This window comes from Halorubrum distributum JCM 13561 (genome assembly GCF_000337395.1).
GTDB lineage: Archaea > Halobacteriota > Halobacteria > Halobacteriales > Haloferacaceae > Halorubrum > Halorubrum distributum.
Genome location: NZ_AOJF01000030.1, coordinates 223,747 through 265,423 on the forward strand (window position 1 = coordinate 223,747; position 41,677 = coordinate 265,423).

Consider the following 41,677-nt stretch of genomic DNA (forward strand, 5'->3'; position numbering starts at 1 on the left):
GGCAGGCGCCCGTGCCCCGTCGTCCCGCCCCGTCGACCGCGACGGCGGCTCCGCGAACTCCTGTCTGACGATCACGTCGTAGAAGGGGAGTTCGGGGTCGTACCGACGGAGCGTGTCGCGGTACTGCTCGGTCGCCCGGGCCGCCGCGCGGGCTGTCTCGCGGCCCTCGAAGCGCAGCCCCGCGGCCGGGACCGGCCGGTCGCCGTACCGGGCGCAGACGAGCGAGAACTCGCCGTCCTCGCCCGCGAGCGATTCGATGTGGTCCGCGATGTCGAGTAGCGTGGTTCCGATCACGGTTGGGTGGGTGGTTGCGTGCGGTCAGTCCTCCAGGCTCGGGTGCGTCTCCTGCGGATCGGGGTGCGGCTCGGCGAACCGGTCGCGCGTCGCGTCGAGCGCGGCGGCCTCGCGTGCCCGGCGTTCCTCGTCGTCGATCTCCTCGCAGCCCGGCGGCACGTCGCGGCCGCGGTCGGTGAAGTACCCCTCGGGCGCGACCCAGTCGTGGTAGAACGGGGTCTCCGCTTCCTCGAGGAGCGTCACCGCGACCTCGGCGCCGTGACCCGCGCACACCGCCGCCTGATGGGGCTTGCGGGCGAGCCGCCCCGCCGCGTACAGCCCGTCGACCCCGGTCCGGCCGCGCTCGTCTGCGTCGACGTACGCCTTTCCGCGGTCGACGATCGCGACGCCGTCGAGCCCCTCCAGGTAGCCCACCTCGTTCTTCGTCGCGGCGACGACGTGCCGCGCCCGGATCCGGTCGCCCTCGTCGGTGGTCACGGCGAAGCGCGCGGTTGCTTCCGCGTCGCCGGCGTCCGCGTCGGAGCCCTCGCGAGCGAGCGAGATCCGCGTGACGCGGGCGTCGAGGCGGTCCGCGCCGGCGGTCTCCGCCTGCTCGCCCAGCAGGTCGAGCAGTCGACGCGCGTCGACGCCGAGCGGGAAGCCGGGGAAGTTCTCCAGGCGCGCGTTGCGCCGGAGGACCGAGCCGCCGGGGTCGACGACGAGCGTGTCGAGGCCCTGCCGGGCGGTGTAGACGGCCGCCGAGAGGCCGGCGACCCCGCCGCCGACGACCACCACGTCGCGCGCGGCCGGCCGGTCGTCGGTCGAGGCGTTCGGGCCCTCGGCTGGGTCGGTCGCGTCCGCCGTCATCCGTCGATCACCCGTCTCCGTCCGGAGGCGTCGCCGGTCCGATCGTGGTTCGAATCCATACCCCTCGACGCGGCCGCGACGAGATACGGCCTTCGGTCGCGGGGCGCGTCAGGGGAGCGATCCGAGCGGTCGGCGGCGTCGGTCGGCCGCGCCGGAGCGCTCGACGCTCCCCCGGTCACCGGCGCACCCGAACCGGCCGGTCCGCGGCGATGAAGGGCTCGTCGCGGTCGGTCGCTGCGAACGCGACCTCGCCGCCATCCCCGCGCTCGACGCGCCAGGTCGGCAGCGCCGGGACGTCGTAGTCCGTCGGGTCGCCGTAGGTCGCCGCGACGGCCCACTCGCGGGCGCGCATCTACAGGTCCCCGTTGATGACGTCGGCGACGCGCTGCCGGTCGAACAGCCGCTCGTCCGCCGGGATCTCCGGGTACGGGCCCTCCTCGTAGCGCGGCCACTCGCCGAACGCGTCGGGGTAGAGCTGCTTCGCGGTCATCTCCAGCTGGAACAGGTTGAGGATCGGTCCCTGATACCGGGCGCCCTGCGGGTGGATCCGGTCGTTCTTCACCGCGGTGACCTCCGAGCCGACGGGGTCCTCCTCGAAGGCGGTCCGCCGGCCGGCCATGTCGGTTCCCGGCTCGAAGCCGCCCAGGTAGAGGATGACGTCGGGGTCCGCCTCCAGTATCGTCTCGAAGTCGACGACCGTGCCGGACTCGATGCTCCCCTCGAAGGCGTCGCGCGGCCCGAGCGGGCGCGTGTGCGACGTGAGGAACCCGGGGTTGCTCAGCGTGTACGCGTAGATCTCCTCGATGTCGGCGGCCGCGACCATGATCGCGGTCGGGCGCTCCTCCTCCGGCGGAAGCCGCTCGTCGATCGTCCCGAGGAGGTCCTCGCGGACAGCCGCGAGCGCCTCGTAGCGCTCGCGCTCCCGGAACGCGTCGGCGACGATCTCGAACTGCTCCCAGAGGCCGTAGTACTGGTAGCCGTCGGCCCACTCGCCCGTCGGCTCCTGATGCCGGTCGGAGAGCGAGTTGCCGAACCACGGCGAGACGCGCTCGGCGATCTCGTCGATGTCCTCGCGGCTCCACGCCTCCTGCCGGGTGATCCACGCCGGGTCGGCGAGGTGGACGTCGCTGTTTAGTTCGTACAGCTTCTCCTTGTCCGGCTGCCACGAGGAGTAGAGCCCGGACCAGTCGAGGGAGACGCCGGGGAGGCGCGCGACGAACTGGTTCCAGAGGCCGTCGTAGTAGTCCGGTGCGTGCATCGCGGTGAGCCCGTCGCTCCGCCCCAGCGCGAACGCCATGTCTGCGTGGTGGGTGAGACGGGTGAACACCGTCTCCGGCGGCGACTCGAACGTCACCTCGCCGGTCGGCGAGATGGACGCGGTGTAGCTCCCGTCGCCGGCGTCGGTCGAGGAGCCGTCCGAACCGCCGGACTCGCCGCCCGCCGATCCGTTGTCGCCGCCGTCGCCGCCGGCCGGATCGGACTCCGCGTCGCCGCCGGTACATCCGGCGAGCAGACCGCCGAGGGCGACGGTGCCGCCGTACTTCGCGAACGCTCTGCGGGTCGATACCCCGGGTGCCGCGTCCTCTCTGGGCATATTTTTAGGTCCGCCTAAAATAAGTTAACCGTTCCGATCTTTAGGCAGCCCTAAAATCGAGTGGCGCGCCGGTCCCCGCAGGCCCGTCGACTACTCCTCGTGACGCGCGCGGATCGGCGTCACTCGCGGGCCGCGGTCGGTGTCCACGACCTCGGCGTCGACGCGGAACACGTCGGAGAGCAGCTCCTCGGTGACGACCGCCTCGGGCGGGCCGCTGGCCCGTATCTCGCCGTCCGCGAGCGCGACCACGCGGTCGGCGAGCCGCGCGGCCTGCTCGATGTCGTGGAGGACGACGACGACGGTGACGTCGCTCTCGTCGCGCAGCGTTTCGATGATCTCCATCACCTCCATCTGATGGTGCAAATCGAGGAACGTCGTCGGCTCGTCGAGCAGGAGCACGTCGGTGTCCTGCGCGAGTACCATCGCGATCCACGCCAGCTGCTTCTGTCCGCCGCTGAGGCTCCCGACCTCGCGGTCGCGCAGGTGGCCGCAGCCCGCCAAGTCGATCGCGCGCTCGACCGCCCGGGCGTCCTCGGCGGTCGTCCGCTCGAAGAACCCGCGGTGCGGGTAGCGGCCGTGGTACACGAGGTCCTCGACGGTGATGCTGTCCGGCGAGGTGCTCTCCTGCGAGAGCAGGCCGAGCTGCTTCGCGAGCGCCTTCGTGTCCAGCGAGCGGACGTCGCGCCCGTCGAGCAGGACCGAGCCGTCGTCGGGTTCGATCTGGTCGGCGAGCCCCTTCAGGAGGGTGCTCTTCCCGGACCCGTTCGGCCCGACGAGCGCGGTCACCGCGCCCGGCTCGGCCGCGATCGACTCGCCGTCGATCACCGGCTCGGGGGCCGTCGGGTAGCCCAACACGAGGTCCTCGGCGTCGAGGTCGCTCGCGTCGGTCGCCCCGCCCGCGCCGCTCGGTTCGGCCGCGCCGCGCGGCCCGTTCCCCCCGGTCGGTTCCGCCGCGCCGTTCGGTTCGGTCGCGCCGCTCTGTTCCTCCGACTCGGTCGCGTTCGCGCCGAAAATGGTCATTCAGAGGTCACCCATGTTCTGCCGTCGCCGCATCAGGTACAGGAAGTACGGCCCGCCGACCAGCCCGGTGACGATCCCCACCGGGATCTGCGCGTCGGCGCCCGTGAGCACGCTCATCCCGAGGCGCGCCCCGACGTCGGCGCCGACCATCAGCGCCGGACCGACGAACAGGCAGCCGACGATCACCCGCTTGTAGTCGCTGCCGACGAGGTTCCGGACGACGTGCGGGACGATGAGCCCCACGAAGCTCACGATCCCCGCCACCGCGATGCTGGCGGCCGCCGCCAGCACGGCGACGCCGGAGAGCCCGAACCGCACCCGCTCTATCGACATCCCCAGCGACTTCGCCGTCTGCTCGCCGAGGAGGAGGAGGTTCAGCTGCCGCGACCCCGCGAGCGACAGCACCACCGCCACGAGGGTCCACGGGAGCGCCGTCCGGACCTGCTCCCAGTCGGTCCCGGTCAGCGACCCGGTCGTCCACTGGATCGCCGACTGGACGACGCCGATGTCGTCCGCGAAGAAGAACAGCCCCGTCTGGAGGCTGTTGAAGACGGTGCCGACGATCACGCCCGCGAGCACGAGTCGGACCGGGCTCGTCCCGTTCTTCCACGCGATAGCGTAGACGATCAGGAACGCGACCGATCCGCCCAGCGCCGCGATCAGCGGGAGGAACGCCGAGAGCCCGCCGAACACGACGAGCGTGAGCAGGATGGTCAGCCCCGCGCCGGAGGAGACCCCGAGGATGAACGGACTGGCGAGTTCGTTCCGCGTCACCGCCTGGAAGATGGCCCCCGAAACAGCGAGGTTCATCCCGACGACGACGGCGACGAGCACCCGCGGCAGGCGGATGTTCCAGACGATGAGCGTCTCGTGTGCGAGCTCGGGCAGCTCTCCCTGAAACCCAGTGACGGTCCGCATCAGCCCCTCACCGAGGAGGAAGTTGAGCAGCCACCGCGGATCGAGTATGACGGCGGGGTCGAGGACGGCCCGCCACGCCTGGCCGGCCGACATCGAGTACGCCCCGAAGCTCACCTGAACGAGCCCCGCGACGACGACCAGCAGGAGGCTCGCGGCGGCGACGGCCAACAGCCGCGGCTCGAACAGCCACCCGAGTCGCCCCCCTTCGGCCGGTCGACGCGCGGCGGACCCGCCGCCGATCCGCCGGCCCTCGTCGCCGGTCACCGATCCCCCGTCGCTCGCCGGTCGCTCGCCGCTCATCGGGGCCCCCCGTCGCTCGCCGGTCGCTCGCCGCTCATCGGGATCCCCCGTCGGCCTGCGGTGCGTCCGGCCCTCCGTCGCCCGCGTACGCCGCGATCGCCTCGTCGTCCATCGCGCCGAGCAGTGCGTCGGCCCCGTGCGCCTCCACGACCGCGTCGGGGTCGAGGTGTTCGGCGAGCGCCCGGTGACCGGCGGCGGCGCGGGTCCGTTCCTCGTCGGCGTCGACGTACGCCGCTAGCAGGTCGTCGACCGCGGCCTCGCGGACGCGCGCGAACCGCTCCGAGTCGGGGGCGACCGGACCGTCGGCGTGCTCCGCGTCGAACCACTCGACCCAGCGGTCGCGGTCGGCCCACTCGTCGTCGAGTTCGGCCTCGCGGCGGACCCAGTCGACACCCTCGGCCGCCTCGCGCCACCAGCCGTCGTCGATCCGGGCGTCGGCGACGGCCCGCTTGCCGACCCGTGCGCCCCGGCCCGCGGCCGTGATCGCCTGGCGGTCGGCGTCCGAGGGGGACGCGACGTACAGCCCGTCGACGGGCGTCGCCCCGTCGCGGTCGGCGTACTCCCGGTCGAAGTGTTCGTGCCTCTCGCCGCCGTGGTCATGGACCTCGAACATCGCGTCGTCGTCGTCGAGCCCGCGGAGGTACTCGCCGTCGTAGCGCGTCGCCGCGATCACCCGGCGAGCGGTGACCGGCTCGCCCGCCTGCGGGGTGACGACGAACTGCGGTCCGTCGGGATCGTCGCCGGGACTGTCGGAGTCGTCCGCGTCGCCCGCCGCGCGCTCGACGGACTCGACGAGGTCGTCAACGACCGCACAGCCCGCCCGCTCGGTCTGCTCGCGCATGAGTTCGGAGAGCGTCCCGGCGTCGATACCGGCCGGGAACCCGGGGTAGTTCTCCAGGTGCGCGCACTGCGCGAGCGACGACCGGCCGCGGTCGAAGACGGCGACGTCGAGGCCGTCGCGCGCGGCGAACACCGCGGCGGCGCAGCCGGCGGGCCCGCACCCGACCACGACCACGTCGCGATCGACCGCGGCGCTCATTCCGTTCCTCCGGCGACGATCGAGGCGACCTCGTCGCGATCGAACAGGCGCTCGTCGGCGGGGATCTCGGGATAGTCGTCGCCGTGCTCGTAGCCCGGCCACTCGCCGAACCGGTCGGGGAACAGCTGTTTCGCGGTCATCTCCAGCTGGAACAGGTTCATGATCGGCCCCTGGACCGGGTCGCCGGAGGGGTAGAAGCGGTCGTTCGCTATCGCCGCGAACTCGCCGGCGACCGGGTGGTCGGACAGCTCCTCGCGGATCGCCCCCACGTCGTAGTAGGAGGCGATCCCGTACTGGTGGAGGATTACGTCGGGGTCGACCTCCAGCAGCTGCTCGTGGTCGTAGGCGGTCTCGTAGGTGACCTCTTCGGCGGCGAAGGCGTCCGGGACCTCGAACGGGCGCACGTGCGCGTTCGCGAACCCCGGCTCGTCGGTCCGGGAGGGGTAGTAGGTACCGTCCATGTAGATGAGCGCGGCGACCGTCGGGCGCTCCGACTCCGGCGGGAGGTCGCTCCGGATCGTCTCGACCAGGTCCTCGCGGACCGCGTCGAGCGCGGCGAACCGCTCCTCCTCGCGGAACGCGGCGGCGACCCGCTCGCCGATCTCGGGGAGGGCGTAGTACTCGTACCGGTCGCGGTACGGCTCGGGCGGCTCGGCGTGTCGACGGCTGTAGACGTTCCCGAACCACGGTCCGACCCTGTCCCGGATCTCGGTCACGTCGTCCTCGTCCCAGCCGTCGAAGGAGGCGAACAGGGCCGGGTCCGCGAGGTGGAGGTCGGAGTCGAGCTCGTAGAGGAGCTCGCGGTCGACGGAGATGCCGCCGCCCGAGCCGGCGTTGAGCTGCGTCAGCCCCTCGCGGTCGAAGGAGACGCCGTCGAGGGCCGCGTAGTAGGCGTCGAGCGTGTTCCCGCCCGCGTCGGCGTCGAAGCCGAGGGAGTTGACCGCGTCGCCGTGACCGAGCGCCACCGCCAAGTCGGCGTACAACAGGCTGTACACCATGACGTCCTCCGGGACCGCGTCGAAGGAGACCTCGCCGGCCGGCGCCATCGCGGCCGTGTACGAGTCCGCGTTCGCGTCCCCGTCCGACGAGTCGCCGCCGGAACCGCCGCCCGCCGATCCGTGCCCGTCCCCGGACCCGCTCGGCGCCGCCTCCCGCCCGCTACACCCTGCGAGCAGTCCCGCACCGGCGACGGCGCCGGCGTACCTGATCGCGTCGCGTCGCGTGCCGACGGGTCGGTCCGCGTCTTGGTCCATACGGTTTAGGCCACCCTAAAGATTTAAAGCAGTTTCGAAGCTTAGGCGGCCCTAAACTCTCGGCGCCCGCTGGCGGTGGCCGAGCGCGCGGCCCGCGACGGAGACCTGTCGGGCGGCCGGCGAGGCGATAAGGTGCCGCAACGCGGGACGGAAACGCGCCCGGAGGGCGACAGGCGACGAGCCCGCGAATTTCTGAATCGCCGGGAGACAGATTTCGTATCGCGTTATACGATTTACTCGGCGCCGAACCCCCGAACGCTCTCGAACGAGCCGTCGGCGATAGCGGCGGCGATTCCGTCGGTTTCGGCGTCTCGGGGCACCTCGTGGGGATATTTCCGAGCGAAGTATCGCATGAGGTTCTCGACGTCGCGTTCGAGGAACTCCCGGGCGTTCTCGTGGTCGACGGACACCGCCTGCGGCCAGTCGAAGATCGTGATCCCGCTCTCGGCGACCGCGACGTTGTGTTCGGAGGCGTCGGCGTGGACCCAGCCGAGGTCGTAGGCCGTCGCGAGCTCGCGCAGGATCAGGTCGAGGACGCCGACCGCCTGCTCGGGGTCGAGTGTCGCGCGCGAGAGCTCGACGCCCGCGAACTTCTCCATCACGATGGCGTGCCGGTTGTGATCGACCGGTCGCGGGACGCTCACGTCGGGGTACAGCTCCTCCATCGCCTCGTACTCGCGTTCGGCCGCCTTGCGCGCGGTGTAGAGCCACGAGACGTGGTCGCGGTCGGCGGTGTACTCGCGCTCGCGGTTCACCTCGCGGAAGTTGGTGTACCCCTCGCGGTGGTACTTCAGGGCGAGCGGTCGGAACGACTGCGCCTCGTACACGTCGCCCTCCTTCCCGAGCCCCAGGGGGGATCCCACGCCGTCGATGGTCTCGCGCTCGGCGAACGTCCGGAGCGCCAGGGCGTCGTACCCCTCGAAGGTGAGCTGGTACCCCTCGTACTGGATCGTCTTCCGCTCGATCAGCTCGCGGTCGAGACACCGGTCGATCCGGTAGTCGACCTCCTCGCGCGTGAGGTCGGCGTAGTCCGGGAGCTTGTCGCGGCGGACCCACTCCGAGAAGCGCATCCCCTGCTCGACGCCCGAGAGGAGGTAGAAGTCCTCGGGGTCGAGCTCCGCCATGTCGCCGGCGACGTTTCGCACCATACGCGCCCCTACTCCGGCGATTCGTAAAAGGGACGCGCGTTCGGCGGGAGCGGCCGATATAGCGTATGCCGCGATAGGAAATCCGATTCAGGCCGGGCGCGGGGCCGAGCGCAACCGCTTTCGGAGCGGCGCCCGAGGAGAACGGTATGACCGCGCCCGCCGTCGACTGGCGGCTGATCCGCGAGGAGGCCCGCCCCGGCCCGATGCAAATGGCGCTCGACGAGGTCGCCGCCGAGACCGCCGCGGCGGGCGGCCCGGCCACCCTGCGCACCTACCGCTGGGAGCCGAGCTGTCTCACCCTCGGCCGCCACCAGGACCCGGAGACGGTGGACTGGGCGTTCTGCGAGCGCGAAGGGATCGACGTGACCCGCCGACAGACGGGGGGCGGCGGAATTTACCACGACATGCGCGGAGACGTCGCGTACTCGATCGCGGTCCCCGCCGAGACGGTGCCGGGCGAACTCCTCGACTGCTACCACCTCCTCTGTGAACCCGTCCTCGACGCGTTCGGCCGGCTCGGGGTCGACACCGACTACGTCGACGAGCCGATGCCGGAGCTGTACCACCCCGCCTGCTACCTCCGGGAACTCCACCCGGCGCACGACGTGGTGGCGCAGGGTCCCGAAGGCGATCGACGCCGAAAGATCGCCGGCAACGCGCAGTACCGCAAGCGGGAGGCGGTGATCCAACACGGGTCGCTGACGTTCTCGGTCGACGCGGACCGCCATCTCGGCGTGTTCGCCGATCCGCCGGTGGCGACCGAGGCGTTCCGCGACCGCGTCGTCGGGATGGACGAGCTGGTCGACGTCGACCGCCCCGACGCGGTCGCGGCCGTCGAGGCGGCGCTTTCCGACTGGGCGAGCGCGGCGCCGGACGCGACCGTCGAGGCGGACGGGTCGTGGACCGACGCGGAGCTGGAGCGGGCCGAGGAGCTCGTCGCGGAGAAGTACCGGGACGAGGAGTGGATCCGGACGCGACCCGGAAGCGGCGGCGCGTAGGCGGCTTCGGCGGGTGTCACGGGGCGTCCGCCCGGTTCCGAAGGGGCTTTTTCGGCCGCCCCCCTGTATCCGCTATGAGTCTCAAGGTCGGCGCGCACGTCTCCATCGCCGGCGGCGTGGACAACGCCGTGGCGAATCAGGTCGAGGTCGGCGGCAACTGCGGGCAGATATTCACCCACTCGCCGCAGGTGTGGCAGGACCCGAACATCGACGACGGGGAGGCCGAGCGCTTCCGCGAGGGCACCGAACGCGACATGGAGGGGCCGTGGGTGATCCACACCTCCTACCTCGTGAACCTCTGTACGCCGAAGGAGGGGCTCCGCGAGAAGTCGCTCGACTCGATGCAAAAGGAGGTCGACGCGGCCGAGAAGCTGGGGATTCCGTACGTCAACGTCCACCTCGGCGCGCACACGGGCGCCGGCGTCGAGGGCGGCCTCGACAACGCCGCGTCGGTGATCGACGACCTCGACGTGCCCGACGGCGTCACGATCCTGATCGAGAGCGACGCCGGCGCGGGGACGAAGCTCGGCGGCGAGTTCGAGCACCTCGCGGGGATCATCGACCGCACGGAGACGGACATCGACGTCTGCGTCGACACCGCCCACGCGTTCGCGGCGGGCTACGACCTCTCGACGCCCGAAGCCGTCGATCAGACGATAGGGGAGTTCGACGACGTGGTCGGGCTGGAGCACTTGGAGTACGTCCACCTCAACGACTCGAAACACGAGTGCGGCACCAACAAGGACGAGCACGCCCACATCGGTGAGGGGCACATCGGCGAGGCAGGGATGGAGCGGTTCCTCAACCACCCGGACCTGACGGACGTGCCGCTCGCCTTGGAGACGCCGACGGAGGACGGGAAGAGCTTCGCGTGGAACATCGACCGGGTGCGCGAGCTGCGTCGCGACTGAGGCCTGCTTGTTCCCGGCGGCCCCGTCTCTGTTCCCGCCGAGGACGCCGTCCGTCCGACGCGGATTTAAGTGATCCCGCGAGCGATCCACGGACATGCCCACCACGAAGGCGTTGCTGTTCGGACGCCGCCGCGACCGCGCGGTCGGGCTGGTGGTCGGGTTCGCCGGCGTCGTGGCGCTCGCGCTCGTCGCCGCGTTCGTCGCCGAGTCCGCGGGCGCCACGACGGCGACGGCGCTGACCGACCGGCTCCTGCCGCTGCTGGTGTTCTACGCGCCCGGGCCCCTCGCGGCCGCCGGGGCGTACGCGCGCTGCGGCGGGCCGGCGTGTCTGGCCGTCGGCGTCGTGCCGGCGCTCGTCCTCGGGGGGTTCGTCCTCCTCGGGACGCTCGTCGGCGTCCCAGGCGTCAACGGCGGGAACCCGGCGATCGGCGACGTGACGGTGAGCTTCGCCGCGATCGGGGTCACCAGCGCGTTCGTCGGCTACTGCGCCGGCGTGACCGCCGTCCTCGCCGCCGACGTGCTGGGGTTCGGGAGCGCCGACAGCGACGAGTGAGGGACGCGCGGCGAGACCGAGCCCGACCGATCTCCGGACGTTTATTTTCGCCCGCCGCGAAGCGGGCCCGTGCGACGCTTCTCCGCCGAGTACCTCGAACACACCCGCCGCGGGATGTGGGAGGACGGCCGCGACGCGCTCGCTGACCTGGAGCTGGCGAGCCGCGAGCGCGTCCTCGACGTCGGCTGCGGCACCGGGGAACTGACCCGCGTGCTGGCCGCGGAGGCGGACGGGGCCGTGGGAGACGGAGGGGCGACGGAAGCGGGCGCGACCGTGATCGGCGTCGACGCCGACCCCGAGCTCCTCTCGGTCGCCCGCGACGCGGAGCCGGGGACGGACGCCGGCGCGCGGATCGACTACCTCGCGGGCGACGCGACCCGGCTGCCGGTCGGCGACGACGCGGTCGACCTCGCGGTCTGTCAGGCCCTGCTGATCAACCTCCCGGACCCGACCGCGGCGGTCCGGGAGCTCGCCCGCGTCTCCTCGGACCTCGTCGCCGCGGTCGAGCCGGACAACGCCGACGTGCGGGTGGCGTCGTCGGTCGACGCCGAGGAGCGGCTGGAGCGGGAGGCGCGCGAGGCGTACGTCGACGGGGTGGAGACGGACGTCGCGCTCGGCGACCGCGTGCGCGAGGCGTTCGACGCGGCCGGGCTGGTCGACGTGCGGACGCGGCGCTACGTCCACGAGAAGCGGACCGAGCCGCCGTACGCCGAGGCCGCGCTGCGGTCGGCGGCGCGGAAGGCCTCCGGCGCTGGGCTGGCCGACCACCGCGACGAGCTGGTGGCCGCGACCTCCGAAGCGGCCTACGACGACCTCCGCGGGCGCTGGCGGGAGATGGGCCGGGAAGTCGTCGACGCCATCGGCGCCGAGGAGTACGAGCGCGTCGAGTACGTCCCCTTCGACGTGACCGTCGGACGAGTGGAGTGAGAGAGCACGTGAATCGAATCGGGTAGGTGATTATTTATAAGTCGGAGGGACAGGTTCCGAGTGTAGTTTATAACTGGTTGACCGTGGATCGGCGGCAAACACTGCCAAAGCCCCAGCCGCGAGGGGACCGTACGCTCGCTGCGCTCCTCGCTCAGTCACTCCGCTCCTTCGCTGCGGTGCTTGGCGTCGCCTACGGTCCCCTCGCGGCTGCCCCTTTGAGTCCCGCCCCCTTCCGCGCAACACCGCACCTCACGCCTCCCCAGCCTCGTCGCTGGCNTCCCTCGCGCGTGCTCCTCGCGGCCGCCCCCGGCGGCCGCTCGCAGGCACGCGCCACCCCACCGCATTTCGTTTATAAATAGCGTCGCGGCGCGTCCGTATCAGACCATGTCGCCGCGCACCGAGGCCCCCTCCTGCTCGGCTCGCTGCTGTTTGAGCACGTCGGCGGCCGCGTTCGCGGCGTCCTCGTCGGCGCCGAGCATCCCGAGCGCGGCGGGCAGCGTCGGCATCGCGAGCGAGGCCTCGCGCAGGCGGTCGAACGCCTCGTCGTCGCGCTCGCCGTCGACCCAGAGGCAGACGCCGCGGGGGTCGAGCACCTCCTCGTAGGCGTCGCGGGCGAGCGCCCCCTTCAGGCGCTGGCGGACGTTGTCCTCGAAGCCCGCGTTACACACTTCGAGGTGGATCGGCATGTCGTCCTGAACGAGTTCGGCCGCGAGGCACTTCTCGGGCGCCGCGTACCCGTTGTCGCTCGTGCGCACGCGGTCCGGGTGCGCCTCGGCCCACGCGGCGTCGACCGTGGTGCCAACCCCTTTGACGCCGTACTCGGCCTCGAAGTCGGCGGCCGCGTCGCTGTCGCCGCCCATGATCACGTCCTTCGTGAGGTAGACGTCGAGGCGCTCGACCGGGTCGAGCCCGAGCGCGACGTCGCCGAACGCCCACACCTCGCGGACGGGCACCGGCATCGGCTCGCTCGCGACGCGGTCGACGAGCGTCTCCAGGCGGTCGACTGCCCGTTCGCGTTCCATTGCCGGCGAGTACGCGACGGGCGGGCAAACCGGTTACGCTCACAGGTCGTCCAGCCGCGCCGCGACGTCGTCCCAGTGTCCGCCCTTCCAGAACCACTGCCCGCACTCGGTACAGCGCCACCCGGGCCGGTCCGAACCCACGTCGTCCGGGACGTAGTCGGGCGGGTCGGTCGGAGCGGCGTTCGCCTCAGGGGCGCCGACGCGTTCGACGGGGCCGTTACACGAGCCGCACCGCGTCGGCTCGTCGGCGAGTTCGACCGGGAGGCCGGCCGCGTCGAGCTCGCGGAGCTGGTCGATCACGTCGCGCTCGGTGAGCAGGACGGCCGCAGGCCGTGGGTCGGCGTCGGCCGTCGTGCTCGCGCGCTCCGCCAGGTCGCGGTCCCGAGTGAGGAGGACGCGACGCTCGGCCGCGGCGAGCGACAGGACCCGGTCGTCGGCCTCGACCCCGCGGTCGAGCGCGTAGGCGGCGTCGTACCCGCACAGCCGCAGGTACGTGGCGAGCTTGCCGCACATCACGTCGAGGAGGACCCGCGGCCGGTCACTCGTCGACGAGCCGGCGTCGCCCGCCGGACCGTCGCCCGCCCGGTCCGTCATCTACAGCAGGAACGACCGCAGCCCGTTGAGCGAGCGCGCGTTGAGCACGTTCGACGTCTCGGCCCAGCCCCGCCGCGCGGTGTGGATCCCGTACCGGGCGTTGTCGAGCTCGCGCGGAGAATGAGCGTCGGTGTCGACGGCGATCGTCGCCCCCGCCTCGATGGCGGCCCGAACGAACTCGCCGTCGGCGTCGAGCCGAGCGGGGTTCGCGTTCACCTCGATCGCGGTCCCGTTCGCCGACGCCGCCGCGGCGACCGCCTCGACGTCCGGGTCGAGCCCCGGCCGCTCGTTGATGAGACGGCCGGTCGGGTGGCCGAGGACGTCGACGTGCGGGTGTTCGACCGCGCGGATTAGCCGCTCGGTGGCCGCCTCCGAGTCCTGTCCGAGCGCGGCGTGGGGCGACGCGACGACCAGATCGAGCGCGGCGAGGATCTCGTCGTCGGTCGCGAGGCCGCCGTCGGCGTCGATGTTGGCCTCGATCCCGTGGAGGATCGGGATGTCGACCTCGTCGGCCGCCTCGGCGACCGCCGCGGCCTGCTCCTCGATGTCCGACTCGTCGAGGCCGACCCCGCCGACCATCCCCGGCCCGGTCGCGTGGTCGGTGACGACGTGGTAGTCGTAGCCGCGCTCCTCGGCCGCCCGCGCCATCTCGGCGATCGAGAAGCCGCCGTCGGACCAGTCGGTGTGGGTGTGGAGGTCGGCGCGGAGGTCGCCGGGCTCGACGAGGAAGGGGAGCCGCCCCTCGGCGGCCGCGTCGACCTCGCCGCGGTCCTCTCGCAGCTCGGGCGGGATGGGATCTAAGTCGAGCGCGCGGTACACCTCGTCCTCGCTCTCGCCCGCGACGCGCTCGCCGGCGCGCGTCGAGTCGGGTTCTTCGGCGGCGTTTCCGTCGCCGCCGGCGTCTCCGTTCGCTTCCTCGGCCCCCTCGCCGTCGACGTCGCTCACGTCGAAGAGGCCGTACTCGTTGAGCTTCAGCCCGCGGTCGATCGCCCGGTTGCGGACGGCGACGTTGTGCGCGCGAGACCCGGTGAAGTACTGGAGCGCGGCGCCGAACTCGTCGGGGTCGACGATCCGGAGGTCGACGCGGGTGCCGTCCGCGCGCACGCTCGCCTTCCCGGTGCCCGCCTCGATCGTCGCGTCCGCGGCCTCCCAGTCGGTGAACGCCTCGACGATCGGGTCGCGAGCCTCGCTCGCGACGAGCAGATCGACGTCGCCGATGGTCGGCTTCCACCGCCGGATCGACCCGCACACCTCGGCGGACTCGACGGGGTCGAGATCGGCGAGGTACGCGAGCGCGTCGTCCGCGACGGGGCGGGCGTCTCCGAGCCGGGTGCGCTCGCGAGATTCGCGGGCGAATGGAACGTTGTCGAGGATGTTCTGTTCGGTCTTCGCGCCGAAGCCGGACACCTCCTGGATCTCGCCCGCCTCGGCGGCGGCCTCCAGCTCGTCGAGGTCAGAGATTCCGAGCGCGTCGTACAGCGAGCCGACCGTCTTCGGGCCGACGCCCTCGACCGCGGTCAGCCCGGCCATGTCGACGGGCAGCTCCTCGCGGAGCTCGTCCAGCTCCTCGATCGCGCCGGTCTCGACGTACTCGACGATCTTCGCGGCGATCGCGTCGCCGACGCGGTCGATCTCGGCGACCGCGTCCTCGCCGTCGGCCGCGAGCCCCTCGATCGGCGCGGGGTGGTCGCGGACGTTCTCGGCCGCCCGTCGGTAGGCGGTCGGCTTGTACTCGACGCCCGTCGCCTCGAGGAGGTCGGCGAACTCCTCTAGCCGCGTCGCGACCTCGTCGTTCCGGCTCATGACGCGACCGTTCGACGGCGCGGTACTTATACCGACGGCCGAACGCCCGACGGCCGGCCCGCGGCGGCTCGCCGGCCGCTTATGCCGTCGGCGACCGTACCCGGTTCCATGTCGACCGACGACTCCGACGGCGAGCCCGGGGACCGAAACGTGTTCGGCGGCGAGCTGGCCCCGTGCGGCGACGATCCCGTCACGGGATACCTCCGCGACGGCCGCTGCCGCGACGTCGACGGCGACGCCGGCGAGCACACGCTCTGTGCGGTCGTCACGGCCGAGTTTCTCGAGTACAGCCGCGAGCGCGGTAACGACCTGATAACGCCGCGCTCCGAGTTCGACTTCCCCGGGCTGGAGCCGGGCGACCGCTGGTGCCTCTGCGTCGGGCGGTGGGTCGAGGCGGCGGAGGCCGGCGTCGCCCCGCCGGTCGTCCTCGAAGCGACGAACGAGTCCGTGCTGCGGGCGGTCGACGCCGACCGCCTCCGAGAGCACGATTTCGACCCGGAGGCGTTCCAGCCCGAGAGCCTCGACTGAGCGCTGCGAGTGCCGTCAGGGGCCCGGAGGCCGGCGAACCGTCACTCGGTCACCCAGAGCCCGGCGGCGACGACCGCCGCCAGTCCCATCGAGCCCGCGAGCAGCGCGAACGCCGGCCGGAAGCCGACCGCGTCGGCGACGATGCCGACCGCGCTCGGCGCGAGCGCGCCGGCCCCCATGAGCAGCGTCCGGACGACGCCGAGCCCCCCGCCGGCGAGGCGCTCCGGGAGCAGCTCCATCAGGTAGGCGCTGCGCACGGGCTGGAAGCCGTGCGAGCCGAGGCCGAAGAGGGCGACGACGACGGCGGCCGCGACGGCGCCGAGCCCGAGGCTCGGGAGCGAGACGAGCGCGACGAGCGCCGCCGCCGCCAGGCCGAGCGTGCCGACCATCACGGGGAACCGCCCGACGCGGTCGGAGAGGTCGCCGGTGACCAGCTGGACGAACGTCACCGCGAACACGAGCGAGTAGAGGAGGTTCGCGGTCGACGTCGCGAGGTCGGCGGCCTCGGAGAGGTACAGCGGGAGGAACGCCACGAGCCCGTTGTGCGCGAACGAGAAGCCGACGGTCACCAGCACGAACGCCGAGAACCGGGGATTTCGGAACAGTCTGAGGTACTCGCGCGTGCCGGGGTCGTCGCCGTCGTCGCTCCCGGTCGCGCCGGTCGCCGCGGGCGAGCCGGAGAGCCGGACCGCGGTCGCGGCCGCGAGCCCGACCGCGAGGACGCCGGTGAGGAGGAACGGCGCGCGCCAGTCGGCGCCGGGGAGGCGCGAGAGGACGGCCGCGAGCGCGGGCGGCGCCGAGAGGACGGCGACGACGACCGCGGGCGCGGCGACCCCGCCCATCGCGCCGAGCGTGTCGTGCGCGCCGAGCATCCGCCCGGTGCGGGCGGGGTAGACGCGGGCGATCAGCCGCACCGAGACCGTCTTGTGGACGCCCGTCCCCGCGCCGATGACGAGCATCGCGGCGACCAGCGCGGCGAAGGGCGCGTCGAAGACGACGGCGAGCGACCCCGCGCCGGCGACGAGCGCGCCGGCGACGATCACTCGCACCGGGCCGAGTCGGTCCGCGACCGCGCCGCTCGGGAACTGGAGGAGGGCGTACACGACCATGAACCCGGTGAACGCGGTCCCGACGACGGCGTTGCTCACGCCGTAGGCGCCCTGGATCGACTCGAACAGCGGCGGGAAGAGGTAGCGGACGAACTTCCCGAGGAACCAGACGAGCGAGACGAGGATCAGGGCGTCGTACTCGCCGATCCGGTCCCGGGCCATCGACAAGCCGTAGCCCGGTCACCCCTATAAAGGGCCTGAAGCGCTCGGGGGCTGCCGGTACGGATCGATATGTCATCTCGATTTCCCGGGTGGCGCGTGCCTGCGAGCGGCCGCCGGTGGCGGCCGCGAGGAGCACGCGCGAGGGAGTCGCTGGTCCTCCGCTACGCTCCGGACCAGCGACGAGGCTGGGGAGGCGTGAGGNNGTGGTTCGAGAGAGCAAAGCTCTCTCGTCATCACGAAAGGCGCGAAGCGCCTTTCGAACGACAGCGAGCGTACTGCGGCCTCGCGGCTGGGGCTTTGGAGGTGGTCTCCGCCAATTCCCAATCGGTTATTTATAAACGAACGGCTGGGACTTTGGAGGTGGTCTCCGCCGCGTCACAGTTATCGAGTTATAAACGAGCGATCGAGGAGTCAAAAGGATTCACCGCCCCCGCGACGGCGACGGCTTATAAATAAACAGCTGGATATTCGTGATTCAGCACCACCGGCACCGCGCAGTCATTTATAAATACACAAGCAGTTCGGGGATGGTGTCCTGCTTAGCTCCGCTGAAATTCTCATATCTCGTGCGGTTTTCATCGGATTCGCTCGGTACGGGTGATCCACACATCGACGTGCGGTACGGATCCGCCCCTACCGTGTTGAGAACGGCCGTCCGTCACTCAATGATATACTCCGGGGCGAGGAACAATGTGGCGAGAAAACAGACGAACACGAGGATGGCTGTGAGACGCAGTAGACCGGCCGCCCGTCGTCGGGTTTTCGGAAGGGATTCGGCGAGTCCGGACAGCGCGGTTCCGACGATAAAGAACAGTACCCACGGCACTACCGCTCCAGCTTCGCCGACGCTCCACGCATACACGAACACACACGAGAAAGAGACCGACGCGCCGAACTGGACGAGTGAGCTGGGCCGACCCTGCGGCTCGTTGAACAGAACGTCGCTGACGTAGGGGACCATAGCCGATGTGTTCCTGCTAAAAATACTAAATGATGGCTTAATGTAGTTTGAGGGCCAGGATTTCGACGGATACGACTACTTAGAACGGCCCTTTCCCGCCGCCCATCATGTCGCCGAGGCCGCCGCCCTCGCCGCCCATCTTCTTCATCATGCGCTGCATGTCGCCCTCGCCCATCCCCTGGAACTGGCCGATCGTCTCCTCCATCATCGAGTGCTGTTCGAGGAGCTGCTGGACCGTCTCCTCGTCGGTGCCGGAGCCGCGGGCGATGCGCTCGACGCGGGACTGACCGACGACGCGGGGGTTCTCCAGCTCCTCCTCCGTCATCGAGTCCATGATGCGCTCGAAGCGGCGCATCCGGTCTTGGGTGACGTCCATCGCGTCGTCGGGCAGCTCGTCCATCATCCCGCCGCCGAGCCCGGGGATCATGTCCATCACCTGGTCGAGCGGCCCCATCTTGTTCATCGCGTCCATCTGCCGTTTCATGTCCTTCAGGGTGAACTCGCCCTGAAGCATGTCCTCCGGGTCCCAGTCCCCGTCCTCCTCCTGGGTCTCCTGCATCGCGCGCTCGACGCGCTCGGAGAGCTGTTTTAAGTCCCCCATCCCGAGCAGCCGGGAGATGAACCCGGACGGCTCGAACCGCTCGATGTCCTGGACCGTCTCTCCGGTGCCGAGGAAGGCGATGGAGGAGTCGGTCTCGTTGACCGCGGTGAGCGCGCCCCCGCCTTTCGCGGTCCCGTCGAGCTTGGTGATCACGACGCCCTCGATGCCGATCGACTTCTCGAACTGGCGGGCCTGGTCCTTCGCGCCCTGACCGATCGCGGCGTCCAAGACGAGCAGCGAGCGGTCGGGGTCGACGACGCCCTCGATTTCTTCGATCTCCGCGATCAGGTCGTCCTCGAGCGCGTGGCGCCCGGCCGTGTCGACGATGTGGACGTCGGCGTCGGCGGTCTCTTCGAGGCCGGTGCGCGCGATGTCGACCGGGTCGTCGTTGTCGGGGTTGCCGTAGAAGTCGACCTCGGCGCGCTCGCACATCTGCTTCGCCTGGTCGTACGCGCCGGGGCGGAAGGTGTCCGTCTGGATCACCGCGGGGCGGAGCCCCTTCTTCGAGAACCACCAGGCCATCTTCGCCGCGGACGTGGTCTTCCCCGACCCCTGGAGGCCGGCCAGCAGGATCGTCTGGTTCTCGAGGGGGAGCTCGGTGGAGTCGCCCACGAGCTCGACCATCTCCTCGTAGACGATCTTGAGGACGTGGTCCTTCGCGGTGGTGCCGCCCGGCGGCTCCTCTTCGAGCGCGCGGGACTTGATCGAGTCCGACAGCTCCATCACGAGGGAAACGTCGACGTCGGCGGAGAGGAGGGAGCGCTGGATCTCCTTGACGATCTCCTCGACGTCGCTCTCGGAGAGTCGGGACTTCCCCTGGAGCTTGTCGAGGCTGCTCCGCAGGGACGTGCCGAGGTCGTCGAGTACCATTTGCCGGAGATAGGCGGGCGACGCGGTAAAGCTTTGTTCGTCGGCGGTGGCGGGATACGTCACTGATCGCGGACCCCCGCCGAACGCCTCCAGAGCCCCGGCCGCTCGCTTATAAATGATTGAGTGCGGATCGGCGGTGAACACCTCCAAAGCCCCAGCCGTGAGGACGGCGCAGGCGACGTAAGCACCGCAGGGAGCGACGGAGTGAGCGACTGAGGAGCGCAGCGAGCGTGCGCCGTCCTCACGGCTGCCCCTTTGAGTCCCACCCCGCACCGCACAGCGCCTCACACCTCCCCAGCCTCGTCAGCCGGCCTCCGCTTCGCTCCGGCCGGCTGACTCCCTCGCGCGGTGCTGTTCGCGCCCTCCGGGCGCTCACAGGCACGCGCCACCGCAAAAACTCCAACTTCAGTAAGTCGACAGGCTCGCCGCCCCGATGCGACGGTTCTCCCCTAACCGCCCGCCTCAGACCTCTTCCGCGATGTACCGCTCGATCCGCGTCACGAGCTCCGGGCGGAACGTCCAGAACCCGTCCCAGACGTTCGGCTCGTCTTCGAGCGCGAGCAGCGCGACGTGGTCGCCGTCCCCGCCCTCCAGCGGCGTGAACACGACGAACCACGACCGCTGATACGGGTAGGAGGTCCCGGTGTGGACGGTGATCGGGAGCCCCGAGAGCGAGTCCGCTTCCCCGACGCCGTACACGTGGACGTCGACGCCGCTCCCGGCGACCTGCTCGTACACCGACCGGGTGCCGCGCTCGTCGTCGATCCGCGAGAGCCGCTGGAAGGAGGCGCGCAGCGTGCCGGCGCCGTGTTCGACCGCGATCCGCTCTATCACCCGCGAGATGATGATGAGGAGGAGCTTCTCCTTGTTCGATTCGGGGTAGCCGCGGACCTGAAACGGGACCTCGTCGAGCCCCTCGAACACGGCCGGGAGCGCGACCTCGCCGAGTTCGATCCCGCCGGTCTTGTAGAGGTCGGAGTTGATGAGCAGCACCGATTCGAGTAGCTCGTCGAGGGTCGACCGCGCCACGACCGATCCGTCCTCGACGAGGGCGACCACGTCGTCGTCGTCGGCCGCGGTGTCGGCCTCGGCCTCCCTGACCGAGACGGGCTGGCCGTCGAGAAGCGAGTCCAGCAGGTTTCGGACCGGGTCCGGCGACGACCGGTTCAGGAGGACGAGGTGCCGGTCCGGCGCCTCGAGCTCGTCGAAGAACGAACGGAGCGATCCGGCCATACCGCTATTCCGGCCGAGCGACTCAAAATCCTTACTCCCGGCCGCGCTCGTCGACGAGCCGCGCGCCCGCGGCGTCGATCCGACAGACGTTCGGGTCGTAGCCCGCGTCCGAGAGCCCGGTCCCGAGCGCGAAGACGGTACGGCCGAGCATCGCCATGGCGGCGCCGAGGTCGTCGGGCGAGCCGGACGATTCGGGCGAGCCGCCGTCAGCGTCGACCGCCGCGATCGCCTCGGCCGCCTCGGGGACGAGCAGGTCCGCCTCTCGGGCGAACCTCCGGGCCGCGTCCATCAGCGTCGGGAGCCGAGGGTCCGCGCGGAGGCGGTCCAAGGCGTCCTCGCCCGCCGCCGTGAGTGCGTCGGTGTCGCCGCCCAACACCGCCTCCGTCGATAGTTCGCCGAACGTGACGTACTCGACGCGCGCGGTCGCCGGGACGCCGTCGAGCTCGCCGACGCCGGGCGCGCCCGGTTCGAGCCGGACCGGGACCCCGCCGCGCGCCTGCGCGACCACGTCGCCGAGGCCGGTCCCGCGGCCGACCTCCGCGGCGTGGGCGATCCGGACGAGGTCGTTCTCGGAGCGGCCGCGGTCGAACGCGTCGTTCGCGGCGAGCGCGGCCCCCAGCGCCGCGGCGCCCGAGACGCCGAAGCCGGCGCCGATCGGGAGGTCGGTCTCGACGGCCACGTCGGCGCCGCGCGCGTCAAGTTCGGCGAGGACGTCGTCGACCGCGCCGATCGATCCGGGCTCGCCGTCGATAGTGCGAGATCCGGGTCCGTTGCTCGCGGCGTCGCCGTTCGCGCCGCCGTCGCCGCCCGTCGCCGCATCGGTCTCGCCGGCCGGCGCCGACACCCGGACGGTCACGCCGTCGGTGAGCGTCACGCCCGCGCCGCGCGAGCCGGCGACCGCCGGGTCGTCCGCGGGGTGCGCGCTGAAGAAGGCGGTGACGTGGCCCGGGACGAACGCGGTCGCCCGCTGGCTGCTCATGTGGCGGCCGACGAGCGGGCCGCGATTAACGGTTGTTATCCGGACCGAGTCGGTCGGGGAGGCGACCGCCGCGCGACGGCGACGACACCGCAGGCCTAAGTACCGGCCGGCCGAACCGCGGCCGTATGCGAAGCCAGTTGCGTCCCGTCCTCGCCGCCCTGCTCGCGCTGGTGTTCCCGGGGCTCGGCCACCTATCGTTGCGCCGATGGGGGCGGGCGCTGCTGTGGCACCTGACGATCGTCGGCGGCGGGGTCGCGCTGTTCGCGCTGTACGACGTCGAACCGGTCGACCCCCTCGCCGACCCCGCGGCGGTATCGGCCGCGGTCCCCACCGACGTGGCGCTCCCCATCGTCCTCCTGTCCGCGCTGTCGGCGCTCGACGCGTACCTCGTCGGGCGGGCGGACGCCGCCGAGCGCGACCGCGTCGACGCCGCCACCGAGGCGATGCGGCGGCGGGCCGCGAACGCGGACGGCGACGACGGACCGGGAGGGAGTCGGTCCCCGCCGGCCGCGGCCGACGACGGCGCGGACGGCGAGACGCTGGAGGTGACCTGTCCCAGCTGCGGCAAGGAGGTCGACGCCGACCTCGACTTCTGTCACTGGTGTACCGAGCCCCTCCCGTGGGCCGAGTCGGACGACCGGTGACGCGGACGGCCCCGCCGGTACCGGGACAGCGTCACCCGCGGTAGTTTCTCACCGCTGATAACTGAGAGCCAACTATCATATAACCCCGCCGAGACGGTTCGGGTACGGACGCGAACGACGGACGGAACATGAGTCTGAATCCACGACAATACGACGTACGGGAGCTGCGCCGGATCGCGGACGCCCCGCGAGACGGTGCGGACGGAGCGCCTCGGGAGCGGGCGCTCCGGCGGCCGAACCGGAACCGAGCCGAGCAGGCGGCGCGCTCGGCCGCGTTCACGGAGCTGCTCCAGCGTCAGCGTGGTGCGCGGTTGAACGGCGACAGCGCGGATCGACCGTACCTGACGGCGATCCCGGCGTCGCCCGCGGCGGAACGCGAGATCGGCGAGTGGCTCGGCTACCTCGTCGACGTCGGCGGCCACGTGCGGAGCCGGGACGCGCTGTCCTACTACGGCGAGCTCGACTGGGTCGGCGACGACGCGGTCGCGGCGCTTTCGCGCCGGTTGGAGGGGTTCGACGCCCCGCCGCGCGACCGCGTGTTCACCCCCGCGGACCACCGGATCAGCCTCGTCTCCATCGTCCGGATCGCTTCGTGTGCGAGTGACCAATGAGCGACGACGAATCCACGGACATCAACGAATCGGACGAATCGGCAGCGGTCGGCGTGAAACTCGGCAGCACCCGAACGGTGCTCGACATCCCCGACGGCCGGGGCGGCCGCGAGCGCCACTCGATACTGACCTGCCTCGCGACCTACGAGGACGCCATCACCGGCGAGGAGAAGGTGCTGTTCGGCGAGGAGGCCGCGGTGGAGTACCCCGACCGCGTGCGCTTCATGCTGCGCTCGGGGCTCCCCGAGGACGACGACAGCGTCGCGGACGCCGAGCGCTTCTTCGAGGCGGTCGTGGACGCCCACGACGTGCCCGAAGACAGCGCGGTCGTCTACGCGGTGCCGACCATCGACAACGAGGCGGGCGTCGAGAACCTCAAGTCGGTGATCGAGGGCTCCTCCATCGGTGAGGTCGAGACGCGGAGCTACCCCGAGTCGCTGTGCGGGGCGATCCCCGCTTACGGCGACGACCTCGACGCGATCGACGAGGTGTTCGTCTCGGTGAACCTCGGCTCGACGACGATGGAGGCGTGCGCCTACCGGCGCGGCGAGCAGCTCTCGCCGTTCTCGACCGGCTCGGTGACGGGCAACGAGGTCGACCGCCGGATCGTCGCCGCCGTCGAGGAGGAGACCCAGGGTCGGGTCCACATCGACCGGACGACCGCGCGGGAGTACAAGGAACAGCACGGCGACGTGTACGACTTCGAGCCGTTCACCGACGTGGTCCAACAGCCGGGCGGCGGGAGCCACGAGTTCACCGTCGACCGCGGCGTTCAGGAGCCGATCGACCGCTACATCGACGAGGCGGTCGACGTGGTCGCCAACGAGTTCCTCCCCGAGCTCGCCAACGACCACATGAAGCCCTACCAGCTGGCGCTCGGGCGCCCGCTCGCCGTCACCGGCGGCATGGCGTGTATCCCCGGGCTCACCGAGGAGTTCGAGAAGCGCCTCAGCGAGGAGCTCGACCGCGAGGTCGAGGTCGTCTCGCCCGAGGAGCCCGCGCTCGCGGCCGCTGACGGCGCGGCGCGCATCGCGGCGCGACTCGTCTGAGCGGCGCGCGAGCGGTTCGGCGTTTTACTATTTTTAAATCCCACAGCGGTCGATCCGCGCTACGCGTATCGGGACCGATGCGGTGGCGTGCGCCTGCGAGCGGCCGGAGCGAAGCGGAGGCCGCGAGGAGCACGCGCGAGGGAGTCAGTCGCCGGAGCGAAGCGGAGGCGACTGACGAGGCTGGGGAGGTGTGAGGTGCTGTGCGGTCGCGGTCGGGTGGGGCTTTGGAGGTGGTCACCGCCGATCCACAATCAGCTATTTATAACCGATCGGCCGCCACGTTGGCGACGCTCACGCCCGATCCACTGCCCGCTATTTATACCTCGAAGAGGCGCTCGGCGTCGTCGGCCTGCCGGCGGTAGATGCCGCGCCCCTTCAGCCGCGGCACCTCGTGGCGGTGGAGCCGCTCCGCCTCGGTGTCGTACACGAGCGGGAAGACGTTCGTGCGGCGCTTCGCGACCGTGAACCCGTTCATCGCGTCGAGCAGCGACGCGTCGGTTTCGGGGGTCGCGAACGTCACGTAGCCGACGGGCGTCGGCGCCTCCCCGCCGTCCGCGCGTCCGGGTTGGGGGTCGATCCGGTCGGCGAGCACATCGCGGAACGCCGCCGCGGTGTCCGCGAGCGTCTCAGCGTCGATCCCGTCTCCCTCAGTTTCGTCCGCCTCGACGAGCGTCGCCAACACCGCCACGTCGCCGAGCGTGTCGTCCGTCTCGCGGGTCATCCACATGCGCTCGAACTCCTCCGTCCCCGCCTCAACCGCCTCGAAGCCGTGGTCGCGCCGGTTCGCCGCGACCGCGTCCCGGTAATCGCTAATCTCCATAGGACCCCCACGACCTACATGCTAAAAAATAACACACATGATCCGCGGGGGGAGCGCCCCGGCAGTAAGGCTATACGCACGCCGGTGCTGCCGGACCCATGACACCGACGCGACGGCGCTACCTCCGCGGGGTCGGCGGCGCGAGCGCGGCCGGGCTGCTCGCGCTCGCCGGCTGTGCGTCGGCTCCCGACGCCGGCGACGGTAGCGACGGCAGCGGCGTCGACGGTGGCAACGGCACCGACGCCGGCGGCACGCGCCCCGAGGGAACCGGCGGGCCGGGCGTCTCGATCGTCTCCGTCGACGACGAGGTCGAGCTCCCGATTCGGCCGGCCGTAGAGGTCGCTCGCGAGGCCGCGACGACGGACCATCCGCCGCGGCTCCGCACGAGGCTGACGAACGCGGGCGACGAGCGGGTTCGCGTCGGCGAGCGACGCGCCGCGCACTTCGAGTACGTCTCCGACGGCGACGACGCGCTCGTGCTCCTTCCGGCGGACGCCGAGTACCCCGCCGAACCCGGCTGCTGGCGGCTCGCCGACGCGATCGCGATCACCGAGGAGTACCGGACGTTCGCGCTCGACCCCGGCGAGTCCAGCGAGCGCTTCATCGACCTGTACGCGACGCCCGGCGGGGACGCCTGCCTCCCGGTGGGCGAGTACCGGTTCGAGACGACGGTCTCGGTCGTGTCCGGAGACGCCGAACCGGAGTCGTCGGCGACGTGGGGGTTCTCCGTCGTGCTGGAGTGAGCGCCGATCGCCGATACCTGTCCGCCGAGGTCGCCGCGCGAGATATATACCGCCCAATAGCCCTCTTAGGAACCGTTAATCCGGCGCGCCGAGACGCACGGGTATGAACGACGACGTCGTGACGTTCGGGTTCGTCTGCGTCCAGAACGCCGGGCGCAGCCAGATGTCCGCGGCGTTCGCGGAGCGCGAGCGCCGCGAGCGCGGCCTCGACGACCGCGTCGAGATCGTGACCGGCGGCACGCGCCCGGCCGACGAGGTCCACCCCGAGGTCGTGGCGGCGATGCGGGAACTCGACATCGACCTCGCCGACCGCGTCCCCCGCGAGGTCTCGACCGCGGAGCTCGACGCGTGCGACGTGGTCGCCACCATGGGCTGTTCGACGCTGACGCTGGCCGACGGCGTCGAGGGGCGCGACTGGGCCCTCGACGACCCGCACGGACAGGACGTCGAGCGCGTCCGGGAGATCCGCGACGAGATCGAGGGGCGCGTCCGGGCCCTCTTCGACGAGTTCTTCGACGAGAGGTAGGCGGCGACGGACAGCGAGCGCCGCGGCTCGCGAGAGAGTTCGGAATAGTCCCGGGCGGATTCGAACCGCGGTCACTCCGCTTCGCTCCGTTCCCTGCTTCGAATCCGCGGTCGGGACTACTCGTCCGCACTTCGTTCGGAGAATAGTCCCGGGCGGATTCGAACCGCCGTCAATGGCTCCAAAGGCCATTATGATTGGCCACTACACCACGGGACTGCGACTCCGGCTAACCGGCGGGCACTCAAGTAGGTTACTCTCCGCGGCGCGTCGAGACCGTCTCCCGACTACGCCCCCTCCTCGATCCGGTCGAACCGCTGCTCGAAGTTCTCCCGGCAGGAGCCGCAACAGAAGTGGTACAGCGTCCCGTCGATCCGGGCCGACTCCCCCTCCGCGGTGACGGTGTTGCCGCACTCGACGCACTCGACCGCGAGGTCCGCGTCGCCGACCGCGGGCGACCACTCGTGGGCGTCGAGCGGGCGCACCGACAGCTCGTCCACGGCCTCCAGCCCGACCGCGTCGTCCACGAGGTCGCGGGCGGTCTCCTCCTCGACGCGGGCGACGACCGTCACCTCGCCGTCGGCGGTGAGGAACGCGTGTTCGACGCGCTCGTGGCCCGCGACCGCCTGGTGGACGCGCTCGGCGTCCGCGGGCGCGACCGAAAGCGTCGCGAAGACGGACAGCCCGTCGGAGAGCGCGTCGCCGTCGATCCGGAGCGTGAACCCCTCGATCACCCCGATCTCGCGGAGGCGGTCGACGCGGTCCGACACCGCGGGCGCCGACAGGTCGACGCGCTCGGCGATGTCGCTGTACGGCCGCCGCGCGTCGGCCAGCAGCAGCCGGATGATCTCTCGGTCCGTCTCGTCGAGCGTGCGCATGGTCGGGCGTTCGGCCGGCGCGGGCAAAAGGCGTCCGGGCGGCGAGCGGCCGAACAGGGGGCAGCCGAACAGGGGGCGGCCGGACGCGAGGCGTCCGGGAAACCGGCCGTGTCGTGGGCGACGGAAAGGCAGTTGTGTCCGCGGCGCAAACTGGCGCGCATGACGACGATAGACGTCGACGGCATGTCGTGTACGGGCTGTGAGGACAACGTGACCGACGCGCTCGGCGAACTGCCGGGCGTCGAGTCCGCGAGCGCCGACCACGAGGCGGGCACCGCGACCGTCGAGGGCGACGTGGACGTGGACGCCGTCGTGGCCGCCATCGAGGACGCCGGCTACGAGGCCTCGGCGTAAGCGAATCGCCGCGCCTTTTTCCCCGAACGCGCTCGCGGGGACATGGACACCGTACTGATCACCGGGAGCGCCGGCGGCGTCGGCGCGTGGACGGTCGACGCGCTCGCCGACGCGGACCGGGAGGTGGTCGCCGTCGACCGCCGAACGCCCCCGAACGACGAGCGCCGCGACGACGTCGACTACGTGGCGGCGGACCTCACCGACTACGGCGAGACGCGCCAGGTGGTCGAGGCCGCCGCGCCCGACGCTGTCGTCCACCTCGCCGCGATCCCGCACCCCGAGGACCACGCCGGCTCGCGGGTGTTCGCGAACAACGTCGAGAGCGCGTACAACGTCTTCGACGCGGCCGGCGCCGCCGACGCCCGGATCGTTTGGGCGTCGAGCGAGAGCCTCTACGGCACCGTCTTCGCCGAGGACGACTGGCTCCCCGACCGCCTCCCGATCGACGAGGAGACGCCGACGGAACCCGAGGACCCGTACGGCCTCTCGAAGGTCGTCGGCGAGGAGGTCGCGGCCGCCGCCGCCCGCCGGCACGGCGTCCCCGCAATCTCGCTGCGCCTCTCGTGGGTGACCTACCCGGACGACGAGCGGCGCCGCGAGGCCCGGGAGACGTTCGACCCCGCGACCGCGGAGCCGAGCGGCAACTGCTGGTCGTCCGTCGACGTGCGCGACGTCGTCTCCGCGATCGAGGCCGGGATCGACCCCGAGACCGAGATCGACGGCCACGAAGCGGTGCTGATCGTCGCCGCGGAGAACTTCCTCGGCCGCGACACCGCCGCGACGATCGAAGCGGTTCACGGCGACCGCCCCGCCGACTGCGACCTCGACGGCGACGAGTCCGCCTTCGACTGCTCGAAGGCGGAGCGCCTGCTCGGCTGGGAGCCGGAACACTCCTGGCGCGACGAGGTCGAATCGGGGCGCGACGGCGACTGAACGGGAGTCGCGCGGAGACGGGTCGCGTCCGGGGAACCGATCACCGCCGGGGGGAATCAGTCACTTTCGTCGTCCCGTTCGGCCGAGTCCGTCGCGTCGCCGTCGGTCGGTCGGGAGTCCGTCCCCCAGACGTCTCCCTCGTCCGGCACGTCGACATCGGGAGCGTCGAGGTTGGCGGCGTCGACCCCGCGGTCCGGCGAGTCGCCGTCCCCGGGGGGACCCGAAGGGGTCGCGGCCGAGTCCGGACTCCCCGCCGTCGCTGCCGGATCCGACTCGGTGACCGCCTCGCCGTCGGCGGGGCCCTCCCCGGGGGCGGTCGCCGGCGCGGGCGGGCGGTAGGTGTAGACGAACTCCCCGGAGACGGCGTGGAACGCGCCGGTCTCCGGGTCTTCGACGACGCCGGTGTCGTTGTCGATCGCGAAGTCGACGAGGTCTCGCAGTGACCCGGCCTCGGCGGTCGGGCGCTCGTGGACCGACGCGGGGAGCCGGAACGTCGTGATCCACTCCGCGAACTCCGAGCGGTCGTCGCGGTACGAGAGGTACTCGCGCTCCGCGTCGGTGAGCGCGAGGTCGTACTCCCGCGTCGCGTAGCCGATCCCGCCGGCGCCGACGAGGCCGACGAGCAGGAGGAGCGGGCCGCCGAACGACCGGAGCACGCCGTACTCCCGCTCGACGGTCACGGGCTCGGTCCGCTCCGTGGTGTCGGACTGGACCCCGGGCTCGGAGACTGAGTACGTGTCGCCGCCGTGGGTGATCGTCATGTCGAGCGTCTGCGTCGACGCCGTCGGGACGCCGCCGATCGACCCGTCGACGGCCACCTCGGTCGTGACGAACGTCTCCGTCTCGCCGGGCGAGGCGCCGAGCTCCTCCTCGATCGACGCCACCCGCCCGTCTATCGCGGTGCTGTTGAGCGCGAACGAGGCGTTCACCGTCTGGCCGGGGGAGACGCCGGAGACCGTCTCCGACGCGAGCGGCTCCGTCTCGCGCCAGTAGACGGTCCCCTCCTCGCCGACGTTGCGGATCACGAGCGTCGAGCCGACCTCGACGGTCACGTTCTCGGCGGTCGACGCCGCGTAGCTCGTCGCCACGTCCACGTCGAGCTCCGGCGCGACCCGCGTGAAGTACGTGTCGCGCCCGTCGAGCACCGTGCCGGTCTCGAAGACGGCGTTCGGCTCCGTCACCGTCGCGCTGTGGCGGTATTCGCTCTCGACGGTGAGCGACGAGACCGTCCGGCTCTCCGTCTCCGTGCCGGGGTCGACGTGCGTCGTGTACGCGAGCCCCGCCCCGACCGCGACGAGGAGGAGACAGACGACGAGGATCGCGGTGGACTGTGCGTTCAGGACGGCGCGGAGTCGAAGTCGGCGTTCGTTGGGAGCGTCTGCGGACATGTGTTACCTGTAGAACTCGCGGAGGAGGCGCTTGTAGAGCGGGGGGCGCTCGCGGGAGCCGCGCGATCGGATCCGGGCGGGCTCGCCGCGCAACAGCAGCAGCCCGATCGAGACGATGCCGCCGCCGAGCAGGCCGTTTATCGCGACGAGCGGCGCCCACGGGTGGACCCCGTACAGCTCGTCGACGATGCCGGGCGGCAGCACGGCGAGGTAGCGGTGTTCGACGACGAACAGGCGGTAGTACCCCGTCTCGTCGGGCGCCGACAGCGTCACCGTCGTCGACGCCTCGCCGCGGCTTGCCACCGAGAGCCGCTCCGGGTCGACGTCGACGCCCGGGCTCGCCGGCGTGACGTACGCGTACACCGGGACGAGTCCGGCGTTGGGGACGACGTACTCGAGCTCCTGGCTCGTGCCGCTCTCGATGACGGTCGGGTTCTCCGACTCGAACTCGGCGCTCACGACGCCGTACTCCTGGGTCCCGCCCGGCACGACCATCGCCGCCGTCGCGGTGGCCATCAACACGAGCGCCAGCACGCCGAGGATCGCGAACACGGAGGTGCCGTCGTCGCGCGAGCGGTCGCGCGACTCGCGGTCGCGCGTGCCGGCGTTGAGGTACCAGTCGACCGCGTACGCGACGATCGACAGCCCGAACACGATGTACGCGAGCCCCTGCGTCCCCTGGAACGAGCGGACGCCGAACGTCACCGCGAGCCACGTCTGTGCGGACTGTAAGGCGGACTGGAACCCCATCGCGACGGTGCCCAAGTGCGGTATCACGACGACGCCGCCGCCGACCTGGAGCGCCTTCGCGACGACGTCGGCGTCTTGGACGATCGGTTCACCCCCGTCCTGGTCGGTGAAGGGGTTGTTGTCGCCGCGGGTGACGTACCCGCGCTCGGTCTCCTCGACGACGCGGTGGGTCGTCAGGCCGCCGCCCTGGATCTCCTGGGCGTCGAACGTCACGACGTCTCCCGGGCCGATCCCGCCCGCGATCTGCGCGGGGATCGCCACGAACCCGTCGCCCGGGGAGAGCGTCGGCTGCATGCTCCCCGTCTCGACGTAGCTGAGGAGTATCGGCTGTCCGAGGAACTGGCCGACGACGAGCGAGACGACGACCAGCACCGCGGCCGCCTGAAGGGCCACGGACAGCGTTCGTTTGATGGACATAATGTCGATCTCGGTCGAAGCCGGTCTCGTCGGAGCCGCAGTCTCGGGTCGGCGACGGTCTCGGGGCGGCTATCGCCGCGAAGCGGTTCCTGTCGCCCGAGCGTCAGGTGGCCGTCGATCGCTGAACGGCGGCGTGTCCTAATAAGTTCGTGGGTGGAGGCGAGTCCGGAGGGTTGCGGGCGGTGTTACTCGTCGAAGATACCCCCCGCGAGCAGCGCGAACGGGCCGATGAAGCCCAGACAGAACCCGAGGAGGTGGACGTAGAGGTTCACGACGCTGCCGGCGCTCGCGGGGTCGGACGGGAACCCGACGACGGGGTAGCCGACGGCGACCACCGCACCGACGGCGAGCAGGTCGCCGTAGCCGGGGCGCGCCGCGACCGACTTCGCGTGTTCCCCGAGCGGCCGCGGGAGCCGCACCCCGCTGCTGGCCGCGTACAGCAGCGCGAGGAGCGCGCCCGCGACCCCGATCGACAGGCCGGCAAGCCCGATGCCCGCGGTCGAGACGGGCAGCGCGAGGAGCGCGATCCACCCGACGAGCGCGAAGAAGACCGCCGGCAGCGCGGCGACGGAGGCCCCGGGCGCGAACTGCTCGCGGGCGTAGTAGTACCACACGATGGGAAGCAGTCCGGCGAGCGCCATGTTGACGCCCGAGAAGCCGAACCCGATCGCGTTCCGCGGGACGGCGAGGTTCAGCGCGGACAGCGCGAACGGGAAGGCGCCGAGGTAGGTGACGAACGCCGTGAAGAAGAGGCGCCGGCGCCCGCTCAGGACCGCGAGCGCGTATCCGGTCCCGGCGAGCAGCCCGTACCCGGCGAGGTTCCCGAGCAGGTGGTCGGCGCCGAGGTGGACGTAGTGCGCCGTGAACGCCGACAACAAGGAGGGATCCATGTACGCGAACGCGAGCGACCGGCGGGTCGCTCGGGGGAGCGCGAACACGGCGACGAGGACGGTCGGCGGGAGGCAGAGCGCGACGAGGTCGATGAGGCGAGTGCGGGCGGACAGCTCGTCGAGGAACGCCGCGTACCCCGACCGACCGCGCGCGTCGCGGTCGCGGACGGGGCCGTCGCTCCCGTCCCTGCCCGGGGCCGAACGGTCAGTCTCCGACGAGAGGTCGCTCACGGGTGTCACTTCCGCGACGCTCGGTTAATCTCTGTGGTCCCGGGATCCAACGGCGATACCGGTCGACCGGCGTCCGTGCCACCGACGCGAGCGGGCGTCACGACCGCGGCATCCGCCGGACGAGCGCGACGCTCGCCAGGACGATGGCGAGGAACACGGCGAGTCCGACGAGGTTCGACGGGCCGATCCCGCTCGGCTCCTCGGTGGGCGGATCGGACGCGTCGCCGTCGGGCGCCGCCGTGCCGCCGTCGTCCGTCCCTCCCTCGACGGACGCGGTGTCGTCCTCGTCGCCGTCGCCGGCCGGGTCGCCGACCGCGAGCGTCCCCGCCGAGACGCCGCCGACCGCGATGTCGTACTCGCCGGGGTCGTCGAAGGTCGCTTCGAACGCGAGGGAAGCGGTTTCGTCCGGGCCGAGCTCGACCCGCTGCGTCGCGACGGGCTCGCCGTCCGCGGTGAGCGTCACGTCGCTCGCGCCGTCGCTGCCGCCCTCGTTCGCGACCGTCGCGCGGACGACGGTAGACGCGCCCGGATCGACCGCCTCGCGGTCGAGCGAGGCGTCGGTCGCGCGGATCCGTGGCCGTTCCGTCGCCACGGCGAACACCGAGAACTCGTCGGTCGACGCCGTGACGTGGACCCGGTCCTCAGGGAGGTCCAGTAGCCGGCGGACGGCCGGGTCGACGCGCTCCGTCTCCAGCCGCTCCCAGCCGTCGGGCTCCGACGCCGCCCGGCGGTACAGCGAGAGGTCGTCGGGGTCGCCGCCGGTCTCGTTCAGGTAGTCGCGGTCGACGCTGACCGAAAAGCGCACGCGAGACACCTCATTGTCGGCGAACGAGTGATCGAACTCGAAGTAGCCGACCGGCGCCGCGCCCCGGGAGTCGTTCAGCGGTCCGGCAGACGCGAACGGCTCCGGGCGGCCGACCGTCTCGAAGTCGACGTCGCCGCCGTCCGCGGCGTCGATCCGCACCCGGTCGAGGGTGACGACGCCGGAGACGATGTCCATCGCGGCGGCGTCGAAGGTGACCACCCCGCCGGGGGAGAGGCCCCGTCCCTCGAACGCCCGGCTGGCGGGCGCGGGCCGTCGGACGGTGGTGACGGGGCCGTCGCCGCCGTCGCCGTCGCCCTCGTCCGTCGTAGAGGCCGAATCGACTGACTCGGGGTCGGCGACCTGTGCGCGGATATCGAAGTCGTCGCCGCCCAGCTGCGTGCCGGCGACGGCGCCGCGCGCGTCGACCTCGAGCCCGATCGCGACCGTCTCGTCGGGGCCGAGCGTGACGTTGTTCGCCTCGCCCTCGATCGACTCGCCGTCGGCGACGAAGGTGACGTTCTCCTCGGGGTGTTCGATCCACACGCGGGCGTACTCGTCGGCGGTGTAGGTGATCGTGAACACGCCGTCGGCCGAGGCGAGCGTTCCAGGGTTGACCCCCTCGAAGTCGCTCGGGAGCTTCGGGTTCGACCCCGAGACGTCGACGACGATCTCGTCGTCGTCGAGGTAGGCGTAGGCGCCGTTGGGCCCGTCGACGGGCTGGACCGCGAGGCGCTCCTCCGCGAACGTGTCCGCCGGCCCGTCGACCACCGCCGCCCCCGTCGCGAAGGCGAGGCCTCCCGCGGCCGCGACGAGGATAGCGAGGAGGAGGGTCCGGCGGACGGTGGACATGTATATCGGGTCGACACTTGCGGCCGGAAGCCCTTGGTTATGCGGTGCTTGAACTTCCGAAGGGGTTCGTCACGTGACCCAAAAGCGACGCGAGACCGCGGAGTCACCGCCCCGAGAAGTGATTTGGAATTTGATAATTTCACCTTCAGAGTTGCGATCAAATAAACTGTTCGTCACTTGAGATGCCGAAGGGGCCGCTCAAACCCCTCAAAACGGGCGTATCAGACCTATTCGCGGAGACGATCGTGAACGCGGATAAACGTTGTCGAGTTATCACAACCTGTGGTTTTATGTTGGTGTGTTCATATTTGTCTGACGTAAATGGCGTCGGCACAGCAGATCGAGACGGGAGGGGCAGAGCCGGCGGCGGAGATCTCCGAGGACGATCTGTTCGACGTTCTGGCCAACCAGCGGCGGCGGTTCGCGGTCCACCTGCTGAAACGCGAGCCGGACGACGCCGTCGAGATCGGCGAGATGGCGGAGCAGATCGCGGCCTGGGAGAACGGGATCGACACCGCCGAGATATCGAGCAGCGAGCGGAAACGAGTGTACACGGCGCTCCAGCAGTCGCACCTGCCGAAGATGGACGACGCGGGCGTCGTGGAGTTCAACAAGGCGCGCGGGGTCGTGGAGCCGACGCCGGCGCTGACCGACGTGGACGTGTACCTCGACGTCGTCGAGGGCCGAGAGATCCCGTGGAGCGAGTACTACCTCGGGCTCTCCGGCGTCGCCGCCGCGCTCGTCGCGGCGGTGTGGGTGGGGGTGTGGCCGTTCACGCTCCTCCCCGAGATGGCGTGGACGCTGGCGATCGTCGTCGCGTTCGCGTTCTCGGCGCTGGCGCACAAGTACTACACCGCGGAGATGGAGGTCGGCCGCGGCGAGGAGCCGCCCGAAGTGGGCGACGAGTGAGCGACCGGGGACCGGAGCGGAGCGCGGGCGGACAGGGAGCCGCGGTCGGCGGCGAGAACGGGGTTCAGGCCGATGTCACTGAGGTTCAGGCCGATGTCACGGGCGTTCAAGCGGAGCGATACCCGCTTCCGATGGCTCATAACCTTAAGTGCGCGACACGTGTTGTCACCCAGTAAGCGAGTGTCGGACCCACGCACACCATGAAACGACGCAACCTCATCCTCCTGCTCGGCGGCGGCGGATCGGCGGCGCTGAGCACCGGGACCGGCGCCTTCTCCAGCGCGAGCGCGGACCGCTCCGTGGAGGTGTCTGTCGTGGAGGACGAGAACGCGTACGTGGGGTACATGGCGCTCCCGGAAGTCGAGGAGATAAGTGACGATGACGGCGAAGAGAAGAAGTCGATCACCGTCGAGGATGGTGACCGAGTCACGCTCCTCAGAGTCGCGAATCGGTTCCCGGAAAACTCCGGTATCGGTATCGTGGGGATCGACTTCGCGGGCAACAAGGACCTGTTCAGCGACCTAGCGGTCGAGCTGTCGACCGACGACGAGTACGAACAGATGGGCGACAGCGAGGTCCGTCGCGGGCCCTACGAGGACGGCGGGCCAGTTCACGACGAGTACGCGTTCGGTCCCGGAGAATACGCCTACGTGACGGCGGACGTACACGGTCCGCCTGACGAGTACGAGATCGAGATCACGGTACGCGTCCGCGGGAGCAAGAACACGGGGGTCTCGGCGAGTATCTTCGGGGACACGCGGGCGTTCAAACTCAGGATCGAAGCGGACGACGACAGCGGGACTGCTACCGTCTCCGGCGTGGAATTCAAGTCCGGGAACTCGGGCGTCGTTCTCAACACGCAACAGGGCGACAGCAGTCCGGGAACCGAGTCGAACGATTCCAACAGCGGAGGTACCGAAATCACGGCATCCGCTTATTACGAGGACGGAGATGATGTGAAGAAAACTGGTGAGGTGTCTGTCCCGACCGACAAGAAACTCAAACTGAAAGATTTCGACGACAGCCTCGACAACGGAAAACGGATCGTCGGGATCAAAATCAAGGGTATGAACGGCGTGTTCGACCGCGGGCAGACTTCAGCGTCCGGAAACAGCGACAACTACAGCGGGACGACGGACGGGACAGTCGATCTACAGGACGCTTCCTTTTACGAAGATTTCGTCGACAGCTGAAGCCCTATTATATTCGCCGTGTCTTTGAGTACGACGCTGAACAGCGTCGCGTTCATCCGGTCTCGTTCTCCTCGATGTCGGCTTGACACTGTTTCAGAGACCTGTTGATGCCGAAGGGGGCGCTAACACGACGGTTCTGGCTGGGCAAGAGCAGTCGAAGGTGGTTCCTGAACGGTGTCAGAGTGGCTGTGAACGTGCTTCAGGGTTCGGCGGTGGTTCTTCCGGTTGCTCATAACGATATGGGATACGCCCCATGGGTGAAGTAGAGCGACCCGGGGTGACACGGGATGTCTCGTGCTCCTGGCGGGTCGTGTGCGGTAACAGAGGTAGACAATCCATGGAACGACGCAAATTCGTAGTTGGTCTGGGTGCATTGGCAAGTGGAAGCGCGGCGGCGGTCGGAACGGGTGCGTTTGAAACCGCATCGGCTGAACGTACCGTCGACGTCAACGTCGCTGCTGACTCAAATGGTCTCGTTGAGATATCTGCCCTGAATAGTAACTACGCCACTGGTACTGGCAGTGGTCAGCTTGAACTGGACTTCAGTGACCTCTCCAATATAACTCCCTTCGACAACGCGCCTGATGGGCTTAACGCTGATTCTGAATTTAATTTCTCCGAAGTATTCCGCATCGCCAACGTGGCCTCGCAGGGCGATGAGCGCGTTGTCATTGAGGCTAGCGGATTTAATCTTGAGAACCTCGAACTCACCGCAGAGGGAACTGAGGCAACAGCCATTTCGGCAGGTACATCCTTGCTTGCGGAGGATTACAGCGACGTGGATAACCTGCCAAAACTGGTCCAGCCCGATGCGGTTGACGTTGATGTGACTATCGAGACAAAAGACGACTCAACGATGGGGGCAGTCGGCGGGACGCTGACTATCCACGTTGCCACAGGTGGGAATCGCGACGAGCTCTCGGACGTGCTGTGATCGCCAGCGCATAGAACCACACTTTCTCAATTTGGGTGCCTTTCTGTACTCGGCGGCCACACGCCCGAGCATAAATTACCACTCGCAGGAGTCGGACCCGGACGTACACGTAAGTGTCCCGATATCGAAGTTCGGAAGCCACGAGATTGCTGTCGACGCGGCCGTTACACTCCTCAGCCTACATGTCCGTGACTCTTTTTTATTCTGAACAGTGCTCGGTTTATTTGTCACCCTAGAACAATTCCTGTCAACTCATGGCTCTCAAGGCGCGAGAATTAGAATTCACTAATACGTTGGCTGGTGAGTCAGCCGCTCCCAGTTTACGGAGCATATACTTCAAACACCGCCGAAACCTATGAATACATCGTACATATAGCAAACACTATGCCAACTATCTCCGCCCGCGTCCCCGACGATCTCGAAGCCGAACTCGAGGAATACCTCGAATCGGAACGGCTCGACCGGAGCACGGCGGTCAGAAAACTCCTCTCCGAGGGGCTCGACGAGTGGCGCCGGGAGCGCGCACTCGACCGCTTCGCCGATGGTGAGGTGTCGCTCACGAAGGCCGCCGACCTCGCCGGCGTCTCTGTCTGGGAGTTCGCCGACCTCGTCGAAGAAGCGGACGACGCGTGGATCTCGGCCGACCACCTCGAAGCCGACCTCGACGAGCTGTGAGCTGGGTGTTCGACGCGACGACGCTGATCTACCTTGCGAAGGCGGACTGGATCGGTGTCGTCGAGGCGCTGGACGAGCCGCAGGTCGTCCCGGAGGCCGTCTACCGCGAGGTCGTGACGACTGGCGTCAAGCGGGGCTACGATGACGCGCGTCGGGTCGAGCGCACCGTGGAGGACGGCCTCGTCGACGTCGTTGCGGTCGAGACCGACGATTCGGCGGTCGCGACGCGGCTCGCGCGACACCCGGGATTGAGCGACGCGGACGTGGCGGTCCTCGCCTGCGCGGACGCTCGCGACGCGGTCGCCGTGATGGACGAGTCCGCCGGGCGCTCCGCGGCCGAAGTGGAGGGCGTCGAGACGCGCGGGACCGCGTATCTCGTCCTCGCGGCCGTGAAAGACGGGCAGCTGTCGAAAGCAGAGGGTCGTGACGCAATCGACGCGATGATCGACCACGGCTGGTACGTCGCGCCGGACGTGTACACGCGGATCGTCGGGAAGTTGGAGTCGTTCGGGTAACGACTGTTACGGCTCGTGAGGGAGTCCTCGGTATGGCATCGCCGCTCCCGTTATCAGAGGGAGAAAAGGAACGACTGCGGCGCGGCCGAGTCAGTTCCGGGATCGCGACCGACGAGGCGGACATCGACGAGATCCTCTACGGCCGAGTTCGGGCGTCGATCTACTCCTCGCTGTTATTTTTCTCGTCGGTCTCACCTTCGGCCCGCAACGTCTCGTCCGCGAACTCCCGGATTCGCTTCTTCTCCTCGGCGCTCACGTCGACCGCCTGCGCGCTCTCGATCTGGCCGTTCACGACCGCGTTCTGCTGTGGGCCCCACACCTCCGGCGGCTGCGCGTTGATGTACTCGGCCCACCGGATCACCTGCTCGTAGCGGGGCGGTCGCTCGGGACCGTCATCGCTTCCGGCCGAGCCCTCTTCAGGTGTCTGTGAGTCGCTCATAGCGGTCTTCGACGTCGAGTCGTTCGACCCACGTTTCGAGTCGGCTGCGGGAAAGCGTTTCTCCGAAAACTGTGTAGAGGTGTGCGGCGTCTTCGAGATCGGTGCGACCGCCGAGCGAGAGCTTGTACGCGATCTGGAGTTCGAGCGGCCCGATGGGGACCGTCTCGCCGCCGACGTGCGCGTCGATCGCGTTCGCAAGCGAGGCGCGGTCGAACTCGTCGTTCGGGAACTTCACTTCGAGATGTGGCGTCATTTCGCCGTCCGGCGCGACCCAGATGTTCGTCCCGCTGGCGAGGTTCTCGTACGTATTCGAGAGCGGCATCGCCGGTCCCCAGTACCCCTCGCGCTCCAGTTCGGCGACGAGGTCGTCGATCCGTTCCGACGAGCAGCGTTCGATGAACACGTCGACGTCCTCGGTCGAACGTGACCGCCCAGCGAGGATGGCCACGTAGCCCGCGACGAAGACGTGGTCGATGTCGAGCCGCGAGAGCACCCGAGAGAATTCGAGCGCGAGCTCGTCGAGGCGATTGGGCTCGCGGTTGACGACGAGTCCGCGATCGGTGAGGTCGACGCCGCCCATACGCGGTCGTCGATTCGGCCCCGGATAAATCTCCGCTTCGATCTGAGAGCACTCAGAATCCGAGCCCGAGACGAAACGTCCGGCCCCGAACCGATCCGGCGCGGGTCAGAACAGCCCGGGGACGAGGACGTAGCTCAGGAGCATCCCGAACAGCCCGGCGAACAGCGCGAACAGGGCCATCGGGACGATCGCCTTGCGGAGCAGGTCGCCCTCGCGGCCGGTGATGCCGACGACGCCGCAGATGGCGGCGACGTTCAGCACGGAGACCATGTTGCCGAGGCCGCCGCCGACGTTCTGGAGGCTGACGACGATCGTCCGGGAGAGCTCGACCGTCTCGGCGGCGTTGTACTGAAGCACGCTGAAGAGGATGTTCGAGGAGGTGTTGCTCCCGGTCATGAAGGATCCGATGGCGCCGATCCACGGCGAGATCATCGGGAGCAGGCCGCCCGCGCCGATCGCGAGCGCGCGGCTGAGCGCCTCCATCATGCCGAGGAGGCCCGCGGTGTTCGTCTGCGACTGGATCATCACCTGCGTCATCGACACGGCGATGATCAGCGTGAGCGCGGCGGGCGCGACCTGCTCGACCGAGCGCCGCCACGCCGCGCCCATCTCGTCGAGGTCCATCTTGTGGATGAGGCCCGTGAGGACGGCGATGGGGATGAACGGCATCGTCCCCGGGAGGTAGAGGTACTGGAGCGTGTACCCGAGCTCCGTGCCGAGGATCGAGTCGACGCTGACGGAGAAGCTCTGGATCCACGCAAGCACCCCGGTGCCGGCGACGGTGAGGTCCGGCCACCGCGTGACGAGCAGCGCGACCGCGACGAGCAGGTACGGCGTCCACGCCAGCAGCACCGACATCTCCTTTTTGGGCTGGTCCCGGGAGATCTCGTCGAGCTCGAGCCCGCCGAGCCAGGTGTCGCTCCACCGCGAGTCGCTCGGGAAGTCCCACTCGCGGTCGGGGACGAGGATGTTGTTGTTCGCGAGCAGGAGCCCGACGCCGAGGACGACGAACCCGGCCGCGATGTCGGGGAGCGCGGGGCCGACGAACCACGCTATCACCAGCTGCGTTCCGCCGGTGACGACGCCGAGCAGGAGCGCGAACGGCGCGATGGGAAGCGTGTCGCGGACGGCGCCGCCGAGGCTCCGGCCGCCGTCGGCGTCGCCGAACCAGTACGTCAGGAAGAACACGCCGAGCAGGCCCCAGAACACGTACGTCACCCCCGTGACGACGCCGGACCACGCCGAGACCATCGAGAGGAACTCGGCGACGCTCACCGAGCCCGACAGCGCCGGTTCGATGACCGCACCGGTCCCGCCGATGACGGGGGTCCCGGCCGCGCCGAACGGCGGGTTCGGCGCGTTGAAGAAGAGGCCGAACACCGCGGCGGCCAGCGGCGGGAAGCCGAGGCCGATGAACAGCGGCGCGGCGAGCGCGCCCGGCGTCCCGAACCCGGCCGCGCCCTCGATGATGGTCATGAAGCCGAGCCCGATGAGCAGCACCTGAATGCGTCTGTCCTCCTCGATCTGTCCGAAGTACCACCTGATGGTGGCGATGGCGCCGCTCCCCTCGAGGTAGTTCATCAGGAGGATGGCGCCGAAGACGATGAGGATGATGTCGACCGCTTGGAACGCGCCGTACACCGCCGACGCGATCAGCCAGTCGAGCTCCATGCGCCAGTACGTGAGTCCGATCCCGCCCGCGAGCAGCCACCCGACCCCCATCGCGCGGGCGGCGGACCACCTGAGTCCGGCGAGCAGGACGAACGCGACGGCGATCGGAACCACGCCGACGAACGCCAGGGTGAGGACACTTGTCATAGGTATGTTCTCGCGTGTACGTCTCCGTCCCGCAACGGACCATATGTAATTTTCTTTTTGACTGAGATTATCCACGGCGATCGGGACGCCGGAGCGCGGTGTGCCGAGTGTTCAGTGACCAGTCAATTCGGTGCTTCAACGCCGCGGGGAGGAGCGTCACCTCCGCCGGGTACAGGTGGGCTTATGTGTCCCCCGACCAGATCCGCGGTCATGGACGACCACTCGCACGAGCCCGACCCGGACAAGCGCGTGACCGCACCGATGCAGGAGTTCGGCAGTCGCGAGGTCGGTATCGGCGCGGCCGTCACGCTCGTCGGCCTGCTGATCGCGTACGCGGTTCCGTTCCTCGCGACCTTCTGAGCGCCGCCGCTCGTCGTATTTGAACCAACTCACGACCCGCCAGCCGCGGCGCTGCTACCGCGGGTACCAGGCGAGCGGGTGGTCCGCGGTGAGCTCCAGGGAGACGGGCTCGTCGAGGTCGAACTCCTCGACGTGGTTGTGGAGGCAGTGGACCGCCTCGCCCGAGTCGAGTTCGACCCGGTAGACGAAGGAGGGGCCGACGTACTGCCGCGAGGTGACGACGCCGTCGGCCAGTTCCGGGCTCGCGGGCGTCGCGCGGAGGTCGTCGGGCCGGACGAGCACGTCGACGGGCGCGCCGTCGTAGACGGTGTCGTACCCCTCCAGCGTCACGGCGTCGAAGCGGCCGATGCCGGTGTCGACCTTCCCGTCGCGGAGCTCGCCCTCGAGGAACGACGCTCGGCCGAGGAAGGAGGCGACGAACTTCGACTCGGGGCGCTCGAAGACGGATTCGGGGCGGCCCACCTGCTCGATTTTCCCGTCGTTCATCACGGCGACGCGGTCGGAGATGGAGAGCGCCTCCTCCTGGTCGTGGGTGACCGAGACCGCGGTGACGCCCGCCGCCTTCAGGATGCGGCGCACCTCCTCGCGCATCTCCACCCGGAGGCGCACGTCGAGGTTCGAGAACGGCTCGTCGAGGAGGAGCACCTCGGGCTCGGGCGCGAGCGAGCGGGCGAGCGCGACGCGCTGCTTCTGCCCGCCGGAGAGC

General features: G+C 70.0%; 45 protein-coding genes and 1 tRNA gene (1 of these 46 cut by a window edge). 18 read left to right on the plus strand and 28 right to left on the minus strand.

Features of this window, described 5'->3' with window-relative positions:
* From C470_RS05885 to C470_RS05920, 9 genes are all read right to left on the minus strand, one after another.
* Positions 1-294 carry the start of a DUF7551 domain-containing protein gene (locus tag C470_RS05885; RefSeq protein WP_008365904.1) on the minus strand. It extends 762 nt beyond the left edge of the window, so 294 of the gene's 1,056 nt are visible here — the first part of the coding sequence; the start codon lies at positions 292-294; its stop codon lies beyond the left edge, outside the window.
* Between the two features lie 24 nt (positions 295-318).
* Entirely contained in the window at positions 319-1,140 is an 822-nt protein-coding gene (locus tag C470_RS05890; protein ID WP_008365906.1) for an NAD(P)/FAD-dependent oxidoreductase, read from the minus strand.
* 175 nt (positions 1,141-1,315) lie between these two features.
* Positions 1,316-1,492 (minus strand): hypothetical protein, encoded by a 177-nt coding sequence (locus tag C470_RS16035; protein WP_004596607.1) that lies wholly within the window; start codon positions 1,490-1,492, stop codon positions 1,316-1,318.
* On the minus strand, positions 1,493-2,734 hold the full coding sequence (locus C470_RS05895; protein WP_008365909.1) for an ABC transporter substrate-binding protein: 1,242 nt from the start codon (positions 2,732-2,734) through the stop codon (positions 1,493-1,495). It lies immediately after the preceding gene.
* Between the two features lie 90 nt (positions 2,735-2,824).
* Entirely contained in the window at positions 2,825-3,754 is a 930-nt protein-coding gene (locus C470_RS05900; protein WP_004596609.1) for an ABC transporter ATP-binding protein, read from the minus strand.
* A complete protein-coding gene (locus tag C470_RS05905) occupies positions 3,755-4,972 on the minus strand; it encodes a FecCD family ABC transporter permease (RefSeq protein ID WP_008365910.1) in 1,218 nt (405 codons plus the stop codon).
* Positions 4,973-5,006: 34 nt separating this feature from the next.
* Entirely contained in the window at positions 5,007-6,011 is a 1,005-nt protein-coding gene (locus C470_RS05910; RefSeq protein WP_008365912.1) for an FAD-dependent oxidoreductase, read from the minus strand.
* The gene (locus C470_RS05915) at positions 6,008-7,264 is read right to left on the minus strand and encodes an ABC transporter substrate-binding protein (protein ID WP_008365914.1); all 1,257 of its coding nucleotides are present in this window, start codon (positions 7,262-7,264) and stop codon (positions 6,008-6,010) included. Before C470_RS05915 ends, C470_RS05910 begins: the two co-directional genes overlap by 4 nt.
* Before the next feature lie 233 nt (positions 7,265-7,497).
* Positions 7,498-8,412, minus strand: coding sequence for a serine/threonine-protein kinase RIO2 (locus C470_RS05920; protein WP_008365917.1), 915 nt, complete (start codon positions 8,410-8,412; stop codon positions 7,498-7,500).
* Positions 8,413-8,558: 146 nt separating this feature from the next.
* Between C470_RS05920 and C470_RS05925 the strand changes: the two genes are divergently transcribed.
* The 4 genes from C470_RS05925 to C470_RS05940 all read left to right on the plus strand — a co-directional run bounded on the left by C470_RS05925 (position 8,559) and on the right by C470_RS05940 (position 11,801).
* Positions 8,559-9,410: a lipoate--protein ligase family protein gene (locus C470_RS05925; RefSeq protein WP_008365919.1), complete on the plus strand. Its 852-nt coding sequence runs from the start codon at positions 8,559-8,561 to the stop codon at positions 9,408-9,410.
* A 74-nt stretch (positions 9,411-9,484) separates the two neighbouring features.
* Positions 9,485-10,321 carry a deoxyribonuclease IV gene (locus tag C470_RS05930; protein WP_007994608.1) on the plus strand — a complete coding sequence of 279 codons (837 nt, stop codon included), beginning with the start codon at positions 9,485-9,487 and terminating at the stop codon, positions 10,319-10,321.
* A gap of 94 nt (positions 10,322-10,415) precedes the next feature.
* Complete coding sequence (locus C470_RS05935) at positions 10,416-10,874, plus strand: hypothetical protein (RefSeq protein ID WP_007344866.1); 459 nt, start codon at positions 10,416-10,418, stop codon at positions 10,872-10,874.
* 69 nt (positions 10,875-10,943) lie between these two features.
* Positions 10,944-11,801 (plus strand): class I SAM-dependent methyltransferase, encoded by an 858-nt coding sequence (locus C470_RS05940; RefSeq protein ID WP_008365922.1) that lies wholly within the window; start codon positions 10,944-10,946, stop codon positions 11,799-11,801.
* A 377-nt stretch (positions 11,802-12,178) separates the two neighbouring features.
* Here C470_RS05940 and C470_RS05945 read toward each other — a convergent pair whose 3' ends face one another.
* From C470_RS05945 to C470_RS05955, 3 genes are read right to left on the minus strand one after another with little or no spacing between them, the layout of a single operon-like run.
* Complete coding sequence (locus C470_RS05945) at positions 12,179-12,823, minus strand: DUF7095 family protein (RefSeq protein ID WP_008365924.1); 645 nt, start codon at positions 12,821-12,823, stop codon at positions 12,179-12,181.
* Positions 12,824-12,862: 39 nt separating this feature from the next.
* The gene (locus C470_RS05950) at positions 12,863-13,417 is read right to left on the minus strand and encodes a Mut7-C RNAse domain-containing protein (protein ID WP_008365926.1); all 555 of its coding nucleotides are present in this window, start codon (positions 13,415-13,417) and stop codon (positions 12,863-12,865) included.
* Positions 13,418-15,220, minus strand: coding sequence for a helix-hairpin-helix domain-containing protein (locus C470_RS05955; RefSeq protein ID WP_008365927.1), 1,803 nt, complete (start codon positions 15,218-15,220; stop codon positions 13,418-13,420).
* 108 nt (positions 15,221-15,328) lie between these two features.
* On the opposite strand from C470_RS05955, the gene C470_RS05960 reads away from it, so the two are divergent.
* Positions 15,329-15,748 carry a DUF2237 family protein gene (locus tag C470_RS05960; RefSeq protein ID WP_008365928.1) on the plus strand — a complete coding sequence of 140 codons (420 nt, stop codon included), beginning with the start codon at positions 15,329-15,331 and terminating at the stop codon, positions 15,746-15,748.
* A gap of 41 nt (positions 15,749-15,789) precedes the next feature.
* On the opposite strand, the gene C470_RS05965 is transcribed toward C470_RS05960, so the two are convergent.
* From C470_RS05965 to C470_RS05985, 5 genes are all read right to left on the minus strand, one after another.
* Positions 15,790-17,019, minus strand: coding sequence for an MFS transporter (locus C470_RS05965; protein ID WP_008365929.1), 1,230 nt, complete (start codon positions 17,017-17,019; stop codon positions 15,790-15,792).
* A 658-nt stretch (positions 17,020-17,677) separates the two neighbouring features.
* Positions 17,678-17,980: a hypothetical protein gene (locus tag C470_RS05970; RefSeq protein ID WP_008365931.1), complete on the minus strand. Its 303-nt coding sequence runs from the start codon at positions 17,978-17,980 to the stop codon at positions 17,678-17,680.
* A 79-nt stretch (positions 17,981-18,059) separates the two neighbouring features.
* Positions 18,060-19,451, minus strand: coding sequence for a signal recognition particle protein Srp54 (locus tag C470_RS05975; RefSeq protein ID WP_008365934.1), 1,392 nt, complete (start codon positions 19,449-19,451; stop codon positions 18,060-18,062).
* Between the two features lie 462 nt (positions 19,452-19,913).
* Positions 19,914-20,684, minus strand: coding sequence for a DICT sensory domain-containing protein (locus tag C470_RS05980; protein ID WP_008365936.1), 771 nt, complete (start codon positions 20,682-20,684; stop codon positions 19,914-19,916).
* 31 nt (positions 20,685-20,715) lie between these two features.
* Positions 20,716-21,663, minus strand: coding sequence for a pantoate kinase (locus C470_RS05985; RefSeq protein ID WP_008365938.1), 948 nt, complete (start codon positions 21,661-21,663; stop codon positions 20,716-20,718).
* A 125-nt stretch (positions 21,664-21,788) separates the two neighbouring features.
* On the opposite strand from C470_RS05985, the gene C470_RS05990 reads away from it, so the two are divergent.
* The 3 genes from C470_RS05990 to C470_RS06000 all read left to right on the plus strand — a co-directional run bounded on the left by C470_RS05990 (position 21,789) and on the right by C470_RS06000 (position 23,967).
* Entirely contained in the window at positions 21,789-22,307 is a 519-nt protein-coding gene (locus tag C470_RS05990) for a zinc ribbon domain-containing protein (RefSeq protein ID WP_007344874.1), read from the plus strand.
* Positions 22,308-22,435: 128 nt separating this feature from the next.
* Positions 22,436-22,918 carry a FlaD/FlaE family flagellar protein gene (locus tag C470_RS05995; protein WP_004595141.1) on the plus strand — a complete coding sequence of 161 codons (483 nt, stop codon included), beginning with the start codon at positions 22,436-22,438 and terminating at the stop codon, positions 22,916-22,918.
* Positions 22,915-23,967 (plus strand): cell division FtsA domain-containing protein, encoded by a 1,053-nt coding sequence (locus C470_RS06000; protein ID WP_008365940.1) that lies wholly within the window; start codon positions 22,915-22,917, stop codon positions 23,965-23,967. The genes C470_RS05995 and C470_RS06000 overlap by 4 nt, the downstream gene beginning before the upstream one ends.
* A gap of 316 nt (positions 23,968-24,283) precedes the next feature.
* Here C470_RS06000 and C470_RS06005 read toward each other — a convergent pair whose 3' ends face one another.
* On the minus strand, positions 24,284-24,787 hold the full coding sequence (locus tag C470_RS06005) for a hypothetical protein (RefSeq protein WP_008365942.1): 504 nt from the start codon (positions 24,785-24,787) through the stop codon (positions 24,284-24,286).
* A gap of 98 nt (positions 24,788-24,885) precedes the next feature.
* Here C470_RS06005 and C470_RS06010 point away from each other — a divergent pair, with 98 nt between their 5' ends.
* Complete coding sequence (locus tag C470_RS06010; protein ID WP_008365944.1) at positions 24,886-25,530, plus strand: hypothetical protein; 645 nt, start codon at positions 24,886-24,888, stop codon at positions 25,528-25,530.
* Positions 25,531-25,633: 103 nt separating this feature from the next.
* Positions 25,634-26,056: an arsenate-mycothiol transferase ArsC gene (locus tag C470_RS06015; protein WP_008365946.1), complete on the plus strand. Its 423-nt coding sequence runs from the start codon at positions 25,634-25,636 to the stop codon at positions 26,054-26,056.
* A gap of 143 nt (positions 26,057-26,199) precedes the next feature.
* Here C470_RS06015 and C470_RS06020 read toward each other — a convergent pair.
* Both C470_RS06020 and C470_RS06025 read right to left on the minus strand, forming a co-directional pair.
* Positions 26,200-26,272, minus strand: a tRNA-Gln gene (locus tag C470_RS06020).
* Positions 26,273-26,340: 68 nt separating this feature from the next.
* Positions 26,341-26,931 carry an AsnC family transcriptional regulator gene (locus C470_RS06025; RefSeq protein ID WP_007344878.1) on the minus strand — a complete coding sequence of 197 codons (591 nt, stop codon included), beginning with the start codon at positions 26,929-26,931 and terminating at the stop codon, positions 26,341-26,343.
* A 159-nt stretch (positions 26,932-27,090) separates the two neighbouring features.
* Between C470_RS06025 and C470_RS06030 the strand changes: the two genes are divergently transcribed.
* Entirely contained in the window at positions 27,091-27,285 is a 195-nt protein-coding gene (locus C470_RS06030; RefSeq protein WP_007344879.1) for a heavy-metal-associated domain-containing protein, read from the plus strand.
* A 42-nt stretch (positions 27,286-27,327) separates the two neighbouring features.
* Positions 27,328-28,218: an NAD-dependent epimerase/dehydratase family protein gene (locus tag C470_RS06035; RefSeq protein ID WP_008365948.1), complete on the plus strand. Its 891-nt coding sequence runs from the start codon at positions 27,328-27,330 to the stop codon at positions 28,216-28,218.
* Positions 28,219-28,274: 56 nt separating this feature from the next.
* Here the strand turns inward: C470_RS06035 and C470_RS06040 are convergent, their stop codons facing one another.
* The 4 genes from C470_RS06040 to C470_RS06055 all read right to left on the minus strand — a co-directional run bounded on the left by C470_RS06040 (position 28,275) and on the right by C470_RS06055 (position 33,548).
* Positions 28,275-29,606, minus strand: a complete 1,332-nt coding sequence (locus C470_RS06040; RefSeq protein ID WP_008365951.1) for a DUF5305 domain-containing protein — start codon at positions 29,604-29,606, stop codon at positions 28,275-28,277.
* 3 nt (positions 29,607-29,609) lie between these two features.
* A complete protein-coding gene (locus C470_RS06045; RefSeq protein ID WP_007994634.1) occupies positions 29,610-30,773 on the minus strand; it encodes a signal peptidase I in 1,164 nt (387 codons plus the stop codon).
* A gap of 185 nt (positions 30,774-30,958) precedes the next feature.
* A complete protein-coding gene (locus tag C470_RS06050) occupies positions 30,959-31,894 on the minus strand; it encodes a hypothetical protein (RefSeq protein WP_008365953.1) in 936 nt (311 codons plus the stop codon).
* 97 nt (positions 31,895-31,991) lie between these two features.
* The gene (locus C470_RS06055) at positions 31,992-33,548 is read right to left on the minus strand and encodes a CARDB domain-containing protein (RefSeq protein WP_008365954.1); all 1,557 of its coding nucleotides are present in this window, start codon (positions 33,546-33,548) and stop codon (positions 31,992-31,994) included.
* Between the two features lie 321 nt (positions 33,549-33,869).
* Between C470_RS06055 and C470_RS06060 the strand changes: the two genes are divergently transcribed.
* The 5 genes from C470_RS06060 (at position 33,870) to C470_RS06080 (ending at position 37,774) form a co-directional block, all read left to right on the plus strand.
* The gene (locus C470_RS06060; protein WP_008365956.1) at positions 33,870-34,457 is read left to right on the plus strand and encodes a DUF7344 domain-containing protein; all 588 of its coding nucleotides are present in this window, start codon (positions 33,870-33,872) and stop codon (positions 34,455-34,457) included.
* 314 nt (positions 34,458-34,771) lie between these two features.
* Positions 34,772-35,650 (plus strand): hypothetical protein, encoded by an 879-nt coding sequence (locus tag C470_RS06065; RefSeq protein WP_239638565.1) that lies wholly within the window; start codon positions 34,772-34,774, stop codon positions 35,648-35,650.
* A 337-nt stretch (positions 35,651-35,987) separates the two neighbouring features.
* Positions 35,988-36,584 (plus strand): DUF1102 domain-containing protein, encoded by a 597-nt coding sequence (locus tag C470_RS15265; protein ID WP_082226650.1) that lies wholly within the window; start codon positions 35,988-35,990, stop codon positions 36,582-36,584.
* Positions 36,585-36,968: 384 nt separating this feature from the next.
* Positions 36,969-37,259, plus strand: coding sequence for a UPF0175 family protein (locus tag C470_RS06075; protein WP_008365961.1), 291 nt, complete (start codon positions 36,969-36,971; stop codon positions 37,257-37,259).
* Positions 37,256-37,774, plus strand: a complete 519-nt coding sequence (locus tag C470_RS06080; RefSeq protein WP_008365963.1) for a DUF3368 domain-containing protein — start codon at positions 37,256-37,258, stop codon at positions 37,772-37,774. Before C470_RS06075 ends, C470_RS06080 begins: the two co-directional genes overlap by 4 nt.
* A 160-nt stretch (positions 37,775-37,934) precedes the next feature.
* Here the strand turns inward: C470_RS06080 and C470_RS06085 are convergent, their stop codons facing one another.
* The 3 genes from C470_RS06085 to C470_RS06095 form a co-directional block, all read right to left on the minus strand.
* Positions 37,935-38,213 carry a hypothetical protein gene (locus tag C470_RS06085; protein ID WP_049908601.1) on the minus strand — a complete coding sequence of 93 codons (279 nt, stop codon included), beginning with the start codon at positions 38,211-38,213 and terminating at the stop codon, positions 37,935-37,937.
* Positions 38,191-38,793: a hypothetical protein gene (locus tag C470_RS06090; protein WP_008365967.1), complete on the minus strand. Its 603-nt coding sequence runs from the start codon at positions 38,791-38,793 to the stop codon at positions 38,191-38,193. Before C470_RS06090 ends, C470_RS06085 begins: the two co-directional genes overlap by 23 nt.
* Positions 38,794-38,898: 105 nt before the next feature.
* Positions 38,899-40,611 carry an L-lactate permease gene (locus C470_RS06095; RefSeq protein WP_008365968.1) on the minus strand — a complete coding sequence of 571 codons (1,713 nt, stop codon included), beginning with the start codon at positions 40,609-40,611 and terminating at the stop codon, positions 38,899-38,901.
* A 210-nt stretch (positions 40,612-40,821) separates the two neighbouring features.
* On the opposite strand from C470_RS06095, the gene C470_RS16040 reads away from it, so the two are divergent.
* The gene (locus C470_RS16040) at positions 40,822-40,971 is read left to right on the plus strand and encodes a DUF7550 family protein (RefSeq protein WP_004595158.1); all 150 of its coding nucleotides are present in this window, start codon (positions 40,822-40,824) and stop codon (positions 40,969-40,971) included.
* A gap of 54 nt (positions 40,972-41,025) precedes the next feature.
* On the opposite strand, the gene C470_RS06100 is transcribed toward C470_RS16040, so the two are convergent.
* Positions 41,026-41,677 (minus strand): ABC transporter ATP-binding protein (locus C470_RS06100; RefSeq protein WP_008365970.1); only part of this gene is annotated, 652 nt, incomplete at its 5' end.

What these genes read in the sequence shown, in the direction of transcription:
- C470_RS05890 (WP_008365906.1), bottom strand. Translation starts at nt 1,140, where the DNA reads ATGACGGCGGACGCGACCGACCCAGCCGAGGGCCCGAACGCCTCGACC.
- C470_RS16035 (WP_004596607.1), bottom strand. Translation starts at nt 1,492, where the DNA reads ATGCGCGCCCGCGAGTGGGCCGTCGCGGCGACCTACGGCGACCCGACG.
- C470_RS05895 (WP_008365909.1), bottom strand. Translation starts at nt 2,734, where the DNA reads ATGCCCAGAGAGGACGCGGCACCCGGGGTATCGACCCGCAGAGCGTTC.
- C470_RS05900 (WP_004596609.1), bottom strand. Translation starts at nt 3,754, where the DNA reads ATGACCATTTTCGGCGCGAACGCGACCGAGTCGGAGGAACAGAGCGGC.
- C470_RS05905 (WP_008365910.1), bottom strand. Translation starts at nt 4,972, where the DNA reads ATGAGCGGCGAGCGACCGGCGAGCGACGGGGGATCGGTGACCGGCGAC.
- C470_RS05910 (WP_008365912.1), bottom strand. Translation starts at nt 6,011, where the DNA reads ATGAGCGCCGCGGTCGATCGCGACGTGGTCGTGGTCGGGTGCGGGCCC.
- C470_RS05915 (WP_008365914.1), bottom strand. Translation starts at nt 7,264, where the DNA reads ATGGACCAAGACGCGGACCGACCCGTCGGCACGCGACGCGACGCGATC.
- C470_RS05920 (WP_008365917.1), bottom strand. Translation starts at nt 8,412, where the DNA reads ATGGTGCGAAACGTCGCCGGCGACATGGCGGAGCTCGACCCCGAGGAC.
- C470_RS05925 (WP_008365919.1), top strand. Translation starts at nt 8,559, where the DNA reads ATGACCGCGCCCGCCGTCGACTGGCGGCTGATCCGCGAGGAGGCCCGC.
- C470_RS05930 (WP_007994608.1), top strand. Translation starts at nt 9,485, where the DNA reads ATGAGTCTCAAGGTCGGCGCGCACGTCTCCATCGCCGGCGGCGTGGAC.
- C470_RS05935 (WP_007344866.1), top strand. Translation starts at nt 10,416, where the DNA reads ATGCCCACCACGAAGGCGTTGCTGTTCGGACGCCGCCGCGACCGCGCG.
- C470_RS05945 (WP_008365924.1), bottom strand. Translation starts at nt 12,823, where the DNA reads ATGGAACGCGAACGGGCAGTCGACCGCCTGGAGACGCTCGTCGACCGC.
- C470_RS05950 (WP_008365926.1), bottom strand. Translation starts at nt 13,417, where the DNA reads ATGACGGACCGGGCGGGCGACGGTCCGGCGGGCGACGCCGGCTCGTCG.
- C470_RS05955 (WP_008365927.1), bottom strand. Translation starts at nt 15,220, where the DNA reads ATGAGCCGGAACGACGAGGTCGCGACGCGGCTAGAGGAGTTCGCCGAC.
- C470_RS05960 (WP_008365928.1), top strand. Translation starts at nt 15,329, where the DNA reads ATGTCGACCGACGACTCCGACGGCGAGCCCGGGGACCGAAACGTGTTC.
- C470_RS05965 (WP_008365929.1), bottom strand. Translation starts at nt 17,019, where the DNA reads ATGGCCCGGGACCGGATCGGCGAGTACGACGCCCTGATCCTCGTCTCG.
- C470_RS05970 (WP_008365931.1), bottom strand. Translation starts at nt 17,980, where the DNA reads ATGGTCCCCTACGTCAGCGACGTTCTGTTCAACGAGCCGCAGGGTCGG.
- C470_RS05975 (WP_008365934.1), bottom strand. Translation starts at nt 19,451, where the DNA reads ATGGTACTCGACGACCTCGGCACGTCCCTGCGGAGCAGCCTCGACAAG.
- C470_RS05980 (WP_008365936.1), bottom strand. Translation starts at nt 20,684, where the DNA reads ATGGCCGGATCGCTCCGTTCGTTCTTCGACGAGCTCGAGGCGCCGGAC.
- C470_RS05985 (WP_008365938.1), bottom strand. Translation starts at nt 21,663, where the DNA reads ATGAGCAGCCAGCGGGCGACCGCGTTCGTCCCGGGCCACGTCACCGCC.
- C470_RS05990 (WP_007344874.1), top strand. Translation starts at nt 21,789, where the DNA reads ATGCGAAGCCAGTTGCGTCCCGTCCTCGCCGCCCTGCTCGCGCTGGTG.
- C470_RS05995 (WP_004595141.1), top strand. Translation starts at nt 22,436, where the DNA reads ATGAGTCTGAATCCACGACAATACGACGTACGGGAGCTGCGCCGGATC.
- C470_RS06000 (WP_008365940.1), top strand. Translation starts at nt 22,915, where the DNA reads ATGAGCGACGACGAATCCACGGACATCAACGAATCGGACGAATCGGCA.
- C470_RS06005 (WP_008365942.1), bottom strand. Translation starts at nt 24,787, where the DNA reads ATGGAGATTAGCGATTACCGGGACGCGGTCGCGGCGAACCGGCGCGAC.
- C470_RS06010 (WP_008365944.1), top strand. Translation starts at nt 24,886, where the DNA reads ATGACACCGACGCGACGGCGCTACCTCCGCGGGGTCGGCGGCGCGAGC.
- C470_RS06015 (WP_008365946.1), top strand. Translation starts at nt 25,634, where the DNA reads ATGAACGACGACGTCGTGACGTTCGGGTTCGTCTGCGTCCAGAACGCC.
- C470_RS06025 (WP_007344878.1), bottom strand. Translation starts at nt 26,931, where the DNA reads ATGCGCACGCTCGACGAGACGGACCGAGAGATCATCCGGCTGCTGCTG.
- C470_RS06030 (WP_007344879.1), top strand. Translation starts at nt 27,091, where the DNA reads ATGACGACGATAGACGTCGACGGCATGTCGTGTACGGGCTGTGAGGAC.
- C470_RS06035 (WP_008365948.1), top strand. Translation starts at nt 27,328, where the DNA reads ATGGACACCGTACTGATCACCGGGAGCGCCGGCGGCGTCGGCGCGTGG.
- C470_RS06040 (WP_008365951.1), bottom strand. Translation starts at nt 29,606, where the DNA reads ATGTCCGCAGACGCTCCCAACGAACGCCGACTTCGACTCCGCGCCGTC.
- C470_RS06045 (WP_007994634.1), bottom strand. Translation starts at nt 30,773, where the DNA reads ATGTCCATCAAACGAACGCTGTCCGTGGCCCTTCAGGCGGCCGCGGTG.
- C470_RS06055 (WP_008365954.1), bottom strand. Translation starts at nt 33,548, where the DNA reads ATGTCCACCGTCCGCCGGACCCTCCTCCTCGCTATCCTCGTCGCGGCC.
- C470_RS06060 (WP_008365956.1), top strand. Translation starts at nt 33,870, where the DNA reads ATGGCGTCGGCACAGCAGATCGAGACGGGAGGGGCAGAGCCGGCGGCG.
- C470_RS15265 (WP_082226650.1), top strand. Translation starts at nt 35,988, where the DNA reads ATGGAACGACGCAAATTCGTAGTTGGTCTGGGTGCATTGGCAAGTGGA.
- C470_RS06075 (WP_008365961.1), top strand. Translation starts at nt 36,969, where the DNA reads ATGCCAACTATCTCCGCCCGCGTCCCCGACGATCTCGAAGCCGAACTC.
- C470_RS06085 (WP_049908601.1), bottom strand. Translation starts at nt 38,213, where the DNA reads ATGAGCGACTCACAGACACCTGAAGAGGGCTCGGCCGGAAGCGATGAC.
- C470_RS06090 (WP_008365967.1), bottom strand. Translation starts at nt 38,793, where the DNA reads ATGGGCGGCGTCGACCTCACCGATCGCGGACTCGTCGTCAACCGCGAG.
- C470_RS06095 (WP_008365968.1), bottom strand. Translation starts at nt 40,611, where the DNA reads ATGACAAGTGTCCTCACCCTGGCGTTCGTCGGCGTGGTTCCGATCGCC.
- C470_RS16040 (WP_004595158.1), top strand. Translation starts at nt 40,822, where the DNA reads ATGGACGACCACTCGCACGAGCCCGACCCGGACAAGCGCGTGACCGCA.